We start from the raw sequence: 56724 nt of genomic DNA, 5'->3' as shown, positions 1-56724 counted from the left end.
GATCGAGCTGCATACGTGGAACGCGGTGGCGTCGAACATCGAGAAGCCGGATCGCATGATCTTCGATCTCGATCCGGGCGAAGGCGTCGGCTGGGAACGCATGATCGAGGCCGCGAAGCTCACGAAGGATCTGCTCGTCGAGCTCGGTCTCACGTCGTTCTGCAAGACGAGCGGCGGCAAGGGCTTTCATGTGGTCGTGCCGCTTGCGAAGCAGGCGAGCTGGGACGACATGAAGGATTTCTCGCAGGCCGTCGCGCAGCATATGGCGAGCACGCTGCCCAAGCTCTTCTCCGCGAAAATGGGCATGCAGAATCGCAAGGGCAAGATCTTCATCGACTATCTGCGCAACAACCGCGGCTCCAGCACGGTCGCCGCATTCTCGCTGCGCGCGCGGCCGGGGCTCGGCGCATCGATGCCGCTTGCCTGGGACGAACTCGATTCCGTCACGAGCGGCGATCAATGGCATATCGGCAACGTGCGCGAGCGGCTCGATGCGCTGAAGAGCGATCCGTGGGCGGGCTATGACAAGGCGCGTCAGCGGCTCACGGCGGAGATGAAGAAGCGGCTTGGCATGAACGCATCGCGCAAGTGAGCGTTCACAAGGAGACGAACATGAAGCAGGCGAACGCGGGCCCGGAGAGCGTGCCCGAACGCGGACGCGAAATGGCGAGCAAGGATCGCGAGAAGCAGGCGCGCGACGATGCGTCGAACGCGCCGCTGCCTCACGAGGCGGATCAGAACGTCGAATCGCAACGCGAACATGGCGCGCGCGATGTTGGCAAGCAGGCGCACGAGGACCTCGAACACGGTCTCGTCGACACGGACCGGCGCGGCGGCGGCGACTATCAGCGCGACACGCAGCGCGACGAACATGCGAATGCGAACAGCGGCGAAGGGCAGTCGAAGGAGCGCTGAACCGAACGGTGAAAAGCCTTCGCGGATGGCAGCGCGCGGGCCGCTTGCGTAGAATGATTCGTTGATCGGGAGCGGGCTTGAACGCAACGTTCGCCGCGTTTTTTCTACCGATGCGCGTATTTCAACAAGCGCGCAAACCGGTAAGCCCTTCCGATGCTTGCATCCCATGACCGCTTTGCGGACTGAAGCCAACACAACGGAACATGCCACTCGACCTTCTGTCCCGTCTGAAGAACGAAACCGCTGCGTGCCACGCGCGGCTGGAGAATGCGCTCGACCTGATGCGGGACGACCTTCAGCGCGACGAATACATCGCGCTGCTCGAACGATTCTATGGTTACGTCGCGCCGTGGGAAGACGCGGCGGCCGCGTGCCTGCCGTCGTCGCTCGCGGACTTTTTCGATGCGCGCCGCAAGGCGTCGCTCCTCGCCGCCGATCTCGCCGCGCTGACGGGTGAAACGCCGTCCGCCGGATCGCTGCCGCAAGCCGGCGCGCGCGATGACCTGCCGCGTATGGACAACATCGGCGATGCCATCGGCTCGATGTACGTGATGGAAGGCAGCACGCTCGGCGGCCGCTTCATCGCGCCGCATGTGGCCGCGCGTCTCGATCTCGCGCCGGGCATCGGCAACGCGTATTTCGACGGCTACGGCCCGCGCACGGGCAGCATGTGGAACGCGTTTCGCGAGACCGCGGCGGCAAGCGTGCCCGAACGCCTTCACGACGATGCGGTGAAAGCCGCCATCGCGACGTTCGAAAGTCTGCAAGCGTGGCTGTGTCCTGAAGCAATCGGCATCGAGTATTCGCAGCCCGCGCCGGGAGCGGGTTCATGAGCGAGTCCGCGAGCGAGCCGCCCATCGGCGCGAGGGCCGTGCGCGAAGCATCGCAAGGACCGCCCGATGCCGAAGCGCGCCGGCGCACGCTCAGCTCGGGCGTCGCCAGCCAGGACTGCGATGCCGAGCCGATCCACATTCCCGGCGGCATCCAGCCGCATGGATTTCTGCTCGTGCTGTCCGACGATCTGCACATCCTGCAGGTCAGCGAGAACCTCGTCTCGCTGACGAACGCGGGTGTCGACGAACTGCTCGGCGCTCCGCTCGATGTCGTGCTCGGCGCGGCGGGCGCGCAGCGCATCGGGCAGGCGGCCGCCACGTCCGCGCTCGACGACGCGCCGCTTTACATCGGCCCGATCGATCTCGCGCCGTCGTCGTCCGATAAGGCGTTGCGCCTCGATGTGACGATACATCGTCATGACGGCACGCTCATCGTCGAGATGGAGACCGCCGCCGCGACGGGCGATGCGTTCGCGTCGATGTATCCGCTCGTCCGCACGTTCGCGCGCGGGCTGCAGGAGGGCGGCAGCGTGCAGGCGCTCGCGGAGCTCGCCGTGCGCGAAGTGCGGGCGATCACGGGCTTCGGCCGCGTGATGCTCTATAGCTTCGACGAGGAAGGCCGCAGCCACGTGCTCGCGGAGGACCGCGACGCGAGTTATCCGTCGTTCCTGCATCAGTTCTTCCCGGCGTCGGACATTCCGCGTCAGGCGCGCGCGCTGTATCTGAAGAACCGTATCCGCCTCGTCGCCGATGTCGACTACACGCCCGCGCGCCTCGTGCCGAGCGTGAATCCCGTCACCGGACGCCCCACCGATCTCACGTTTGCGACGCTGCGCAGCTTCTCGCCCGTGCATCTGGAGTACATGCGCAACATGGGCACGCATGCGTCGATGTCCGTGTCGATCGTCGTGCGGGGACAGTTGTGGGGACTCATCTCGTGTCACGATCACAGCGCGCGCATCGTGCCGTTCAATACGCGCGTCGCGGTCGAGCATCTCGGGCACATGCTGTCCTTGCAGATCGAAGCGAAGGAAGAGCGCGCCGAGGGCGAATATCTGAGCGCGCTGCGCCGCACGATGAGCCGCCTGATTTCGGCGATGGGCGAGCACGAGAACTTCGTCGCCGGCTTGCGCGCCGTGCCGGGCGACGTACTGAGTTTCGCGCGTTCCGCGGGCGCGGCGATCGTCTTCGACGATCAGGTCACGCTGCTCGGCGCGACGCCCGACGAGGACACCGTGCGCGCGCTCACGCACTGGCTCGCGGAAAACACCTCCGGCGTGTGGGCGACGGATTCGCTCGCGCGCGAATGGCCGCCCGCCAAGGCGCACGCAGACAAGGCGTGCGGCGTGCTCGCGGTGCCGGTCTCGCAGATCTTCCGCAACTATTTGCTGTGGTTCCGTCCCGAACTGATGCAGACGATCGAATGGGCGGGCGAGCCGGTCAAGATCGAAAGCGCGGATGGCTCGAGCGCGCCGCGCACGAGCTTTTCGCCGTGGCTCGAAACGGTGCGCGGCCATTCGGCGCTGTGGCGTCAGAGCGAGCTCGAAATCGCCGCCGAACTGCGCGGCGCGCTGCTGAACATCGTGCTGCGCCGCGCGGAAGAGCGCGCGGAACTCGCGACCGAACTCACGCGCGCGAACAAGGAGCTGGAGGCGTTCTCGTATTCGGTATCGCATGATCTGCGCGCGCCGCTGCGCCATATCGCCGGATACGGCGATCTTCTGCGCGAGCAGGAAGGCGAGCGCATGTCGGACAAGAGCCGGCGGTTTCTCAACAACATGCTGGAATCTGCGCGTTTCGCGGGCACGCTCGTCGACGACCTGCTGACGTTCTCGCAGATGGGCCGCGCCGCGCTCCGGCCCGCGCCGGTCGATCTCGGCCTGCTCGTGAAGTCGGTCGTGCAGGAAGTCGAGGTGGAAGGCTCGGGAAGAAGCATCGAATGGGTGATCGGCGATCTGCCGCGCGTGACCGGCGACGCCGCTTTCCTTCAGCTTGCGGTGCGCAACCTGATATCGAACGCGGTGAAATATACGCGGACGCGGGAATCGGCGAAAATCGAGATATTCGCGACCCGAAGCGGCGACGAATACGTGATCGGCGTGCGCGACAACGGCGTCGGCTTCGACATGAAGTACGGCGCGAAGCTGTTCGGGGTGTTCCAGCGCCTGCATCGCGCGGAAGAGTTCGAGGGCACGGGCATCGGGCTCGCCAACGTGCGGCGCATCATCGAGCGTCATGACGGGCGCACGTGGGCCGAAGGGCGGCTGGGAGAGGGCGCGGTATTCTATTTCTCGCTGCCCGTGACATTCCGCAACGCGAACGGGACGCAAGGCGCGCCAAATACAAAGTCAAGAAAAAACCATGCTTAAACCGATATTGCTCGTCGAAGACAATCCGAACGATCTCGAGCTCACGCTCGTCGCGCTCGACAAGAGTCAGCTCGCCAACGAGGTGATCGTGGCGCGCGACGGTCAGGAAGCCATCGACTATCTCACCTCCGAAGGCGAGTGGAAGGAGCGCGCGCCCGGCAATCCGGCGGTGATCCTGCTCGACCTGAAGCTGCCGAAGATCGACGGCCTCGAAGTGCTCGACATGATCCGCTCGAACGCATCGCTGAAGAGCGTGCCGGTGGTCATGCTCACGTCGTCGCGCGAGGAGCAGGATCTCATCCGCAGCTATGAACTCGGCGTCAACGCATATGTGGTGAAGCCGGTGGAATTCGCCGAATTCGTCGAGGCGATCAGCGATCTCGGCGTGTTCTGGGCCGTGCTCAACGAGCCGCCGCCGGGCTCGACGCGCTTTCGCCGCCCGCCGCCCGCGCAATGACCGCTGCGCCCATGAGCACGAATCCGTCCCGGCCGGTGCGCCCGCAAGCGTCCTTTCAAGAGGACGCCTAGATCATGCAGCCTCTGCATCTGCTTCTCGTCGAAGACAACGCACTCGATGCGGAGCTGACGATCGCCCAACTCGAACGCGCGGACTATGCGGTCGAGGCGTCGATCGTGTACGACTCCGCGGCGTTCATCGCCGAGCTGGAGAAAAAGCGCTTCGACGTGATCCTCGCCGACTTCGTGATGCCGACCTTCTCGGGCATCGAGGCGCTCACGATCGCGAGCGAGCGTTCCCCGGACACGCCGTTCATCTTCGTGTCGGGCTTGCTCGGCGAAGAGCACGCCGTCGATATGCTCAAGCGCGGCGCAACCGATTACGTGCTGAAACAGCGCCTGCAGCGGCTGCCCGCCGTCGTGCGCCGCGCGATGCGCGAGAGCGCCGAGCGCGCGCAACGCATCGCCGTCGAGCGGGCGTTGCGCGAAACGGAGACGCATTTCCGCCTGCTCATCGATGCGCTGAAGGATTACGCGGTCATCACGCTCGATCCCGAAGGCCGCATCCGCACATGGAACGCGGCGTCGGAGCGCATTCTGGGCTTTCCCGCGCAGGACGTGCTCGGCCAGTCCGCGAACATCTTCTATGCGCAGGAAGATCGCGAGGGCGGCGTGTTCGACGCCGAGCTGGAAACCGCGCGGCGCGAAGGCAGCGCGAGCGACGACCGCTGGCTCTGGCGCAAGGATGGCCATTCGTTTTTCGCCTCGGGCGTGACGACGGCGATCCGCAGCGAGCACGACGAACTGATCGGCTTTTCGAAGATCGTGCGCGACGCGACCGACGCCCACATGGCCGCCGACGCGCTGCGGCTCGCAAAGGATCAGGCGGAATCGGCGAATCGCGCGAAGGACCATTTTCTGGCGGTGCTCTCGCATGAACTGCGCACGCCGCTCACGCCGATTCTCGCCGCCGTGCGCCTGCTTGAAATGAAGCACTCGCTGCCGCGCGAGGCGCATCCGACGCTCGATCTCATCCGCCGCAATGTCGAGCTGGAAGCGCGCCTCATCGACGATCTGCTCGATCTCACGAGCATCGCGCGCGGCAAGCTGTCGCTGAATTTCGCGAGCGTCGCGCTCGATACCTTGCTGACGAGCGCGCTCGACATGTCCGAAGCCGATCTGCGCGCGAAGAGCCTCACGCTCGAAACGCATTTCGACGCGGGCCGGTTCGTCGTGCTCGGCGACGCGGCGCGCCTTCAGCAGATCATCTGGAATCTGATGAAGAACGCGGTGAAGTTCACGCCGGCGGGCGGGCGCATCGACGTGCGGACCTGGAATCCGGATCCGTCGACGATCGCCGTTTCCGTGACGGACAGCGGCATCGGCATCAGCGCGGAGGCGTTGCCGCGCATTTTCTCGGCGTTCGAACAGGCCGACGATTCCATCACGCGCTCGTTCGGCGGCCTCGGGCTCGGTCTCGCGATCGCGAGCACGCTCGCGCAGAAGCACGGCGGCACGCTTTCGGCCTACAGCGAAGGCCGCGACGCGGGCGCGCGCTTCACGCTGACGCTGCCGCTCGCGAAACTGCAACCCGCGCGCGAGGACGAGCCGCTCATCGAAGCCGCGAGCCGGGAACAGGGACGCGCGCTCAAGGTGCTGCTCGTGGAGGACAACGAGCAGACGTCGTCGGCGATGGCCGAAGTGCTCGAAATGCTCGGCCACGAAGTGTCGGTTGCCGTAACGGTCGCTCAGGCGCTCGAACGCGCGAAGAGCGGGCCGTTCGATCTGCTCGTCAGCGATATCGGCCTGCCCGACGGCAGCGGACTCGATATCGCGCGCGCGTGGCAGAGCCTGCAGCCCGACAAGCCGTCGGTGGCGATCACGGGCTACGGCATGGACGAGGACATCCGCCGTTGCCGCGAAGCCGGTTTTCGCGATCATCTGACCAAGCCGGTCAATTTCTCGCGGCTCGAAGCGCTGATTCAATCGCTCGCGGAACAGCATTCGAAATAAGCTATCGGCGCGCGCCGGTCGAAGAAATTTGACAGGCGTCTGCGGGCTTGTGTCGATTCGCGCGCGGCCCGTTCGTCGTAGGCTATGAGACCGCGCCAAACCCGGCGCGCTCACTCACTACACGGAGCCGACATGTCCCAATCCGCCGTCAAGCCGATTCCCGAAGGCATGCGTTCGCTGACCCCGCATCTCGTGTGCGCGGGCGCCGCGGAAGCGATCGAGTTCTACAAGCGCGCGTTCAACGCCATCGAGCTGGGCCGCATGCCCGGGCCCGACGGCAAGCTCATGCACGCGATGGTCAAAATCGGCGATTCCATGCTGATGCTCGTCGATGAGTTCCCGCAATTCGGCTCGGTCGGTCCGAAGGCGCTGAACGGATCGCCGGTCACGATACACCTGTATGTCGAAGACGCCGACGCCACCGTGAAGCAGGCCGAAAGCGCCGGCGCGAAAGTCACGATGCCCGTCGCCGACATGTTCTGGGGCGACCGCTACGGGCGTCTCGAAGACCCGTTCGGTCATCAATGGTCGGTCGCGACGCATACGCGTGACATGACGCCGGAAGAAATGAAGCAGGCGATGGCGCAGCAGCCTTGCGGTCAATGAACGAAACCACGCACGCTAGTGAGAACGGAGCAACGCACATGCACAAGATTTCGCCCTGTCTGTGGTTCCAAGGCGGCAACGCCGAAGAGGCCGCGAACTTTTATGTCAGCACGTTCAGGAACGCGCGCATCAAGGACATCATGCGCAGCACCGAGTCGGGCCCGAAGCCGGTCGGCAGCGTCATCGCCGTGATGTTCGAACTCGAAGGCGAGGACTTCCTGGCGCTGAACGGCAATCCGGAGTTCGCGTTCACGCCGGCCGTTTCTATGTTCATCAAGTGCGAGTCGCAGGAAGAAGTCGACCATTACTGGGACAAGCTGATGGACGGCGGCCGTTCGCTGGCCTGCGGCTGGCTCACGGACCGCTTCGGCGTGACGTGGCAAGTTGCGCCGACGCGTCTGCTCGGCATGTTGCAGGACCCGGACCCGGTGAAAGCCGACCGCACCATGAAAGCGATGCAAGGGATGATCAAGCTCGATCTCCCGGCGCTCGAGCGGGCGTACAACGGCGAGTGAGCTACGCGGCGCGTTTGCGGGCTTTTCGTTCGACGAGCTTCGACGCCATGAACCGATGGTCCCGCGAAAACAGCCGCCGATACGTCAGCACGACGGCCCCGACCACGCCGAGCCCCGAGCCCGCCGCAATCAGAAACATGATGACGATCTGATACCGCACCGCCTGCAATGGCGACTGCCCGGCGAGCACCTGGCCGGTCATCATGCCGGGAAGGCTGACGAGACCGACCACGGCCATCTGATTCAACGTCGGAATCATGCCCGCGCGCACGGCCTGGCGCGCGGGTCTCTGCGCCGCTTCCCAGCGCGAGGCGCCGAGTGCGAGCGACATCTCGACCGCCGCGCGTCCCGAAGTCAGTTCTTCCGTCATGCGCTCGATGCCGAGCGACACGCCCGTCAGGCAATTGCCGAGGATCATCCCGAGGATCGGAATCGCGTATTGCGGCTCATACCACGGATGAATCCGGATCACGACGAACAGCCCGAACGCGCCGATCAGCCACGAACTGCCCCAAATCGACAGGATGCTGTCCGCGCGCTGTCCGCGATAAGTGCGCCGTCCGCGATCGGAGGCGGCGAATCCGGCGATGACCGTCATCAGCGCCATCAGCGGCAGCACGACATACCAGCGATTGAACGCGAACACCCAGCCGAGCACGTACCCGATCAGCAGCAATTGCACGACGGTGCGGATCGCGGCGACGAAGAGCTTGCGTTCGAGACCGAGGTCGAGCGCAACCGACAGCGCGCCATTGACGACGATCAGCGCCGCCGCCAGGCCGATATCGAAGAGACTGAGGTTCTGATAGCCGCTCATCGCTTGTCCTCGCCGAGTACGCCTGCGTTCATCGTCAGATGACGCGTGGCGACGCGCCGCGCCTGATCCGGATCGTGCGATACCCAGATGCACGCGCGCGCTTCATCGGCGTCGAACCACGCGGCCACGAGCGCTTCGATCGAGCGTGCCGACGCCGGATCGAGCGATGCGGTCGGTTCGTCGAGCAGCAGCACGTCGGGCGCGAGTTGCAGCACCCGCACGAGCGCGGCGATCTGCGCCTCGCCGCCGGACAGATCGCTTGCGAACTTGTCGAGGAAGTCCGCGCTGCGTCCGGCCGCCTGCGCGAGCCGCATCGCGATATCGCGATCGAAATGCGTGTCGCGATAAGCCTTCAGCGAAAACGGATAGCGCAGATTGTCTTCGACGGTGCCGTCGAGCATCGCGGGCCGTTGCGCGATATACGCGACGCGCCGCCTGTAAGCCGGAATCTGCGCACGCGCGATGCGCTCGCCGCGCCACGTAACGAAACCGGCATCGCACGCATCGAGCAGCGCGAGCGTGCGCAGAAACACGCTCTTGCCCGAGCCCGACGGTCCGGTGATCGCGGCGCGCTGGCTTTCGTCGAGTGCGAAATCCGTGGCATGCAGCAGCACCGTGCCGCGCGCGGCGTCCCGGCGCATCACGCCGTGCGTGGCGACGAGTTCGGTCGATGTCGCGTCCTGCATCGTGGGTGTGTGTGTCGTTCTCTGGATGAGCATCTTACGGACATTCGGCATTCAGCGGACGCATAAGCCGCGGGCACACGATGTGCTGCCGCAATCATAATCAGCAAAAAAGGATGGAGCCGTCATGGCGCAGGCCCGAACGACCGGAAAAAAAATCGGAAGGATCGTCGCATGGATTTTTGCCGTTCTGGCGGTTCTGATCGCAATACTGGTGGTCATTTTTCTGACGTTCGACTGGAACCGGCTGCGGCCCTGGGTGGACGACAAGGTCTCGGAAGCAATCGGCCGCCGCTTCGAAATCACCGGCGATCTGAAAGTCGGCTGGCAGCGTCCGCCAAACGAGACGGGCTGGAAACGCTGGGTGCCGTGGCCGCGCTTCTCCGCTGAAAAAATCACGATCGCGAATCCGGACTGGGCGCGCCAGCAGCACTTCGCCACGCTCGATGAAATCGACTTCCAGGTCGAAGTGCTGCCGCTGCTCGCGCACGACATCGTGATTCCGACGATCAATCTCGTGAATCCGTCGATCGATGTCGAGCGGCTCAAGGACAATCGCAATAACTGGACGTTCAAGTTCAAGCAATCGACCGAGCCGTCGACCTGGAATCTCAAGCTCGGCGATATTTCACTCGCGAAGGGCACCGTCGATATCCACGATGAAGTCACGAAGGCCGAGATGCAGGTCGTCATCGATACGCTCGGCCAGGCCGTGCCGATCGGCGAGGTGATGAAGCAGCAGGAAGCGGCGTCGGCGAAGTCGTCGGCGGAAATGGTCGGCAAGAGCGGCGCGGCGAAGCTCAACAAACAAGCGGATGCGGCCGCGGCCTCGGAAGCGTCGGCGGCGTCGGCTGCATCGGCGGCGGCTGCGGCGAACGCATCGGCGCCGAATCCGGCGAGCACGTCGGCCAATACCAGCATCACGACCAAGGAAGGCCCGAAACCGCCGATTCCGCCGTACGCATTCGGCTGGACCGTGAAGGGCACGTACAACAACGGCAAGGTTTCGGGCGAAGGCAAGCTCGGCGGCGTGCTCGCCGTGCAGGACGCGAAGCGCCCGTTCCCGGTTCAGGCCGACGTGCGCCTCGGCGACACGCATATCGCGTTCGTCGGCACCGTGACCGATCCGGCGCATCTGGCCGCGCTCGATCTGCGCCTGTGGGTTCAGGCGGTGAGCATGGCGCATCTGTATCCGTTCACGGGCGTGACCTTGCCCGAAACGCCGCCGTTCGCGACCGAAGGGCGTCTGACCGGCCAGTTCCGCGAGGACGGCAACGTGTTCCATTACGAGAACTTCACCGGGCGCGTCGGCGGCAGCGATATCAACGGTTCGCTCGTCTATGCGGGCAAGAAGCCGCGTCCGCTCCTGAAGGGCGAGCTCGTGTCGCATCTGCTGCAGTTCAAGGATCTCGCGCCGATCATCGGTGCCGATTCGAACGCGAGCAAGGCGAAGCGCGGCGAGACGGAGAAGCAGCCGTCGTCGAAGGCGCTGCCGACCGAAGAGTTCAAGACCGATCGCTGGAAGGCCATCGATGCCGACGTCAAGTTCACCGGCCAGCGCATCATCAAGGATCCTGATCTGCCGATCACCGATCTGTACACGCACGTCATCATGAACGACGGCGTGCTGTCGTTCGAGCCGCTCAAGTTCGGCGTGGCGGGCGGCTCGCTCGCATCGAACATTCATCTCGACGGCAGCGCCGCGCCGCTCAAGGGCCGCGTGTCCGCGCAGGCGCGGCATCTGAAGCTCAAGCAGCTGTTCCCGACCGTGAAGACGATGCAATCCGCGCTCGGCGAGGTCAACGGCGACGCCGCGCTTTCCGCGACCGGCAATTCGCCCGCGGCGCTCGCGGCGACATCGAACGGCGAGGTGAAGGCGCTCATCACGGAAGGCACCGTGAGCCGTCTGTATATGGAAGCGGCGGGGCTGAACGTGGCGAACGTGGTCTACGAGAAGCTCTTCGGCAAGCGCGACGTGAACATCAACTGCGCGGCGGCGGATTTCGTCGTGACCGACGGCGTGCTCGATTCGCGCGTGTTCGCGCTCGACACCGACGATGCCGTCATCAATGTCGACGGCACGATCAATCTGAAGACCGAGGACATGGATCTCGGCATCCATCCGCACACGAAGGGCCTGCGCATTTTCTCCCTGCGCTCGCCGCTGTACGTGAAGGGCACGTTCAAGGATCCGCACGTCGGCGTGAGTCCGGTGCTCGCGCTGCGCGGCGCGGCCGCCGTGGGTCTCGGTCTCATCAATCCGTTCGCGGCGCTGATTCCGCTCATCGCGCCGAGCAACAACAAGCCGCTGCCTTGCCAGCAGATGCTCGCCGATATCGGCAAAGCGCCGACCGCGCCGCCCGCAGGGCAGAAGCAGAAGGCGAAGGCGGCGCCGGCGTACATGTCGTCGGATGCGGCGGCGACCGGCGTGGCCAAGTCCAGGGACAAGGACGCGAAGAAGCCGGCGGCGCCGGCGCCCGCCAGCGCCGCGCAGTATCGCGGCAGCTAAGTCGCCGCCGCGCGCTCAGAACGCGTAGCGCACGCCCGCGAAGATGCTGCGGCCTTCGCCCGGATAGAAGATCGCGGTCGACGACGCGGTGCGCGCATCCGCGATCGTGCTGATGTCGCTCACGTAGCGCTTGTTGGTCAGATTGCGCGCGTCCAGAAACACCGAGAGGCCGTTGCGAAAATCCATCCCCGCCTGCACGCCGATGAGCGTATAGCCCGGCACGCGCAACGTGTTGGCGTCGTCGGCCCACGCGCCCGCCGGCACCCAGTCGACGGATGCGGAAATGTGAAAGCCGTTCGGCCGCGCATAGCCGAGCACGGCGCGCAACACGTTCACCGGCACGCCCGCGATGCGGTTGTTGCCGTACTGCGGATCGTCCTTGAAGCGGAAATCGCTCAGGTTCCACAAGCCCGACAGCGTGATCCTGTCGCCCGCGCCCGCGTGCGTGACGTCGCGCCACACATCGACCGATACGCCGGCTTCGATGCCCTGCAGCACCGTCTTGTTCGCATTGAACGTCGATGCCGGTATGTCGGGATTCGTCGTGTACTGAAGCAACTGGTCGCGCACGAGCGAGCGATACGCGGTGACGTCCCAGCTCACGCGATCGCGCGTGCCGCGCGTGCCGAGCTCGAGCGTCCACGCATGCTGCGACGTGAGCGGCGTGAATTGCGTCGTGCTCGAAAAGGTCTGCGTGAGATCGCCGAAATCCGGCACGTCCTGGCTGCGCGTAATGTCCACATACGCCTGGATGTCGCGATTCGGCTGCCACATCAATCCGAGCTTCGGATTCACGCCGCTGAAGGTCTCGCTAGCCGACTTGTAGTTCGGATCGGCCGCGAGCCCGCCGTGATCGACATACTTGCGCACGTCGCGCAACGCCTTGAAGCCGGCCATCAGCGCGACGGTCGGCAGGAAGAACAGACGGTCTTCGACGTACGCCTCGTAGTTGTAGGCGCTTTGCGTCGAATCGAGCGTTTGCGCGCCTTCGTTGCCCGACACGTTCACGCACTGCCGCGCCTGCGTGTTGCCGCCGAAGAAACGCGCGCCCGCGATGACATCGTTGCGCATCCCGCTCACGTTGAACGTCGCGGTATAGCGCGGCGCGATGCCGTAGGTCCAGCCGTCCTGATCGATGACCTGGAAGATCGGGTGATACAGACTCTTGTGGATTGCCCACGTGACGATATCGAGCTGCCCGACATCGAGCTTGACGGTCGTCTTGTTGGCGATGCGCTCGGTGCGCGTATCGCGCGCCTGATCGCCCGCCAGCGCGCTCGCGGATGCCTTCGTCGGATTGTTGAGCGCGTCGGAAAGCGAGAGCGTGCCGGGAAGCTGCTGATCGACGACATACGCGCCGAGATAGAAGCGCGTCTCCACATCCGGCGAGAATCGATAGCCGATATTCGCGTTGAACTGCTCGTACTGGCCGCGCTCGTGATCGCGATAACCGTCCGCATGATTCACCGAGAAAGTGCCGATGAAATCCAGCGGACCCATCACGCGCGAAAACTGCGCGCTGCCCCGGATCGTGCCGAAGCTGCCGCCTTCGAGCCGCACGATGTTCGGCGCATCGGCGGTGTAGGCGGAAGGCGTGACGAAATCGATCGCGCCGCCCATCATCGACGAGCCGTACGCGAGGCCGTTGCCGCCCTTGTAGACATCGACGGATTGCAGCGCGAGCGGGTCGATCTGATAGTAGTCGCCGCTGCCATCGGCGAGATTGGTCGGGATGCCGTCCTGCAGTATCTCCAGCCCGCGCGTGTGATAGCCGCGCGCGAGGCCCGAGCCGCGAATCGAGAGGCGCAACTCCTGGCCGTAGCGGTTCTGCACGAAAACGCCGGGCACGTTCTTGAGGACGTCGCGCAACGTGAAGGCGTAGGTGTTCTGGTAATCGGCGCTATCGACGAAGCCGACCGAGCCGACCGTCGCGTCGAGCGTGCGCTTCTGATCGGCGACGTTTTGCGATGTCAGCGAATGTTGCGCCTGTCCTTGAACGATGACGGCGGGAAGCGTCGCGGGTTCGGCCTGCGCGAATGCGCGGGTCGCGGCGAGCGCGGTGAGGCCCGTCATGAGGGCGCGTTGTCGGGCGAGTCGCTTCATGGCAGCGTCCTCGCTTCTGCGTGTGCGGACGGCACGACGCCGCCCCTTGCTGAAAGTGAGCATGGTTCTTCTTCGAATTCGTGATGAATGAGCGCGGCGCGACGCGATGGACGCGCGGCGCCGTTCGATGCCGCGAAAGGCAATCGATCCGTTAGGACGAAATCAGACGAGAACCGGAGGGGCGCGAGGCTGCGCAGTGGTGAAAGGAGGCGCGGGACGCTCGATGCGAATCCGCGCGACCGCGACGCTGCGGCGTGCAGGAACGTCGAGCGCTGCGGGGGCGCGTGCATCGGAGATGGCGGGCGCGTGCGCGAAGAAGTGACAGTAGCCGCAAGCCTGGTCGTCGAGATGCGCGAGCGTGTCTGTCGAATGCGTCGAATGATGACCGCCCGAACGCTCGACTGTCGACGCATGCGCCGAACAGAGCTCGGCGGTGAGTTCGTCGGCATGCGCGCTGGCGGCGATCAGTTGCGAGACCATCGGCGCGAACGTGATCAGCAGCATTGCGAGCAATGCCAGCAGTGAACCCGTTCGTTGATGGAAGCGACTGCGCATGAGGACGAAGATTTGCAAATCCCGAGTGGCGGGATTATGCCACCCGCTTACTTTGTATTACAAAGCAAAGCGGACATAAATTTTCGCCATCAGCGCGCGGACATGTTGTCCCCATCAATTGGGGAGCACCCTGTTGAAAACGCGCCTAAAAGTCTGCTAAATGACTGATGCCCAAGGAAAAGTCATGCGCGCTTCAGGTTGCATCAATGCGTATCGGGCTTTGTATAACTTATCCCCAGCGCACGGGGAAAGGGCTGTGGAAAACCGCTTGGCGACTCATCTAGTTTCTTGATTTCGCGCTGAAATCCCCGCGCGACGCGCATCGCGCCACTTTTTCGCTCGCGCGCGCGACATCGATGCGATGCCCGACTTATCCACAATTTCTGTGGACAGTAGTGTTGAAAAGCCTCGCGTAGACGCGTTAAGTCTTTGATGAATAAAGATTTGTACAACCTGATCGAAGACGGGCGAGCGCGTGCATCGCGATCGTGCCGCGCGCCAGGTTCAGATCGAAATGCCGGGACCGCCGTTGCTGCCCAGCAGTTGTTCGACCGAATTCGCGTCCGTGTAGTCCTGCTCGGGCAGGCCGTCGAACACGGTGATGACGTCGTTGGATACGCCCGCCTCGCGCGCCGCATCGACGATCGCGTCCTTGTTGGCGGGGTACTTCACGAGACGTAATACCTGGGCGATCTCGTTGTCGATCGGCTCGTCGTTCAAGGCGTGCTTTGCGTGCGTGTCGGTCATTCCGAGGTCCGGTGTCGAGTCAGTGAATGAGGAGGCGCGTCAGGTCTGGACCTGAATCGTCTGGCTCGCCATGCCGTGACTCGGCGTGCGCGATTTCGGCAGCGGCACATGACGCCAGCGCGCGTGATCGAGATCCTGCGCCGCGACTTCGGGCGCGGGCGGCGATACGGGCGCGGCGTTCACGCGCAGCGCGGCGCGCGTCGCGGCAATGGCGGCGGTGGATTCGTCGGTCGAACTGGTGTGCAGCGGCGCGGCATAGCACGAGACGGAAACCAGAGCCATCGACAACAACGTTGAGGTCTTCATCGGGCAACCCCTCCTCACGTAGGCAGCAGAAAAGACCAAGCAAAGCCTATGCCGATGGGTATTTCCGCCACCCGCCGTGCGCTCGGACCATGACAGCGCCGCGCACACGGGCGCGACGAGTGGGCGTCGCGCAGACATACTTCGAGTGAATTGTGAAGTCGATCCGACCCGCGCGAAACGCGCGCACGCGAAGCGTGACGCGCCGCGAAATTGCACGGCTGCGCAGTTTCAGCGCGACGTCGGGTTCAGACGGAAGTATGCGTCCAGAAGTGAGGTTTTGTACACGACGCCGAGCAGCAACGGCTGCGTCTTTTTTTCGATGACCGGCAGGCGTTCGCCCTGGAACGCGAGGAAGTGCTGCAGTGCTTCGCCGAGCGACATGTCGGGCGTGAGCACGTCGAATTCCGGCTGAAGATAATCCGCGGCGGTTTTGGATGCGCAGGTCTTGTCGTCGAGCAGATCCGACGTGATGTTCTTCAGCGCCACCACGCCCTGAAAGCGCCCGGCGTCATCGACGACGTACAGATACTTCACCGGATATTCGAGGAACACGCGCGTCATGTCCTTGATGTTCGCGGACAGCGGCACGACGGTATCGGCGGGCTTGACGAGCTCGCGCATCTGCGTCGCGGCTAGACGCAGGCGCTCTTTCTCTTCACGCGTGCGCCGCAGCGTGACTTCGTACATCGACGTCTGCTCGGACGTGCGCGCGATGAAGTACGCGATCACGCACGAAACCATTAGCGGCAGCATGACCTGATACGACAGCGTCATCTCGAAGATCATCAGGATGGCCATGAGCGGCGCGTGCGTGGCCGCGGCGAGAAACGCGCCCATGCCGACCATCGCGTAGGCGAAGGGCGCGGACGTGGAGTCCGGCCAGATCGAATGCACGCCGATGCCGTAAAGACAGCCGAGCACCGCGCCGACGAAGAGCGTCGGCGTGAAGATGCCGCCGACCGCGCCCGAACCGGCGGTGGCCGCCGTCGCGATGATCTTGAAGACGAGCACGGTGAGCAGCGCGGTCCAGGTCCACGGTTCGTGCAGCAGCGAGTTCACGACTTCGTAACCGTTGCCCCAGACTTCGGGCCACCAGATCGATATCACGCCGACGATCAGCCCGCCCAGCGCGAGGCGCACGGGCAAGGGCAGGGGCAAGGTCGAGAAGCGTTTTTTCGATTCGGCGAGCAGCCGCAGGAAGTGCGGCGCGAGCGTGCCGCAGAGCAGTCCGAGCACGACGAAGAGCAGCACTTCGATGCCGGTGACGGTCGGGAACACCGGCATCTCGTACGGCGGCCTGTAGCCGGCGAACTCGCGCATCGTGATGTTGGCGACGACCGACGAGACGACGATCGGGCCGAAGCTTTCCATCGCCATCGAGCCGAGCACGAGTTCGGTGACGAAGAACGCGCCGGCGATAGGCGCGTTGTACGCCGACGTGATTCCGGCCGCCGCGCCGCACGCGACGAGCAGACGCAGGCGCGGCGGATCGAAGTGCACCCAGCGCCCGATCAGCGACGACACCAGGGCGGCGAGTTGCACCATCGACCCTTCGCGACCGATCGAGCCGCCGCTCGAAATCGTGATGAGCGACGACAAACTGCGCCATACGCTTTGCCAGACGGGCACGACGCCATCGCCGATGGTGACGGCTTCCATGTAGTCCGTGCTCGCATTCTTGCTCGCGCGCTTGCGGGCGATCAGCAGGCAGACGCCCGCGATGAGACCGCCCACGGCGGGCAACAGCACGCGCACGGGCCAGGGCAGGCTTTGCGCGAGCGCGACGAGACCTTCCGAATGATTGCCGAGGAGCCGCTGAAGGATCTCAATGCCTTCGCGAAAGACGGAGGTGGCGAAAGCACCGGCCACGCCGACGACCACCGCCCAGACGAGCATCGTATGCGAGTCCGACAGACGGAAAAGCCGTTGGGCCCGTGTACGGAGCTTGAGCAGAAAGGAGAGCACTTTTGCGAAATCGTGGAATGCTTAGAAGCAAATGGAATAAGGGACTCGCAAGGATAGCATTGCAGGGCGGCGCTGCGGACGTCGAAACGCGTTCGTCAGAGTCGAAAAAAAGCCCGGCACACGCCTGGCCGGGCTTCGTCGGAGCAATCGCGCGTCACCACTTCGGCGCGAACGGCGGATTCGCATTGCGCTTGCCTTCGTCGAGCGCATCGATTTTCGCGATGTCGTCGGCGTCGAGCTTCAGTTTCTGCGCGTCCCAGTTGGCTTTCTGATGCTCCGGATTCGTCGATGCCGACAGCACCACGATATCGCGCGAAAGCAGCCACGCGAACGTCACCTGCGCGGGCGTCGCGCCATGCTTCCCGGCGATCGCCTTGAGCGTCGCGTCCGTATGCGCGCGCCCTTCGCCGAGCGGCATGTACGCGGTCACTTTCACGCCGAGCTTTTGCGTCGCATCGACGAGCGCGCGGTTCGCGAGAAACGGGCTCACTTCAATCTGATTCGTGACGATCGCGTCGCCGCCCGGCGCCTTCAGCGCTTCTTCGAGCAACGGCGCGGTGAAATTCGACACGCCGTAGTGGCGAATCAGCCCGAGCTTCTGCGCTTCCTGCATCGCCGCGAGCGTTTCGGCGATCGGCACCGCGCCGTCGGGCGACGGCCAGTGCACGAGCGCGAGATCGATCGTGCCGATGTCGAGCTTCGCGTGACTGTCCTTCAGGCTCGCGACGAGCGCGTCGTGCGAGAGCCGTTCCCACCAGACTTTCGTCGTTACCCAGATATCGTCGCGCGCCACGCCCGATTCGCGCACGCCCTGACCGACAGCCGCTTCGTTGTTGTAGTACTGCGCGGTGTCGATATGGCGATAACCGAGCTGCAATGCGCTCTTCACCGCGTTCGTGGTCTTCGCGGCATCGACGCGAAACGTGCCGAGACCGAATGAAGGAATCGTTTCTACCATGCTGGCTCCTGGTGAGTGTCGAGGTTTCAAGCGTCCTGATCGAGTTCGGGATAGTGCCTGAAAATGCCCGATTCGTTGAACGGGATGCGCCGTTCCGAATCGACGTAAGCCGCGATGTTCGGCCGTTGCAGCACCGCATCATGAATCGCGGCCACGCGCGGATACTGCGCGCCGAACTCCTTCATCGCGCGCGGAAAGGCGTAATGCAGGCCATCGACGATCTGGAAGATGGACAGATCCACGTAAGTCGCCGTATCGCCGATCATCTGCGTATCGCCGTGCGGGTTCTGCGCAAGCACGCGCTCGAAGTACTTCATGAACTTCGGCACGCGCTTGTCCAGGAAATTCTGCGTGCGGATTTTCGCCGCGTCCTTTTGATCTTCGTAATAGAGTTCGGTCGCGAGCGGATGATGCGTGTCGTGCACTTCGGCGACGAAATCGGCGATCGTCAGTTGCAGGCCGTGCGCGACGTAGCGCAGGCCCTCGTCCTTCGGCGCGAGGTTCAGCTTCGGCCCGAGATAAAGAAGAATGTTCGCGACGTGGGGGACGATCAGCTCGCCGTCCCTGAGAAACGGCGGCGCAAACGGAATATGCGGCTCAGTCTTGCTGTTCAGGACTTTCATCATCGCGTCCATGCCGTAGCCGCTGTTCTTCGATTCGCGCGCGACGTCGATATATTCGGCGCCCGCATCTTCGAGCGCGAGCCGGACGAATTCGCCTCGGCCCTGCAATCCGTCCCAATAGTAGAGTTCGTAAGCCATGAGAAAGGGCTCCTCGTCGGGGCATGCCGCATCGGCGGCGAAGCGTGAGTGTGCGCGTTTTTGACGTTCGGCGGGAAACGCGCGAACGAAGAGGCGGACGAGCAACACGCGTTCCCGTCGCGCGGCGATGCCATGACTCGTCGCGAATCGTGCAAAATCGATGTTTTGCGTTTTCGAGTAGCGGAGAAGAGATGAACAAGCAAGGCTTCACCACAGGCATCGTTCACGGCGACAGAAACGCGGGCGGCGAGCACGGCGGCGTGCGCCAGCCGATCCACACATCGGTTCAGTACGGATTCGAGCGCGTGGAAGATCTGATCGGCGTCTTCCAGGGCACGAAGAAAGGCGGTTTCAACTACGCGCGTCAGGGCACGCCGACCACCGCCGCGCTCGAACGCAAGATCACGAGCCTCGAAGACGGCATCGGCTCGATCTGCTTCGGCACCGGCATGGCGGGAATCACCGCCATTTTCCTGACCTTGCTGCGCGCGGGCGATCATCTCGTATCGAGCCGCTACGTCTTCGGCAACACCAACAGCCTGTTCGGCACGCTGCGCACGCTCGGCATCGAAGTGACGATGGTCGATGCAACTTCCGCCGAGAACGTCGCGAACGCGATCAAGCCGAATACGCGCATGGTGTTCGTCGAGACCATCGCGAACCCCGGCACGCAGATTCCCGATCTCGAAGGCATCGGCGCGTTGTGCCGCGAGCGCGGCCTCGCGTATGTCGTCGACAACACGATCACGTCGCCGGCGCTGTTCCGGCCCAAGGCGGTCGGCGCGAGCCTCGTCGTCAATTCGCTGACGAAGACCATCGCGGGTCATGGCGCGGCGCTCGGCGGTGCGGTGACGGACACGGGCCTCTTCGACTGGAGCGCCTATCCGAACATCGCCGATGATTACCGCAAGTCGCCGTCCAAAGAGCAGGGCTTGCTGCAAGTCCGCAAGAAAGGGCTGCGCGACATGGGCGCGTCGCTGTCGTCTGAGCAGGCGCATTCCATCGCGATGGGCGCGGAAACGCTCGCCCTGCGCGTCGCGAAGTGCAGCGAGAACGCGCTCGCGCTCGCCCAGTATCTGGAGAAGCACGAGGCCATCGGGCGCGTGTTTTATCCGGGATTGAAGAGTCATCCGCAATACGAGATCGCTCAGGCGCTGTTCAAGGGTGCGTCGTGGCTGCTGTCGTTCGAGTTGCGCCGCGCAGACCGCATGATCGATGTCGTCAACGCGCTGCAGTTGCCGGTCAAGGCGACGGGCCTCGGCGACACGCGCACGCTCATCATTCCCGTTGCGCCGACGATCTTCTTCGAAGCCGGCCCCGAAGTGCGCAAGTCGATGGGCATTTCCGACGGCATGCTGCGGCTTTCGGCGGGCATCGAAGATATCGACGATCTGATCGCCGATTTCGAGCAGGCGCTCAAGCTCGCGGCATGACCTTGGTGCGCGCCTCGCGCACTACGAGGCGCGCGCGTAGTAAATATTCTGCGGATGGCGCGCTTCGGCGAAGAAGAACCATCGCTCGGCGACGAGCCCGAGATACTGCGTGACGCACGCGAGGCAGAAGAGCGCGACCGATTGCGCACCGATCCCGAGCAGCATCAGCACGAAGGGCACGGCGAACGCGCCGACGAGAAACGTCCACTTGATGCGCGCGATCGCCTGCGCCGAGCGTCCGTGAAAGAACTCGCGCAGATTGAACGCGCCCGCCGTGAAGCCCCGCGACTTCTGCACGACGTTCGGCCCCTTGATGCCGGTCGCGCTCTGCACGGTCGATTTTGGCCGCAGCTTCGCATTGCGCTTGAGCGCGGCGACGCGCGTCGCGCAGCCCGCGAGCGTCAACGTGCACGCACAAGCGGCGAGACCCGCTGCCAGCGACGGCGCGAGCCACGCGGCGCACGCGGTCGCCAGCGTGAATCCCGATGCGCAGCCGAGCAGCACGAAGTTGACCATCGTGAGCGGCGTCGCCCATTCCTGCAGGAAGCGCAGGCATGCGTAGATCATCGCGGTGCAGACGAAAAGCGCCGCCGACGCGATCACGCCGATCACGCCGAGGGCAAGCGACCACGGCGCGCCGAGCCAGTGCGCGAAGCCGTACAACGCGGCGCATCCGAGGAACGCGGGCAGGCACAGGCATTCGCGCGACAGCCACGACGTACGCCACATCGCGATGGCGCGCCACGCCCGCTCGGGATGCCCGAGATGGAAAAACGATGCGACGAGGCCCAGCCCGCCGAGCACGACCGACAACGCCGCGCCGAGGATGAAGAACAGTTGCGAAGGCGCGTCGATCAGACCGAGCTTCGCGCACGCTTCGACACCGACGAGCGCAATCAGCAAGCCTTGCGCGGCGCCGCTCAATGTCGTGAGAAACACGACGGAAAACGCGGGTTTCATGTTCGAGCTCCGATGAAAGTCAGACGCGCACGGCCATCGACGCGAGATTGAGTTCGCCGTGCGCTCCGGGTGCGTCCGGCGCTTCGGCGTCTTGAGACTGACAGCCGCACGAGCCGCCGCCGCTGCTGCACGCATTCACGGGACGACGCGGCAAATAATGATTCGCGGGCTTCGTGTCCCATTCGGGCATCAACTGATAGCCGCCGCGCTCCTCGATCGCCTTCGACACGACCGACTCCGGATCGTGGATATCGCCGAAGAGCCGCGCCGACGTCGGACACGCGAGCACGCACGCCGGCTTGCGATCGCGTTCGGGCAGCGCCTCGTTGTAGATGCGATCGGCGCACAGCGTGCACTTCGTCATCTCCTTGCGCGCTTCGTCGAGCTCGCGCGCGCCGTACGGACACGCCCACGCGCAGTACTTGCAGCCGATGCACTTGTCGAAGTCCACGAGCACGAGTCCGTCTTCCTTGCGCTTGTAGCTCGCGCCGGTCGGACAGACGGGCACGCACGGCGGATCCTCGCAGTGCAGGCACGACTTCGGAAAGTGGATCGTATCGGCGAGCGGAAATTCGCCGGCTTCATACGTCTGCACGCGGTTGAAGAAGGTGCCGGACGGATCGGCGTCGTACGGGCGCTGATCCGCGAGACTGCCAGCTTCGCCGGACGTGTTCCATTCCTTGCAGCTCGTCACGCAGGCGTGGCAGCCGACGCAGACGTTCAGATCGATCACGAGGGCCATTTGAGTCATGCCGGTCTCCTTCAGTTTTTGACGTCGCGCTTGATGGCGTTGCGCAAGCGCGCCGCGAACTCGCCGCGTCCGGCGAAGTACGTCTGCACGACGCGTTGAACCGATCCCGTCATGCCGGGCGATGGACGCATCGGCGCGAATTGCGGCAGCGTGTGGTCGGCATCGCTTTCGGCGGGATAGACGCGCACGCGCACGTCGTACCACGCGGCTTGTCCGGTGATCGGATCGGAGTTCGAAAAGCGCAGGCCTTCGCGCGCGGACGCAGGAAGCTCATCCGTGATGAGGTGATTGAGCAGAAAGCCCCGCTGCGATTCGTTCGCGTCGGGACCGAGGCTCCACGCGCCCGATGCCTTGCCGATCGCGTTCCACGTCCACACCGTTCCGGGCTCGACGGCTTCGCTATAGCGCGCCATGCAGCGCACCTTGCCCCATTGCGATTCGACGTAAATCCAGCCGCCGTCCTCGATGCCGTTCGCCTTCGCCATGCGCGGATTCATGTACAACAGGTTCTCGCCGTGAATCTGCCGCAGCCACGCGTTCTGCGAGTCCCACGAGTGATACATCGCCATCGGGCGCTGCGTGACGGCCGCGAGCGGATACTGCGCGAGATCGGTCGTATCGAGTTCCAGCGGCGCGTACCAAAAGGGCAGCGGATCGAAATATTTCTCGATGCGCGCGCGCAAGTGTTCCGGCGGCTGCCGGCCTTTCGTGCGACCCTGCGCGGCGAGGCGGAACTTCTGCATCACGTCGGAATAGAGCTGGATCAGGATCGGCTCGTTGAACTTGCGAAAACCTTTATCGACGGCGAATTGCAGGTACGGCCCGTTCTGGCCGCGCATGTATTGCAGCTCTTGGGGCAGCGTGTAGTGATAGACGCAATCGTGCTTTGCGTACTCTTCCCATTGATTCGGATTCGGCTCGCCGACGAGCGCCTCCTTGCCGTCCTTGCCGCGCCAGCCGATCAGAAAGCCCACGCCCGACCCCGGCGCCGTCTGATGATTGACGATGAAATCCGGATAGTCGCGATACTTGCGCGTGCCTTCGGGCGTCGTGAACGCGGGCAGCTTCAGGCGGCTGCCGAGCTCGACGAGCACTTCCTGGAACGGACGGCAATCGCCGGTGCGCGGCACGACCGGCACGCGCACGGAATCGACGGGACCGTCGAACTCGGAGATCGGGCGGTCCAGCATCGACATTGCGTCGTGTCGTTCGAGGTAGGTCGTGTCGGGCAGGATGAGATCGGCGAATGCGGTCATCTCCGACTGGAACGCATCGCACACGACGATGAACGGAATTTTGTATTCGCCGTTGTCGTGCTTGTCGGCGAGCATGTTGCGCACTTCCATCGTGTTCATCGACGAGTTCCATGCCATGTTGGCCATGAAGATCATCAGCGTGTCGATGGGGTACGGATCGCCGCGCCATGCGTTCGTGATGACGCTGTGCATCACGCCGTGCACCGCGAGCGGATATTCCCACGAGAACGCCTTGTCGATGCGAACCGGCGTGCCGTCGTCGTGGATGAAGAGGTCCTCCGGCGCGGCGGGCCAGCCGAGCGGCCCGCTCGCGAGCGGCGTGTTCGGCTTCACCTGATCGGGGTGATTCGGCGGTTTCGCCGATGGCGGCACCGCGCGCGGAAACGGCGACTTGTGCCGGAAACCGCCCGGACGGTCGATCGTGCCGAGCAGCGACATCAGCACGGCGAGCGCGCGGATCGACTGGAAGCCGTTCGAGTGCGCGGCGAGACCGCGCATCGCGTGAAAGGCGATCGGGTTGCCCGTCACGGTGTCGTGCTTCCTGCCCCAGCAATCGGTCCATTGAATCGGCAGCGTGATCTTGTGATCGCGGCTCGTCTGGATCATTTCGGCGGCGAGGCGTTCGATCGTCGCGGCGGGAATACCGGTGATCTCGGCGGCCCATTCCGGCGTGCACGTCGCGACCTGCTCGCGCAGCAACGCGAAGGAGGGCGCGACGCTCGTGCCGTCGTCGAGCGTGTAGCGGCCATCGAGCGCGGGCGCGGCATCGTCGGCATGATGCGCGACCGCGCGATTCGTCTTCGTGTCCCACCAAAGATGATTCTGCGGAAAGAGCGGATTCGATTCGGCCGCGCTTTCGTCCTTCACGAAAAGGCCGAACGTGTCGCTCGCTTCGTTCATATCGAGCAGTTCGGCCGCGTTCGTATAGCGCGTGACGAATTCGTGATCGTAGGCGTCGGCGGCGATCAGTTCGTGGATCAGCGCCATGAAAAGCGCGCCGTCTGTGCCGGGGCGGATCGGCACCCATTCGTCGGCGATGGCCGCGTAGCCCGTTCGGACCGGATTGATCGCGATGAAGCGTCCGCCCGCGCGCTTGAATTTCGATATCGCGATCTTGAGCGGATTCGAGTGATGATCCTCCGCCGTGCCAATCATGAAGAAGAGCTTCGCGCGGTCGAGATCCGGGCCGCCGAATTCCCAGAACGAGCCGCCGATCGTATAGATCATGCCCGCGGCCATGTTCGCCGAGCAGAAGCCGCCGTGGGCCGCGTAGTTGGGCGTGCCGAAGTTCTTCGCGAAGAGGCCGGTCAGCGCCTGCATCTGGTCGCGTCCGGTGAAGAGCGCGAATTTTTTCGGATCGGTGGCGCGCAGGTGTGCGAGACGCTTTTCGAGCGTATCGAGCGCGAGCTCCCACGAGACCGGCTCGAACTGCGCTTCGCCGCGCAGTGCGCCGGGTTTTCGCATCAGCGGCTGCGTGAGGCGTGCGGGCGAATACTGCTTCATGATGCCCGACGCGCCTTTCGCGCAGATCACGCCTTGATTGAGCGGATGGTTCGGATTGCCGTCGATGTATCTGACTTCGCCGTCGCGCAGATGCACGCGGATGCCGCAACGGCACGCGCACATGTAGCACGTCGTGGTCCTGACATCGAGCTTCTCGTTCTGGGTACGAGCGCCGTGTTCCATGAGTGCTCCTTCTGAAGCGTTATCGCGCGACGGGGACGTTCGCGCGATTCGGTACTTCACTGCATCGGCGATCGATCAGCCGAAGAGGCGTTCGACGCCGAGCGTGATCGCGAGGCCGCCGCCGACCAGCCACGCATACAGGATCGCGCCGGTTGCAAGCGCACGCGGGCCGGCCTGACGGATCTGCGCGATGCGCGTCTCCATGCCGAGCGCGGTCATGGCCATCGTGAGCGCGAAGGTGTCGAGCGTGTTGATCGTGCTCGTGGCGGCATCGGGCAGAACGTGCAGCGAATTCACGACGACGAGCGCGAGAAAGCCGAGCGCGAACCAGGGCACCGCGATCTTGCCGTTGCCTTGCGCCGCGCCGTCCGCCGTGTTGCGCGAGCGGCTGATCCAGAAACCGATGACGAGCAGCACGGGCACGAGCAGCATCACGCGCGTCATCTTGACGATGGTCGCGATATGCGTCGCTTCCGGGCTGACGTTGCTCGCCGCACCGACGACCTGCGCCACTTCGTGAATCGTGCCGCCGAAAAAGAGGCCCGCGCCGAGCGTATCGAGATGCAGCCAGCCGGCGTTGAACGCGAGCGGGTAGAGGAACATCGAGAGCGTGCCGAACAGCACGACGCTGCCCACCGCCATCGCGCTCTTGTGCGGCTTCGATTGCAACGTCGATTCGAACGCGAGCACCGCGGCCGCGCCGCAAATCGCGCTGCCGGCTGCCGTGAGGAGTGCGGTATCGCGATCGAGCTTCATCAGCTTCATGCCGGCCCACGTACCGATGACGAGCGTGCTGACCACGACCAGCACCGACACCGTGAAACCCGACACGCCGACTTGCGCGATTTCCTGAAGGCTGATGCGCAGCCCGAAGAACGCGACCGCGATGCGCAGCAGCTTGCGCGCGGAGAAGTTGACGCCGGCCGCCCAGCTTTCCGGCATGCCGTGACGCAGCGCATTGCCGTAGATCGCGCCCGCGACGATGCCGACGATCAGCGGGCTGATGCCGAGCCCGGCGATAGCGGGCAGCGAAGCGAGGCGCGTGACGGCGGCGGCGAACAAGGCGACGAAGAGAATGCCGTTGAGTTGCCCGCGTCTGGATGATGCGGCCGGCGCGAGCGTTTGGGCGGACTGAACCGTGGACATGGATGAACCCGTTTGACGATGATGACTCGATGGGCTAATCCTATTCTCGATATATGAATATGAAAAATCGTGATTTAGAATGGCAAGTATCGGACCAACTTATATTTTGCACAGATGACCCCGGAACAACTGATAACATTCGCAACGGTCGCAGAGCACGGCAACATCAGCCGGGCGGCGGTGGCCTTGCATTTGTCGCAGCCCGCCGTGTCGGGGCAGTTGCGCCTGCTGCAGGAGGAATTCGGCGAGCCGCTTTATCAGCGTGATGGCCGCGGCGTGCGCCTGACCGCAGCCGGCGAGCAGTTGCTCGGCCATGCGGAACGCCTGCGCGAGACATTTCGCGCGGCGCACGCGCTGCGCGACGCATTGCGCGGGCTGGAGCGCGGCACGCTGCGCATCGGCGCGAGCACGACGCCCGCGAGTTATTTGCTGCCGTATCTGATCGCTGCGTTTCACAAGCGCTTTCCGGAAGTCGTCGTGACGACCATCGACGGCAATACCGCCGACATCGTCGCTGCGCTCGGCTCGCTCGATATCGCGCTCGTCGAAGGCGCGCCGGGACACGATCTGCCGCTCGGCACCACCGTCACACCGTGGCGCGAGGACGAAATCGTCGCGATCCTGCCGAATGGTCATCCGCTTGCCGACGGGCGCGATGCCGCCACGCTCGATCAGTTGAGCGAGCATCCGCTCGTGCTGCGCGAGCCCGGCTCGGGCGTGCGGCAGATCATCGAGCGCGCGTTCGCCGATTGCGATGCGCCCATGCGCGTCGCGCTGGAAATCGCGGGCGTCGAGGGCGTGAAGGAGGCGGTGCGCGCGGGCATGGGCATCGGCTTCGTATCGGCGATGTCGATCCGCCACGAGGACAGCGCGTTGCGTCGCGTGCGTATCGCGCCGCGACCGCTCACGCGGCGTTTTTCCATTTTGCTGCCGCACGCGGCAACGCCGTCACGCGTCGCGGCGCGTTTCCTGGAGTTATGCGAGGAACCGGGTCTCATCGGCTAGGGAATTCCACTATGGCGCGTCGATGGCGGTCTGACGCACCATTCGTTCTCAACAGGGGCGCTGCGGCGTCCTTTTTCAAAATCGTTTCTGGAACCGGTTCCACCCAAGGAATTTCGGGGCCAAAACTCACAGTGAGCAGCGAGTGAATCAAAAATCCCGCATCGATGAAAAGCGCGCAGAAGTCGTGATCGTAGCGAGCGCGTTCGGCGCCGATGCGATCCGTCGCGATGGCCACGCCGCGTGGGCGGCGGTCGCGGCGCGCGCGGGTGCGGATGGCTTCGAAGTGCGCCGCGAGCTGTTCGCCGATGACGCCGATTCGCAGCCCGATGCTCTCGCGCAGCTCGGCGTACGGATTCGCGCGCACGGATTGTGGGCCGTCCATTCGACGCCCGCGACGCTGTTCCGCGACGACGGCGCGCTCGATCTCGATTCGCTGCGGCTCGCCATCGACGAGGCAGCGGCGATGGACGCGCGCATCGTCAAGCTGCAACTGGGCGGCGCGGAGCGTGGTGTCGCGACCGATCCGGCCACGCTCGATCGCCTGATGTCGGCGATCGCCGCGTCGAAAGCGCGCGTCGTCGTCGAAAACGGACAGCTGAAGGCAGGCGGCACGATCGGCGCGTTCGATGCGCTCTTCGCCGCGCTGCCCGCGCGAAGCGGCCTCGCGATGACTTTCGACACCGGAAACTGGCACTGGGCGGAGCAGGATCCGCTCGACGCGGCGCAGCGCCTCGCGCCGCACGTCGCGTATGTGCACTGCAAGGCGGTCATGGGCGAGGGCGCGCGCCGTTTTGCCGCCGCGCCCGCGAACGGCGACGCGCGTTTCGCGACGCTGCTCGCGCAGTTGCCGGGCGATGTGCCGCGCGGCATCGAATATCCGTTCATTCCGGGCGCGGACGGTTCGCTCGACGCCGACGCGGCGCGCCAGGTCGCACAAATCGCGGCATTTTGAATGCCACTTTGAATTACGCATTTTGCATTCAGCATTCATCTGCAAAGGAACCCGACATGCAAGCCAAGCCTGAAGTCCTCGACGTCGTCACTTACGGCGAAGCGATGACGATGTTCGTCGCCGCCGTTACCGGCGATCTCGCGAAGGCCGGTCAATTCACGAAGCGCGTCGCGGGCGCGGATCTGAACGTCGCGATCGGTTTGTCGCGCCTTGGCTTCAAGGTGGGCTGGATGAGCCGCGTCGGCAACGATTCGTTCGGGCGCTATGTGCTCGACGTACTCGCATCCGAAGGCATCGACGCGCGCCGGGTGACGATCGACGAGCGTTATCCGACGGGCTTTCAGCTCAAAGGCAAGTGCGACGACGGCAGCGATCCGGCCGTCGAGTATTTCCGCAAGGGTTCGGCCGCGAGCCATTTGTCGCTCGACGACTACGCCGCCGATTACGTGCTCGGCGCGCGTCATCTGCATCTGACGGGCGTGGCGCCCGCGATCTCGGCGACCTCGCGTGAGCTTGCGTTCCACATGGCCCGCGAAATGCGGGCAGCGGGCAAGACGATCTCGTTCGATCCGAATCTGCGTCCGACGCTGTGGCCGTCGCGCGAGGCGATGGCCGAATCGCTCAATGCGCTCGCCGCGCTCGCCGACTGGGTGCTGCCGGGGGTGTCCGAAGGATTGACGCTGACGGGCTATGCGAAGCCCGAGGACATCGCCGCGTTTTATCTCGATCGGGGAGCGAAGGGCGTCGTCGTGAAGCTGGGCGCGCACGGCGCGTATTTCCGCACGGCGGACGGCGAGCAGGGCATCGTGCCGGGCGTGCCGGTCGAGAAGGTCGTCGATACGGTCGGCGCGGGCGATGGCTTCGCGGTCGGCGTCGTGAGCGCGCTGCTCGAGGGACGCGATGTGCGTCACGCGATCGCGCGCGGCAATCGCATCGGCGCGCTGGCGATTCAGGTGATCGGCGACAGCGAAGGACTGCCGACGCGCGCCGCGCTCGATCTGCTCGAAGCACAGGATTCCAACGACAAGACGGCCAAAGCCGCGTTCGATCTGGCTTGAAAGCCACCAACCGAGACTCAACCGAATTGCGTTCGGAGACAACCATGCAAAGTTCTTCCAATCCCACGCTGGCCGTGCGCCGCTGGTGGGCGATCATGCCGATCGTTTTCATCACGTACAGCCTCGCGTATCTCGACCGCGCCAACTACGGTTTCGCGGCGGCGGCGGGCATCAATCAGGATTTGGGCATCAGCAAGGGACTGTCCTCGCTGATCGGCGCGCTGTTTTTTCTCGGCTATTTCTTCTTCCAGATTCCGGGCGCGATCTATGCCGAACGGCGCAGCGTGAAGAAGCTCGTGTTCTGGAGTCTCGTGCTGTGGGGCGGCTGCGCGACGCTCACGGGCATGGTGAGCAATATCCCTTCATTGATGGCGATCCGCTTCGTGCTCGGCGTCGTCGAGGCTGCGGTGATGCCGGCGATGCTCGTCTTCATCGCGAACTGGTTCACGAAGTCGGAGCGCTCGCGTGCGAATACGTTTCTGATTCTCGGCAATCCGGTGACGGTGCTGTGGATGTCGGTCGTATCCGGTTATCTCGTGAACTCGTTCGGCTGGCGCCACATGTTCATCGCGGAAGGTTTGCCGGCGGTGGTGTGGGCGGTGATCTGGTGGTTCATCGTGAAGGACAAGCCCGCACAGGTGAGCTGGCTCACGGATCAGGAAAAGAACGATCTCGATGCGACCTTGCGCGCCGAGCAGGCCGCGATCAAGCCGGTCAAGAACTATCGCGAGGCGTTCAAGTCGCCGGCGGTGATCAAGCTGTGTGCGCAGTATTTCTGCTGGAGCATCGGCGTGTATGGGTTCGTGCTGTGGCTGCCTTCGATTCTCAAGAGCGGATCGACGCTCGGGATGGTCGAGACGGGCTGGCTGTCGGCGGTGCCGTATCTTGCGGCGACCATCGCGATGCTGCTGGCTTCGTGGGCCTCAGACAAGCTTCAGGCACGCAAGGCTTTTGTGTGGCCGTTTCTGCTGATCGGCGCGGTGGCGTTTGCCGGTTCCTACCTTCTCGGGTCGACGAACTTCTGGGCTTCTTATGCGTTGCTCGTGATCGCAGGGGCTGCGATGTATGCGCCCTATGGGCCGTTCTTTGCGATCGTGCCGGAGTTGCTGCCGAAGAATGTCGCCGGGGGGGCGATGGCGCTCATCAATAGCATGGGGGCGTTGGGGTCGTTCGTCGGGTCGTACTTTGTGGGGTATCTGAATGGGGCTACTGGATCGCCCTCTGCCTCTTATGTTTTCATGAGCGCCGCGTTGTTGATGGCTGTTTGGCTTACGCTGGCGGTTAAGCCGCAGGCGGCGGTTCGGGCTGGGGTTGTTGTGAGGCCTTGAGGTTTTTGCTTTTGCTTTTCGCTTTTGCTTTCGGTTTTCGCCGGATCCCGTTGTCGTGTCGGTCTATTGGCACTGCCCCTGTGCGGGGCGGCAGTCACTTTCTTTGCTGCTGCAAAGAAAGTAACCAAAGAAAGCGGCTTTTCAGGCCCGCGGTCACACGCAATTTGGGTGGTCCTCTCGTCCTCGATGGCACTCGCCTAAAGAGTGCCCTCATCACAATAACGGGACTTGGATCGCGCACGGTCCGCCGCCCGAATACGTTGAGCGCGCTGGTTCAGCACGAAAGAGCTTCGGCACAGCGCTACGCGCTGCCGCCGGGTATGCAAGGGAAACCAACGTGCGGCACTTGCGGTGAGATGGAGACGTTAGTAGCGGAGCACATGCATCCCCGCTTGACGGGTCGGCCGCGAAGCGGGCTGGAGCTATATGGTGCTGAACCAGTTTGGTGTGTGGTGCGATGTGACAGACCGTGCGCGAGCCAAGCCCGATTAGGTGTCTGAGGGCACTCGTTAGGCAGCCCACGATGGACGAGAGGACTACCCAAATTGCGTGTGACCGCGGGCGTATCGGAAGCTGCTTTCTTTGGTTGCTTTCTTTGCACAGGACCAAAGTAAGCGCTAAAGCGCTAACTCTGGTCGACGGCAAAGAAAGTGACTGCCGCCCCGCACAGGGGCAGTGCCAATAAACCGACACGAAAACGGGATTCCACAGAAGCCCGAGCCAACCAACCCAGACAAAGCAAACCATGACCAAAAAAATCGTAGCCTACAAGGCGTTGCCAAGCGACGTAGAAGCCTATCTCCGCGCCCACGCGGAAGTGGTGAACATCGATCCGAAAAACCACGCCGCATTCGTGGAAGCGCTAACAACCGCCGACGGCGCCATCGGTGCGAGCATAAAGATCTCCCCCGACATGATCGAAGGCGCCCACCGCCTGAAAGCACTGTCGACGATCTCCGTAGGCTTCGACCAGTTCGACGTGCAAGACCTCACCCGCCGCGGCATCGTGCTTACGCACACGCCGGACGTGCTCACCGAATCCACCGCCGACACGGTCTTCGCGCTGATCCTCGCAAGCGCGCGCCGCGTCGTCGAACTCGCCGAATGGGTCAAGCAAGGCAACTGGAAGGCAAGCATCGGTGAAGCGTGTTTCGGCGTCGACGTGCAAGGCAAGACACTGGGCATCGTCGGCCTGGGACGCATCGGCGGGGCCGTCGCACGGCGCGCGGCGCTCGGCTTTCGCATGAACGTGCTCTACACGAATCGCAGCGCGAACGAGCAGGCCGAAAAGGAATACGGCGCAAAGCGTGTCGAGCTCGACGAACTGCTCGCGCAATCCGATTTCGTCTGCCTGCAAGTGCCGCTCACGCCGGAAACGCGCGGTCTCATCGGGGCGAACGAATTGCAGAAAATGAAACGGAGCGCGATTCTGATCAACGCCTCGCGCGGACCGACCGTCGATGAAAACGCGCTCGTCGATGCGCTAAAAAACGGCACGATCCGCGGTGCAGGCCTCGACGTGTTCGAGCAGGAACCGCTTCCCGCCGACTCGCCGCTGCTCGCGATGAAAAACGTCGTCGCACTGCCGCATATCGGCTCGGCCACGCACGAAACGCGTCACGCGATGGCGCGAAACGCCGCGGAAAATCTCATCGGCGCACTGAACGGCACGCTCACGCAGAACATCGTCAATCCCGACGTGCTCGCGCGCTGAAACCGTGGGTCGCCCGGTCATGCGCTAACATGCGCGATGCGAGGAGAACGATAATGACGGCATCGCGACTCGCTTCACGGCGAAGCGCGCGCCCACGACCACTATGTCCGACGACCCCACATTGACGAACCGCCCGCCTGCATTCGGCGCGCGCCGCGCGACCATCACCGATGTCGCCCGCGAAGCAGGCACCGGCAAGACCAGCATCTCGCGCTATCTGAACGGCGAGCTCGGCGTGCTGTCGCCCGATCTGCGCGAGCGCATCGAGGCGGCCATCGCCAAGCTCGACTATCGGCCGAATCAGATGGCGCGCGGCCTGAAGCGCGGCCGCAATCGTCTGATCGGCATGCTGCTCGCCGACCTCACGAACCCGTATTCCGTCGAAGTGCTGCAAGGCGTCGAAGCAGCGTGCCACGCGCTCGGCTATATGCCGCTCATCTGTCACGCAGCCAACGAGATCGACATGGAGCGGCGCTATCTGCAATTGCTGACGACGTATCGCGTCGAAGGCGTCATCGTCAACGCGCTCGGCGTGAAGGAAGAACTGCTGCAAGGCTTTGCGCGCGGCGGCATTCCGGTCGTGCTCGTCGATCGCTCGGTCGAAGGTTTCATCACCGACATGGTCGGGCTCGACAATCCCGCCGCCGTGCAGATCGCGACGCGTCATCTCGTCGACGAAGGTTTCGACGAGCTGCTGTTCGTCGTGCAGCCGGTCACGCATGTCAGCTCGCGGCGTCTGCGCGAAGCCGCGTTTCGCGAAACCGTCGCGGCGCTCCATGCAAGCGGCTCGACGCTCGTGATCGATCTCGCCGATGCGGCGCCCGCGCTCGCGGAACTCGACACGCGCGTCACGGCGGCGAAAGCCGCGGGCAAGCGCGTCGCGCTCTTCGCGGCGAACGGGCCGGTCGCGCTGCGCGTCGCGGTGCATCTGAAGGAACGCCACGGCGCGGACTGGCGGGCGAGCGTCGCGCTGATGTCAATCGACGATTCCGAATGGGCGCAGCTCGCCGGCATGACGGCGGTCCGCCAGCCGACGTACGATATCGGCCGGCGCGCGGTCGAATTTCTGCATGAGCGTCTCGGCGGCGCCGCGATGCCCGCGCGCGAATGTCTGCTGCCGGGCGAACTCGTCGTGCGCGCATCGACGACACGCGCGAATCACAACGACGAGCAACAAGCTTCGCAAGGAATCTGAATGATCAGTGTTACGACGTTGCTGAGCCTCGCGCTCGCGACGCTCATCATCGCGGCCATGCCCATCGTGCTGTACAGGAAGCTGCGGCCGCGCTTCGCGATCGTGCCGCGCTACGCGATTCTCGGCATCGCCGTGTTCGCGCTCTTCGCGATGGTCATCGAACGCGCGCTGCACGGCTTCATGCTGAGCAATCCCGTCACGTCGGCGTGGCTCGTCAGTCCGGCCGTGTTCGTCGTTTATGGCGCGCTCGCGGCGGGGCTGTGCGAGGAAGTCGGACGCTTTCTCGCGATGAAATGGCTCATCTCGCGCGAGCCTGACGCGCTCGACCGGCACGGTCCGGCGCTCGGCTACGGCATCGGGCACGGCGGGGCGGAGGCGTGGATCGTCGGCGTGCTCGTGCAGGTGCAATGGATCGTCTATGCGGTGCTCGCGAATCGCGGCACGCTCGACGCGCATTTCGCGACCGCGCCGCTCGAAGCGATCGCGCGCATTCATCTCGTGCTGATGAGTCTGTCGCCGGTGTCGGCGGGCATCTTCCTCGTTGAGCGTGCGAGTGCGTTCGTGCTGCAACTCGGCTTTTCCGCGCTGATGTGGCAAATGCTGCGCGAGCGTTCGCGCCACGCGCTCGCAGTCCTCGTTGCCGCGCATGCGCTCGTCGGCTTGCCAGCCGCGCTTTTTCAGGCGCGGCTCGTGCCGCTCATCGCCGCCGATGCGGTGTATCTCGTGCTCGGCGCGATCGTCGCGGTGGCGCTCGTGCGCTACTACCGGCGAGCCGCGGCGCGCGGCGGTTGAGCGCATCCGCGCCTGCCTGAATCAAATATCGACATCGAATGGACGACTATCAATACGACTGCCCGAGCGCGGATATCGACATGCTCGCGCATGTGATCTGCGATCTCTTTCCCGAGCAGACGCAGTTCGCCGAACGCAAGGACGATGAAGGCCGCACATCGCTCGTGATTCATTACGTGGCGATGCGCTTCGGTTCGAGTGCGCGGCGCATCACGATCGACGTGCGTTTCGATCCGGCCGCGCTCGCGCGTTATCGCGCATTGCCGCCACGCATGCACGCGCGCAGTTACGCGGTGCTGCGTGCCTATGTGGAAGCGACGCTCGGATCGCTCGAAGAGATGTACGCGGACGGCCAGACCGTGCCGCGCGAAGTGGACATCGAGATGGGCGAGGACTTCGCGTGAGCGCGCTCAGGCTTCGCGATAGACCTTCGCGAAGCGCGCTGCCTTCACGACGCCGAAATCGCCCGGCGCGTATTGCATGACCCAGTCGCCGGCAGCGCCGGTGAGGATGTCGCCTGCCGCGGATCGCGCGATCGAGAAGGGTTCGTGCATCTGCTTCGCGAGCACGACGTTCGGACGGTTGCGATAGATGCCCGCCTCGCCGTGCGCGATGCCGCCTTCCGGCACGTACTTCGGATCGAAGCGTTCGCGCGACACGACCCAGCGCTCGCCGCTGGAAGCGGTGACGATCGCATCGCCGCTTGCATAGCGGTTCGGCCCTTCGAGGCTCATGAGTTCGCCCGCGGCAGCCGCGAATTCGACGGTGACGGCTTCGTCCTTCACGACGCGGCGTGCGGCGGGATCGGTGGCGAGATCGAGTTGCGAAAGATGGAGCATGGTGCGATCGGCGAAGATGGTGAGGGAGCGGATCGTAACGGCATTCGCGTCATTTTGCACTCGGCGGACGCAAAAAAGCCCGCATCATGCGATGCGGGCTTTCCGACCCGGCGCTCGTTCAGGGCTTCGTCGTCGATGCCGCATCCGCGCCCGCCGCGCGCGAACGATGGTGCGCGCCGCCGCGGCGCGCCTTGCCGTGCTCCGAGCGGAAGCTCGTATCGGCGAGTTTCTTCTGCTCGGGCGAAAGGCTCGCGTAAAGCGGCTCGAAAGCTTCGACGAGCCGCTTCGTGCCGTCCGCGTTGGCTTGCGTGATCTGCTCGTATTGCTTCATGTCGTCGAGCGCGGACATCGTGTCGCGCTGCGCGATGCGCTGGCGGTACAGATCGGCCATGGTGCGGCCGTTGTCGCGCATTACATCGGCGAACTTCGACCACTGCGCTTCCTGCTGCGGCGTGATCTTGAGGCTCGAATGCAGTTCCGCGATACGCTCCTCGACGCGCGCCTCGCGCTTGCTGGCGGCCGGTGCGGACGCAGCGTCCTGCGCGGCGGGCGCCGATGCGGCCGTGGGCGCCGAACTTTGCGCGAAAACCGGGCTCAGTGCGCAGAAAGCGGCCAATGCAACGAGTGTTCTTTTCATTCAAAAGTACCTTCGATCGATATAGGAAGCGGCGTGCTTCGTAAGCTGCATGCAAAGCAGCGAAGATCACGCCATCGGCGGATATTAGTATCACGATTGCATGCGGATTCGCCCGCATTGCCACAACTGCTTACATTCGAAACGTCTCTGGAAAAAACGCAGTGGATACCTTGTTGAGCATGCGGGTCTTTGTCGCGATCGTCGAGGCGGGCAGTCTGAGCGCCGCGGCCGAGCGCTTTTCGATCTCGGCGCCGATGGCGGGCAAGCACTTGCAGGCGCTGGAGGCGCGGCTCGATGCGCGTCTCATTGTCCGCACGACGCGCCGTCAGAGCCTGACCGAGATCGGCCGTGAATATTACGAACGCTGCCGCCGCATTCTCGCGGAAGTCGATTCTGCCGACACCCTCGCCGAATCGATGAGCGCGACGCCGCGCGGCGTATTGCGCGTCACCGTGCCGCTGACTTACGGCGTGCAGTTCGTCACGCCCGCCGTGACCGAGTTTCTCGCGGCGTTCGCGCAGATCAGCGTCGAGCTCGATCTGACCAACCGCATGGTCGATATCGTCGAGGAAGGATTCGACGCCGCCGTGCGTATCGGCACGCTCGCCGATTCGAGCTTCGTCGCGCGGCCGCTCAAGCCGTATGCGATGACGGTATGCGCGTCGCCTTCCTATCTTGCGCGCGCGGGCACGCCCGCGACCCCCGCCGATCTCGCGAGCCACGAGTGCCTCGGCTTCTTGCATCTCGGCCGCGAGGCGAGCTGGCGGCTCGAAGGCGAGGACGAGGCGATGCATGCGCGCCGCACGCAGTCCGCGCGCTTTCGCACGAATAACGGGCAGGCGCTCAGGAAGGCCGCGCTCGCCGGCTTCGGCCTCGTGCTTCAACCGCATGCGCTCGTAGAAGACGAACTGAAGAGCGGCGCGCTCGTCGCGGTGCTCCAGGACTTTCTGCCGAAGCCTTCGCCCGTTCATCTCGTCTATCCGCGCGATACGCGCGCGACGCCCAAGCTCGCGAGTTTCGTCGATTTCATGGTGACGAAGCTCGGTGTCTGACCGGCGTTCGTATCGCAGCGTCTCGGCGATAATGCAAAACACAAAATGCCGGATGCCAGATGGCATTCAAAACGCATAAACCAAAACACAAAACGCCAAGGACGACGCCCACATGAGACCGCCGCGCCTCGATCAGCTCGACGACATCGATCGCAATCTCGTCGCGCTTCTGCAGATGAACGCGCGCGAGAGCGTCGCGAATCTCGCGCGGCAACTGGGCGTTGCGCGCACGACGGTGATCGCCCGCATGGCGCGGCTCGAAAAGAACAACGTGATCGCGGGCTACGGCGTGCGGCTCGGCCAGGATGTGCTCGACGCGAGCATTCAGGCGTACGTCGGCATCAAGCTCACGCCGAAATACGGCCGCGATCTGCAGAAGCGCTTCGCACGCATGCCGGAGATTCAGTTGCTCTGTGCGGTGAGCGGCGAATTCGATTACGTTGCATGGCTGCGCGCCGATTCGCCGGACCGCCTGAACGACCTGCTGGACGAGATCGGCGTGCTGGAAGGCGTCGAACGGACGACGACGTCGATCATCCTCGCGCGCAAGATCGATCGCGCCGGTTGAAACTCGACGATACAAATGGGATCGATCGATCGTCGAAACGACGAAAACCGTCGTCGAAGCGCATCGTTTTGCGTCTAGGATCAATATTCGCGCGCTCCTAAACTGTGTGAACAGGTGTATCGCCTAACTCGCACATACAGGAGACGAATATGAAAGTGGCCCTCGTCGGCGCCGGACTGATCGGTCAAAGCATTGCGCATTTGCTGCGTGAAACGGGGGATTTCGACGTCGTCGCCTTCGATCGCGACGAACACGCGCTCGCGCTCATCGATGCGCAAGGCATCCCGACGCGCCGCGTCGATTCCGCCGATACGCCCGCGCTTCGTCAGGCGCTGATCGGTTTCGACGCGCTGATCAATGCGCTGCCGTATTACCTCGCGATCAACGTCGCATCGGCGGCGAAAGCGGCGGGCGTGCATTACTTCGACCTCACCGAAGACGTGCGCGCGACGCACGCGATCCGCGCGATCGCCGACGACTCCGAGCTCGCGTTCATGCCGCAATGCGGTCTTGCGCCGGGCTTCATCGGCATCGTCGCGCACGATCTGGCGAAGCGTCTCGACGACGTGCGCGAAGTAAAGATGCGCGTCGGCGCGCTGCCCGAGTTTCCGACCAATGCGCTGAAGTACAACCTTACATGGAGCATCGACGGGCTCATCAACGAGTATTGCCAGCCGTGCGAGGCGATCCGCGAAGGCCGCACGCAATGGGTGCAGCCGCTCGAAGGTGTCGAGCATTTTTCGCTCGATGGCATCGAGTACGAGGCGTTCAATACATCGGGCGGGCTCGGCACGCTCTGCGAAACGCTTGCCGGCAAGGTCGAGACGCTCGACTACAAATCGGTGCGCTATCCGGGGCATCGCGATCTGATGAAGTTCCTGCTCGACGATCTGCGTATGTCCACCGATCGCGACGGTCTCAAGACGATGCTCAAGCGCGCGGTGCCTTCGACGGCACAGGACGTCGTATTGATCTTCGTCACGGTGACGGGCATGCGGCGCGGGCAACTCGTGCAGGACGTGTTCACGCGCAAGATCTTCGCGAAGGATGTGTGCGGCGTGCCGATGAGCGCGATCCAGATCACGACCGCCGGCGCGATCTGCGCGGAACTCGATCTCTTCCGCGAAGGCGTGCTGCCGCAGAGCGGCTTCGTGCGTCAGGAGCAGGTGCCGCTCGACGCGTTCCTCAACAACCGCTTCGGCAAGCTGTACGAAGGCGCCAACGCGGTCGCGACGGCACGCCAGCTCGCGGCGGCTTAAGCGACGAGGCGCGCGACCAGTTCGCCGCCGGCTTCACCGGATGGCGTCGTGTTGTCGAACATCACGAGCGTCCGCGCGAGCGCTTCATCGGGGACGAAGAGGCGCTTGCGATATTCCTCCCAATGCGCGAGCTTGTACGCATCGTTCGGATCGCCGCGCGCGACGATCCGTTCGCGCGCCACATCTTCATCGACATGCACCCAGACGACGCTTATGGCGACATCGTCATCGATGCCGAGCCACGCGCGATCGAAAAGGCGTCCATTGCGCACCTCGCGCGTCAGCGGCGCGACGATCACGACGCTCACGCCGAGCGCGAGATTTTCGGCGGCGGTATCGATGAGACAGCGATACTCCGCATCGCGAAAATGTTCTATGAAAAGCGGGCTGTCGCGATCGTGCGGATCGCCGGTGAGCGCGCCGATCGCCGCGGCGCTGTATGCACCGTAGAGCGTGTCCTTGTCGAGCAGGCAGAAGGGCTCGCCAGTCGCATGCATGAGCGGCGCGAAGAGTTGCTTCGCGAGCGTCGTCTTGCCGGTGCCGGCATGACCGCAGAAGAAAATCAGATGCTTCACGCCGGGTCGGTCCTGGATGATAGTTGCATCGCTAAATATCGGTTCGCGCGCGCTGATATCGCTTCATGAGCGGCGTCGCGGTGATGCCGTGCACGATGACAGACGCAGCGATCGTCGCGATGACGAGCGGCACGAGCGGCGCGGCCACGTCATGTGGCGCTTGCTCGAGTGCAAAGAGCAAATAATAGAACGAGCCGACGCCGCGTATGCCGAACCAGCTCATGAGACGTCTTTGCGCGCCCGTCGCCTGCGAGCCGATGAGCGACGCCTCGACCGCCGCCGGCCGCAGCACAAGAAAGAGCGCGACGATGAGCGCGCAGGTCCGCCACGAGAGCAGTTCGCGCCACATCGTCGCGAGCACGGCGCCGACCATCAGCATGATCGCCACTTCGGCGATGCGCTCCAGTTCGATCGTGAAGCCGTGCACGCGCTCGGCCATGAAGGCGTGCGCGCGTTCGGGATCGGCTGCGGCGGCGCCGACGTCGTCCGCATCGATCTTGCCGACCGCCTGGCGCGGGGACTTGTCGCCGCTTTCTTTTTGCTCGACGCGGCGCATGGAGAGACCGGCTGCGAAGACCGCGAGAAACGCGTACGTGTGCAGCAATTCGGCGACGCCGTACGACAGCGCGATGAGGCCGAGCGCAAAGAAACCTTCCGGTCCGAGCGCCTGCCCGTGGCGCGTGCGCAGATACGCGACAAGCCGCACCGACAGCGCGCCGAGCAGCCAGCCGCTCACGAGCGCGCCCGCGATGCCCCATATCGCCTGCAATGCGAAGTTCCAGTGCAACGCTTCGCTTGGCGACGCCTCGAAGCGGCACACCGCGATGCCGAGCAGCGCGAAGGGCAGCGCGATGCCATCGTTGAGTCCGCCTTCGCCCGTCAGCGAAAAGCGCAGCAGGTCGACGTCGCCGGGCGTCTCGACCTGAACGTCATGCGCGAGCACGGGATCGGTCGGCGCGAGCATCGCGGCGAGCAGCAGCGACGGCCCCCAACTGAGACCGAGCACATAGACGCCGAACAGCGTGAGCGCGGCGACGGTGAGGATCATGGCGACGAAGCCCAGGCGTACCGGGAGAAGCCAGATGCGATCGGTGGGCGGCACGCGCAGCCGCAGGCCGATCGCGAATAGCGACACGAGCATCGCCACTTCGGTGATGCGCCGGAGGACCGTTGCATCGGTCGCGAGGTCGAGTGTCAGCAGATTGGCGAGCGCGGGACCCATCGCGAAGCCGATCGCCAGGTAGCACATCGCGGTGCTGACCGGCAGGTGCTTGAACGTCGAACTGGCGAGGCCCATGAAAATGAGCACGCCGCCGACGACGAGAAACCACATCGTCTCGATCATGAATGCCTTCGGACTTCATATGCTGATGGTTGAGCGGACCGCGCCGCGATGCGCGGGACGTTCTGTTCGGACGCAGCACGCGCCGTGCCCGTAGCCGAATCACGCGCTTGGGGCAGCGCGCCTGCCTGTTCGCCGACTTGCGCGTAAGATGCATTCGGTTCCCGCATGGGCATTCTTCATCCGCTTCATTCGCACGGTCTTTTGCGTTACGAATGCAAAAAACCAGGGGAGAACGAGCATGTCACAGCACTTCGACGCAGTCGTGATCGGTACGGGGCAGGGCGGTTCGCCGCTTGCCGTGCGGCTCGCGGAAAGCGGCAAGCGCACGGCCATCATCGAGCGGCATCTTTTTGGCGGCACCTGCGTGAACGTCGGTTGCACGCCGACCAAGACTTATTTCGCGAGCGCGCGGGCCGCGCATGTCGCGCGCACGGCGGCGCAGTACGGCGTGATGATCGGCGGCGACATCCGCATCGACATGGCGCGTGTGAAGGCGCGCAAGGACGAGGTGATCGGCGGCTCGCGCACGGGCATCGAGAAATGGCTGCGCGGTACGCACAATCTCACGGTCTTCAAGGGACACGGGCGCTTTACAGGGCCGCGAGCGCTGTCCATCGAGGCGGCCGACGGTTCCACGCAGGAGATCGACGCCGATCTCATCATCATCAACACGGGAACGCGCGCGGTGGTGCCGAAGGTCGATGGGCTCGAACGCGTCCCGTATCTGACCAACTCGACGATTCTCGAACTGACCGAAGTGCCGGAGCATCTGGTGATTGTCGGGGCGAGTTATATCGCGCTCGAATTCGGGCAGATGTTCCGGCGCTTCGGCAGCCGCGTGACCTTGCTCGTGCGCGGCGAACGGATCCTCACACGCGAGGACGAGGACGTCGCCCGCGCGATGCAGGACGTGTTCGTGCGTGAGGGCATCGACTTTCGCTTCGGCGCGGAAATGTCGCGCGTGGAGCCGATGGCAGGTGGCGTGCGTATCGTCAGTGGCGATGATGAGGTCATCGATGCATCGCATCTGCTGTTCGCGACGGGCCGCACGCCGAACACCGACGATCTCGGTCTGGAACATGCGGGTATTGCGGTGAACCGGCACGGCATGATCGATGTCGACGGCCAGTTGCGCACCAAAGTCGATGGCGTGTATGCGCTCGGCGATGTGAACGGGCGCGGCGCGTTCACGCATACGTCGTGGAACGATTACGAGATCATCGCTTCGAATCTGCTCGACGGCGAATCGCGCAGCGTCGATACGCGCATCATGGCTTATGCGGTTTTCGTCGATCCGCCGTTCGCGCGTGTGGGGATGAGCGAGGAAGACGTGCGCAGGGACGGACGCGAGGCGCTTATCGCGACGATGCCGATGTCGCGGGTGGGGCGCGCTCGGGAGCGCGGTGAGACCGATGGCTTCATGAAGGCGCTCGTGGATGCGCGGACGAAGCGGTTCTTAGGGGCGGCGATTTATGGCATCGAAGGGGATGAGGCCATTCATGCCTTCATCGACATCATGAATGCGGATGCGCCCTATACGACGTTGCAGCGGGCGATGCATATTCATCCGACGGTGAGTGAGTTGATTCCTACTTTGCTTGAGGGGTTGACGCCTTTTGAGTGAGTTTTTCTTTGTTTTCGCCGGATCCCGTGTTCTTAGTGGTCTAGTGGCGTTGCCCCTGTGCGGGGCAACGCTAATAAACCGACACGAACGCAGGATTTCACCGAAGCATGAGCAAGAGACAATAGAAACGAAGCCCTCAAACCTTCACCGACGGCTCAGCCTCATCCTCCTTCACCGCATTCGCGATACGCGTCTCCGGCATAGCAAGCCACACCATCAACACCGCAAGCGCCCCGGCCCCGGCGAGCCCAAAAAAGCTCATCGCAGTGCCGAAGCGATCCGCGGCAAAACCGGCCGCCGCCGTCGAAAGCGTCGCCCCGACGCCCGCAGCCAGCCCAAAAAACCCGATCGTCAGGTTGTAATGCCCGCGCCCGCCTGCGACATCCGCCGCAATCAGCGGAAGCATCACACCGAACACGGCTGCGCTGATGCCATCGAGCATCTGCACCGGCACGAGCAGATACGGGCTGCTCACGCCCGCGAACAGAATCGCGCGTATAGGCAACGCGCAGAACCCGAGAATCAGCACCGGCCGGCGTCCCCACTTCTGCGCCTGCCGTCCGACCCACGGCGACAACGCCGCGACGATGAACTGCGGCACGATGATGCACGCCGCAATCACGAGTTGAACGTTGTCGCCCATGTGCGCCGTGACTTCGCCGGCGGCGAGATTCAGCATCGCCGCGTTCGACAGGTGAAAGAGCACCACGCACGCCGCGAAAATCAAAAGACGCCTGTCCTTCAGCAACTCGCGCAACGATTCGCGTTCCTCGCCTTCAGGCGTGAGCTTGGGTTTGCCCGGCGGTGCGCGCGGCACGACGGGCGGCGCATCGTAGTGAATCATGCGCAGCGCGACGATCGCCGGCAACGCGAGCGCGGCCGTCAGGAAGAACACCGAGCGCAGCGACAGATACTCGCCGAACGCGCCCATCAACGCCGCTGTCAGCGCACTGCCGATCGACGCCCAGCGCGCATTGCGGCCGAGCCGGTCGCCGAGATCGGCGCGTGAGACGAGGGCGAGCGAGATCGCCGCCATCGCCGGGACGAGCATGCAGCTCGCGAAACCGTGCAGCACTTCGGCCGCAAAAACCGGCACGAACGTCGGGCTCGCAGCGAGCAACAGCGCACTCACGATGATCGCGATGATCGCCGAGAGAGCAGCGAACTTCTTGTTGCGCATCGCATCGACGAGCGCGCCTGCCGGCAACTGGCTCGCCATCGCGCTGATCGTGCCGACGGAAAGCATCAGGCCGATCTCGCCCTGCGTCCACTTGTTGGCCGCAAGATACGAAGCAATGAAAGGGCCGAAGCCGGTCTGCACGTTGGCGACGAAGAAGTTCAGCCAGTCGAGCGCGCGCAGACTGCGTGCAATTACCATGTTGTGATTCTGTTATCGATGTCGTTATCCGCTATCTCGTCAGGCGCGCGCCGGAAGCGGGCGCTTGCGCCGGCGCCGCGCCTGAAGCCGTCGCGCTCGCCGCGCCAGTCGATGCCGATGCCGATGCCGCGCTCGCAGCCGTCGCCGGCGCGGGCACCACAGGCGACACGATCTTGATCGGCTGCTCGGGCGAGTAGGTGGGCGCGGCCTTCAGTTGCGCGTCGTTGAAATCCATCTGCAGCAGCCACTGCTTGTTGCGCGAAAACACATGCAGGTCGCCCCAGTTGGCCGCGACATGCCGCTTGTCGCCCGCGAGCGAACTCGATAGATCGAGCACCAGCGCCTGAGGCTGCGCCTGAGCGTCGACGAGCACGTCAACCACACGTCCGATGCGCGCGCCGCTTCTTTGCGTCACCGTCGAATCGACGAGCTGCATGAAGTTCGCGGGCGCCTCCGCAACGGGCTGCGGCTTCGGCACCGGTTCGGCCGGCTTGCCCTTCGCGGGCGGTGGTGGCGGCACGAAGGTAATCGGCGCGGTCTTCGAATTCGGCGTGAAGCGGAAGGCCGTCCACGGGAAGTTGACCTTGCGGTCGCCGACGCCGAGGAAGCCCGCGAGATTGACCATCAGAAGCTTCGGCTTCGCGGATGCATCGACGTACATGTCCACCGCACGGCCGACGACCTTGCCGTCCGGACGCTGCACTTCGGCGTCGAGCAGGCCGTGCAGCTGATCGTGCTGCATGATGCGCGTCGAGATGATCTGCGGCGGAGGCGGCGGCTCGGGCGGTTCAGGCGGTGGCGTGACGGCCGGCTCCGGCGGCTTCGGCTTGACGATGCGGCGCTTCGGTTTCGGCGCCGGCGCGGGTTTCACGGCAGACGCGGGCTCCGGCGCCTGCACGGCGGGCAAAGGTTCTTCGGGCTCGGCAGAGCCGGCTTCTTCCGGCGCCGGAATATAAGAGTGTTCGACGATCGGCGCGGGCACCTGTTGCTGCATCAGCCCGCATGCGGAGAGCGCGAAGGCGGCGATGACCGGAAGGCTCGCGGTGACGCGCAGCGCGCGCAACGTTCTCGCGATGGCGACGATGAACGCGGCCACGCACAGCGACAGACGTGCGGCTGCATTGAAGACGCGGCCCGCCCGGCATGCGCGCCCAAGCGCGTGAAGGTCTGTCGGCGACGCATCACCCCGATGCGAGATACCGCCTGTCATCGCAAAAGCTCCATGGTTCCGAGTCACCTGCTTGTCTGGTTCGTTGTTGGATCGGTGCTTGTCAGATCGATTCGACGCGCGCGAGGCGTCGTTCGTTCGCGGATTGAATCATGCATGCAAAGTGCATTGTGCCAATCGACGCTTCACGCTTCGGATGGCCGCGCATGGCCGTTCGATGCGTTCGCGAGCCGTGCCGCGGTGTCGGGCGCGCCCATCTTCTCGGCGGCATCGCGTGCGCTGAAGCCGCCGGCATCGCGCGCATCCGGGTTCGCGCCGCGCGCGATCAGCAAGTCGACGATCTCGACGCGATTGAACATCGCCGCGATCATGAGCGCGGTGCGCCCGTCGGGCGATGCGCCTTCCACATCCGCGCCATGTTCGAGCAGCGTTTCGATCACCTCGCGAAAGCCCTTGAACGCGGCGCCCGCAATCGGCGTCTGGCCATTGTCGTTGCGCAGGTTGGCATCGGCGTTGTGCTGAAGCAGGACGCGCACGGCGTCGGCGTGACCGTGATAGCTCGCGAGCATCACGAGGCTGTCGCCCTTGTCGTTGCGCAGATTCGGCGGCAGGCCCTTGGTCAGGAGCGCGTCGAGCATCGCGGCGTCGCCGCGGCGAGCGACATCGAAGACCTCGCTCGCGAACGCGATCATGTCGTCATCGGGGCCATCGCTGGATTGCTTCGTCGGGGGCTCTTTCGGATCGTGCTGCATGGTTCACTCCAATTCGATCGCGCCGCGTGCGCGGGCCAGAGTTTGTCGGGATGCATCGGCGCGCTCGATGTCATGCTGCGCCGGCGGTTTGCACGCGTTCGGAATGCATTCAATCTGGCATTCAGAATGCACGGCGCATGCATGCAAAATGCGAAAGCGGACGCGGGATCAACCGGGAGCATACACAGGTTTGCTTGCAATCCGCGCTTTCCGCGCGCTTCGGGATAGCACGAATCGCGCCATGCCGGTCAGCATTGGCGGCTCGCCGTTATGTCGCTTGACGCGTCTTCGTGCGTCCCATTAGGCTCGTCGCGAATCGACCGTTAAGCGCCCGCACGCGCTCTCGCAATGAATCCGACACCATCCGCCTCCGGCGATCCGCCGCCTCCCGACATTGCCGTGCGCCGCCGCGCGCCCGCCGCCGAACGTAATCGCTATGCGATTCTATCGGTCCTCACGCGCGTCCTGCCGCAAAGCGGCGTCGTGCTGGAGATCGCAAGCGGCACCGGTCAGCACGCCGTGCACTGCGCGGCTGCACTGCCGGGCCTCGTCTGGCAGCCTAGCGATGCCGATGTCGAAGCACGCGAATCCATCGCCGCATGGCGCGCTCACTCGGGGCTCGCCAACCTGAATGCGCCGCTCGCGCTCGATGTGCGCAACGACGACTGGGGCATCGCGAACGTGGCGGCCATCGTGTGCATCAACATGATCCACATCGCGCCGTGGGAAGCGGCCGAGGCGCTCTTTCGCGGCGCGGGCGCGCGTCTCGATGCGGGGGGCGTACTGTACCTCTACGGGCCGTATCGGCGCAATGGAGCGCATACCGCCCCGAGCAACGAAGCCTTCGATCAGCAACTACGCGCACGCGATCCGCGCTGGGGCGTGCGTGACATGGAAGCAGTCGAGGCGCTTGGCGAGAAGGCCGGCCTCGCGTTCGTCGAGACGGTCGCGATGCCGGCCAATAACTTCAGCGTGGTATTCAAAAAACCCGCGTAACGACGTCCGTGTTCACGCTTCGCCCGGACGCGCTGCGAACATGCCGCGCCAGGACACCGTCGCCATCAGCGAGGCCGCGACGATCATCCCGCCGCCGATCCAGCCCGCCATCGACACACGTTCGCCTAGCCACGCGCTCGCGAAGAGCGCGCCGAACGCGGGCTCGCTGCCCATCAGGAGCGAGACGCGCGTCGGGCTGCTGCGGCCGATCGCGTAGTTCTGCGCGAAGAAGGCGAAAAGGGTGCACGCGCACACGAGATACAGCACCGATCCCCAGAACATGCCGTGACCGGCGAGAGCGGGCAGCGACTGCCATTGCGATGGCGCGAAAACCAACGCGATGACCGCGCTGCCCGATGCGACCACGCCCGCCTGCACCGCCGTCACCGTGAGCGCGGGCAGGGGAGCCGCGCGCAACACGCGCTTCGTCACGCAAACGGACAGCGCGCGCAGCACGGCGGCGGCGAGGATCAGTCCATCGCCGGCATTGAAGTCGAAGGACAGCGCGCCGTCGCTCGCGAGCAGCCACGCGCCCGCGAACGACACGCCGACCGCCAGCCACTCGGCCGCGCCGGGGCGTCGCCTGAGCAGCGCCCATTCGACGAGCGGCGTCAGCACGACGCACAAGCTGATCAGAAACGCGGCGTTCGCGGCGCGCGTATGGAGCACGCCGAACGTCTCAGCTAGAAAAATCGAAAGCAGCAGCAAGCCGAGAACGAGCACGCCGCGAAGGGCCGCCGCGCTCGCGTGCCGCAGATGCCGCAGGTTGACGGCGAGCAGACAGAACGTGATGCCGAAGCGCAGCGCGAGCAGCCCCAGCACCGGATAGAACGCGAGCGCGCTCTTGACGATGCCGTAGCTGCTGCCCCACACCATCGCGACGGCGAAGAGCAGGAGATCGGAAAGAGGATGCAGGCGTCGGACGGTCATGGAGCGGCTCCGTGAGAAAGTAGCCGTCATTGTCGAATGATGCGTTCAGCGCGATAATCGGCTTCAGTTGCACAGCTTTTTTGTCACGAATGCACAAATGAATCCCGCCGATCTTTTCGACCTGATGCCGGACATGGCCGTATTCGCGCGCGTCGTCGATGCGGGCAACTTCTCGGTCGCGGCGCGGCAACTGGGCAGCACGCCGTCGACGGTCAGCCGCCAGATCAAGCGTCTTGAAGAGGCGCTCGCCACGCGGCTGCTCGAGCGCTCGACGCGCAAGATCCGCGTTACCGAGTCGGGGCTTCAGGTGTATCGGCATTGCCGCGACATGGCCGCGGCGGCGTCCGGCGCGGTCGATGCGGCGGGGCAGGTGTCGGGCAAGCCGCAGGGCCGCGTCGCGCTGTCGGCGCCGACGGCTTACGCGAAGTCCGTGATTCATCCGCTCGTGCCGGCGTTTCTCGCGGCGTATCCGGATGTCGATCTTCAGCTCGTCTTCAGCGATCACGATATCGATCCGCTCGACAGCGACGTCGATCTCGTCATCCGCGCGACGAGCCATCCGCCGCAAGGGCTCGCCGCGCGCCCGCTCGGATGCGTGCGCTGGCTGCTGTGCGCGTCGGCGGGCTATCTGCGGGAGCGTGGCGCGCCGGCGCATCCGCGCGAGCTGGCGCTGCACGATTGCATCCATCTGGGCGAAACCGCCGACGACAACCGCTGGCGCTTCAGCAACAACGGCGAAACGGTGACAGTCGCGGTGCGCGGGCGCTATATCGCGAATCACGCGGGCGCGCGGCTGGACGCGGCCGAAGACGGGCTCGGCATCGCGGCGCTGCCGGATTTCGCCGCCCGCGATGCGCTCGCGTCGGGCAGCGTGCAGGCCGTGCTCGCGGACTGGGACATGCAGGCGCGGGCGTATCAGGGACCGGTGTGGCTGCTTTATCCGCCGAATCGCTTTCTGCCGCCGAAGGTGCGCGCGTTGATCGATCATCTGCACGCGCATCTCGGGCAGCAAGCGTGAGCGCGAGAATCCGGCGCGCGCCGAAATGAGCGACGCCGTGTAGACTGCGAATGGTCGTTCATTGCGCCGCGCGGCTCGCGGCGTTCAAACCGATCTCCCTTCACCGGAGGCGTCGTACATGCACGCAGCGTTGCCGCAAGGCGAGCAGGAAGCCGGATCAACCGATACACCCGCCAAGCCGCCGCGGGATCTGCGCCGCGTCGACATTCATCCCGATCACTGGTATCCGCTCGCGTGGTCGCGCGAGGTGAAAGCGGGGCGCGCGCACGGCGTGCGTTTCGCGGGCGATCCGATCGTGCTCGTACGCACCGCCTCGGGCAAGGTCTTCGCGCTGGAAGACCGCTGCGCGCATCGGCAGGTGCCGTTGTCGGCGGGTGTCGTCGACGGGGAATCGATCCGTTGCTGCTATCACGGCTGGACCTACGACTGCACCGGCCGCTGCACCGACATCCCTTATCTCGGACGCGAACGCCTGCCTAACGGCGTGCGCGCGTATCCGTGCCGCGAGGCGGGCGGGCTGGTTTTCGTGTTCACGGGCGACCCGGCGCTCGCCGATGCCACCAAGTTTCCCGATCTCGGCTCCGCCACCGATCGCGCATACAAGACGCGCCGCTTCGGCCGCGCGGTGAAGTGCCACTACTCGTTCATGCACGAAAATCTGATGGACATGAACCATCAGTTCCTGCATCGGCGGCAGATGGGCAGCATGCGCGCGCGCTCGCTCGGCAGACGGCGCGGCGAGGACTGGATCGAAGTCGATTACACGTTCGCGCGCGAAGCGGGCAAGCAGCCGATCGGCGAAGCGCTCGTCTTCGGGCAAAAGCGCGGCTCGAAGCCCGACGACGGCCAGAAGGACGTGATGACGATCCGCACCGAGTACCCGTATCAGACGCTCAAGATCCGCACCAAGGACGACACGATGGTGATGGACCTGTGGATCGCATACGTGCCGCTCGACGCCGAGCAGCGCACGAACCGCACGTTCGGCCTGTTGTCGATTCGCCGCCCGAAAATCCCGGGCCTGCTCGATGCCGCGTGGCCCTTGCTCGTGTGGTTCACCGAGCGCATCTTCAAGGAGGATCGCTGGATCGTCGAGCGCGAGCAGGAGGCGCACGACCGGCAGGGCGCGGACCACAATCACGAGGTGTTCCCGGTCATCGTCGAGCTGCGCGCGCTTTTGATGGAGCGCGGCGTGCCTCACGGGGCAGGCAGGGGCCCGCGGGACGCCCGGCGCGTGCACGTCATCCAGCCGGTGCAGGAACTGCCCGCATCCTGAGGCGTGCGGCGCTGTCCCTCGCTCGCACCCGATTGCACGCTTCGCGCCGCGGCGCTATACAGAGAGCAGAGAGCGGAAACCACACACGGAGGACCATCATCATGAACAGCGACCCGACCAAGCCGCGCGACGACGCATCGGGTATCGGCGAGGCGCATCCGGACGTCGAGCATTTCGATGCGGCCATCTCGCACGTCGACGAGTCCTACGCCGCGGGCAAGATGGCGGCGGGCGCGGCCAAGGGCATTCTGTACAGCATCATCGAGACGCTCGGCACGCTCGTCGGCGATCCCGATCTGCCCTCGCATGCGCGTTCGGGCTACGAAGGCCTGCTTGAAACGGCGCGCGAACTGCGCTCGAAGATCGAGCACTAGCCGACCCGGTCGGGCGACGCAAGCTTGCAGCGCGTTCGCCCGATGTCAATTTCGCGTCTGCGCATCGTCGGGTAACTGTCAGATCTATTCCGATGCAGCGCCGTCGACCGTCGCCTGCACGACGCACGCGAATTTTCCGCGAGCCTGTTCGGGCTATCGCGTTTCCCGTCCCCAAAGAATGGCAATTGGCTTGTATCTCCGAAAGCGGACAAGCCTTGTCCCGTCAAGCCGCGTCCTTTCTGACTGCGGTCGAATCCCTCGTTATCTCTAGCCGCCGCGCTGTCGATTCGGCCCCGCGCGGACCGTCATCGCGCCACATTGCTGTCAGCTTTCTGTCAGTTTCGTGACCGTTTGCCCAATATCTGCGAACCAGAAAATACTGGTTAACCAGACAGTGAAAAAAAACGACACAAAACCGCGTCTTTCTTTCGCATTCGGACTGTAAGCCATACACTTGCCAGCGATAAAAGTTACGAGTTGAAACATAAGAAGTCGCCACGGCGGCACCGGTTCCAAGACTCGCATGCAAGTAAATTGCCCACCGCTTGAGGAGAAAAAATGAAGGGTTTCACGATGACCAAGGCAGCAATCGTCGCAGCCACGGCGTTCGCCGCCGCGGCACCGGCGTTCGCGCAAAGCAGCGTCACGCTGTACGGTATCGTCGACGATTCGATCGTCTATCAAAGCAGCCAGACCAACCTGGCCAAGACGAATCCGGGCCGCTCGAACATCAAGACCGGATCGGGCATTTGGGCCGGTAGCCGCTTCGGTTTGAAGGGCGCCGAAGATCTGGGCGGCGGCAACAAGGCCATCTTCCAGTTGGAATCGGGCTTCGACATCAACAGCGGACAAGCGCAGTTCACCAACGCGCTGTTCGGCCGCCAGGCATGGGTCGGTCTGACGAACCCGGCATACGGTACGTTGACTGCGGGTCGCCAGTACACCTCGTACTACACGCTGCTCTCGCCGTACAGCCCGACGAACTGGCTGACCGGCTACTTCGGCGCGCACCCGGGCGATCTGGACGGTTTGGACACGATCTACCGCGCGAACAACTCGATCGTCTACACGTCGCCGAAGTTCTACGGCCTGACGGTGAGCGGCTCGTACTCCTTCGCTGGCGTGCCTGACAGCGTGTACCAAGGCTCGACCTGGACGGCTGCGCTGCAGTATCAGCAAGGCCCGATCGGCGGCACGGTGGCGTTCTCCCGCATCAACAACGCGGCGGAAGGCGGCGGCGTCTACAGCAGCAGCTCGACGACGATCAACAGCACGGCAGCGACCGATGGTTCGGGTCAGCCGGGCGTGTCGGCGGTGACGGCTGGCTACCAGCGCGCACAAGCGCAGCAGCGCTTCGCGGTTGCAGGCGGCTACCAGTTCAACAGCGCGTGGGACATCTCCGTCACGTACACGAACGTTCAGTACATTCCGGGCGTGAACTCGCGCTTCACCGACGAAGCCGTGTTCAACACGGCCGGCACGGTGCTGCACTGGAAGGCGACGTCGGCATGGGACTTCGCAGCGGGCTACAGCTACACGTGGGCCAGCAAGGCGAACGGCATCAACGACGCAGCGTCGTACCACCAGTTCAACCTCTCGCAGTACTACTCGCTGTCGAAGCGCACGGGCCTGTACGCACTGGAAGCATTCCAGCGCGCGAACGGCAACACGCTGGCTGTTCCGTCGAACACGTCGACGAACCGTCAGACGGCCGCCAACGCGACAATCGGCGATGGCTTCCAAAGCGCGCCGTCGGCATCGCGCAGCATGTTCGCAGCGGGCGTGGGTATCATCCACCGCTTCTAAGCGATGCTTCGCGGCGTGATGCATTAGGCATTACGCATGTGGCATGCAAAAAACCGGACGCCTCGGCGTCCGGTTTTTTTTGTCCGCGCGCGGCGCATTTCCTCGTGTCAGATGAACATCCCGCCCGATACCTCGACGCGCTGCGCCGTCATCCAGCGATTGCCGTCCGAGAGCATCGCCACGATCGCGCCGCCGATATCGTCCGGCACACCCGCGCGCCCGAGCGCCGTGTTGTCCGCGACGAACCGGTTGGTGTCGTGATCGTCGCGCACGACGCCGCCCCCGAAAGCCGTCTCGATCGCGCCCGGCGCGATGGTGTTCACCGTGATGCCGTGCGGCCCGAGTTCCTTCGCGAGATAGCGCGTGAGCACCTCGATCCCGCCTTTCATCACGGCATAGGCCGCGAATCCCGGCAACGCGAAACGCGTGAGTCCGCTCGACACATTGAGAATCGCGCCTTCCTCATGCAGATAGGGCAGGAGCGTCTGCGTCAGAAAGAACGGTCCCTTCAGCTGGATATTGACGAGTTCGTCGAACTGCGCGGGCGTCGTCTCCGCGAAGAGCGCATGAATGCCGATGCCCGCGTTGTTCACGAGAAAGTCGAAGTTCTCGCGCTCGAACGTATCTTCGAGCGTCTTGCACAGCGCGTCGCCGAAAGCGGCAAAGGTGCCGCAATGCGCGACGTCGAGCGGCAGCATGGCCGCCTTGCCGCCGGATTTCGCGACCTCATCGACGAGCGAGCGCGCCGCGTCCGCGTTGCGGTTGTAGGTGCCGATCACGCCGGCGCCTGCCTGCGCGAGCTTCAATGCGGCGTTGCGTCCGAGTCCGCGGCTCGCGCCGGTGATGACCGCGATTTTGCCGCTCATGGTTCCATTCACGGTGACAGCTCCTTCGATTGCGTGGCCGATGGTTCATCGTAGGACGGCGCGACGTGCGCAGAAAGGCGCGTCGATGCTGCAATGCACAGATGGCGGGCGCGGCCTTTGCTGCACCGTCTCGATCAATGTGCAAACCGGAGAACGCACCATGGCCGATCGTGAAAGCAGGGAAATCCCTTCCGAGCCGCCCGCAAGTCTCGAACGCCCGTTCAGGCTCTTTGCGGTGGAGCAGCGCGTGCTCGCGCAGAACGTCGACGGCAAGGTGATCGACATCGGCGGAATGGATTCGAAGAACGGCCAGTTCTGCGCCTGCATGGATTCGGGCGATATCGCCACGGAGCCGAAGCGCAGCGCCGAACTTGCGTTGAAGGCGCTCGTCGGCAAGCTGACGTTCGATTATCTCGACGGGCTGTTCACGAGCGAACGCGAAGCGGAGGTGAGCGGCCGTCTGCAGGATTATCCGAGTGTGGAGTTCGAGCTCGACGAGACCTTGCCGCGCGACATGACCGACCGCACGCCGCCGCATCTTTTCTAATGATCACATGCGCGCGAATGAAAGCGACTTATTGATACGGGTTGCTAAATAATTCCGAGACCATGCCGTCCAGCGTTTGTACGACAAAAGCGCCGCGCCGCGCAGCATTTCCCTCGATGTGCGATGCTAGTCGAGCGGCGACGCCCGGGGCTTGCCGCGCTCAATCGCGGGGTGAATCATGAAAAGAACGCCTTTCGCCACGGTCATCGTCCTTGCGGCGGCGACGCTCGCCGCACCAGCTTTCGCGCGCGACGACGGTCCGCGCTTCGCGCAGGACCGGCTCGATGCGCTCGTCGCGCAACACAAGGAAGCGAGCCGGCACATCGCTCAGCCATCCGCACCGGCTGAGCACGCGCAGTCGAACACGCAGCGGCACGGCGCTTCGTGATCTGACGTTGCTCGGGGCCTGACGAAGGCGTCGGGTCGCAACGTCGTTGATGAGACGGCGCGCAACGCGCCGGATGGGATCGTTCGTGTCCAAAGGTACGAAATTTGCGGACGCCGCCCGGGTGTTCCGCGGCTGCGTGCCGACGATCCTCCTCATCACCCTCATATAAAGCCATGACAAGGAAAGCCGTATCGATCGCAATTCTCTCCGTCGCCTTTCTCGCAGCGGGATGCGCTGGCATCGGCCCGGGTCGCCTGAAGGCCGATCAGGTCGATTACGCCCGGGCGCTCGGCGATGCGAAGAAGCGTGAAATTCTTGCCGCGATTGTCGGCTTGCGCTTCGCTGATGCGCCGTCGTTTCTCACGGTGAGCAGCATCATCGCCGCGTACACGTTCGATACGACGGGCGGCGTCGTGCTCAACGCCGGCTCCGGCGCGCAGCCGAACTACGCGCAGGCAACGGGCAGCGTCTCCTACTCGAATCATCCGACTTTCACGTTCACGCCGACCACGGGCGACGCCTACGCCAGCGCTTATATCCGGCCGCTTTCGCCGACACTCGTCTTGCCGCTCGCCGAAAGCGGCATTCCGATCGATCTGCTGTTGCGCATCACCGCGCAGTCGATCAGTGGCTTGCAAAACGGCACGGCGTTGGGCGGGCCGAACGCATCTGGATCGCCCGAGTTCTTCCTGCTTCTGCAGGCGCTTCGCAGGCTGCAACTAGCGGGCGAATTGAACATCGAGACGCGCAACGCGGATGACGACAAGAGCGGCAAGCCCGACAAGGCCGCGAAGGGCAACAGCGCCGACAAGGGCGGCGTATTCATCACGCTCGGCGCGACGCGCAGCGGTTCGAACAAGGCTGTCGTCGACGATCTCACGCTCGTCAGAAAACTGCTGCACCTCTCGCCAAAGATGAAGACTTACGAAATCGTCTATGGGCAGTCGTCGGACCACAACCGCATCCCGATGGTCACGCGCTCGGTGCTCGGCATCCTCACCGATCTCGGCGCGCAGATCGCCGTTCCTGACGAGCAGGTGGGCAGCGGCGCGACCAAGCCGGGCATCGGGTTGATCGGCGGAGAAACGCGGCCGACGATCATCGTGAGAGTCGGCGAGAAGGCGCCGCAGGATGCGTACGTGAGCGTGCTCTACGACAAGGCCAACTACTGGATCGATCGCAGCGACTTCGATTCGAAATACGCGTTCACGGTCGTGCAGAATCTGATGGCGCTTGCGGAAGTCACGGACACGGCGAAGTCGCCGGTCGTGACTATTCCGGCGAACTGACATTGAGCGTCTGAGCAGGCAAGGTCGGTAGCGATAATGCAAAGTGCAAAACGCCATCATGCATGATGTGTTTCGCACGCAAAACGCATAGGGCGACATCGATACGATGTCGCCCTATGCATTGCTGCTTATGCGATGCGTCTGTCGACGCTATCTGAACTTACTGGCCGAAGTATGTACCGAGCGCCCGCGGCTGAACGCCGGTGATGCGGCCTGATTGCGACGAACCATTGGCGACCGAACCGTAGGCGCTCGATTGGGGTGTCACTTGCGCAAGCTGCTCCGAGCTCACGCGGGCTTGCGCTGCCTGGATGTTCGACGGATAAGACGGGTCGCTGATGTTCGGGTTGTAGCCTGCCTTTTCGAGTTGGACCAGTTCGGCGCGTACCTGAGCGCGGCTCAGCGGCGCATCCGATTGCTGCGCGAACGACAGAGCGGGAACGGCGAGGGCAGCGGCGACGGCGACTGCGGAAATGAACGTCTTCATGATGACTACCTCCGATTCGGATTTCTGATCGTGCTGCCCGTTTCGTCTTAAGCAGCTTGTGAACGGAGTGTAAAGACGCGCTTGCCGAAGATCATTCTCGTTTCCGTTGAATGATCTTTGTCGATATCGGAATAATTGCGCGAGTCTTCATTGCATTGCGCGAAACTGACCGCGCGATGACGGTGACGGCTGGCTTGGTCGACGGTCTTTTCGCTCCACTGCATCTTCGGCGCTACCACGCGCCGCTCGATCCTTACCGATTCCGTAAAGATGCTTCTTCGTCACGACGAATGATTGCTTGCAGTTGTGCACTTACACTCTGCGTCGTCCATTCGGCATGGCTCGAACCGCGAGTCGGCCGATTTATCGAAAACGGGGAGAGCCGGATCATGAAATCGTGGGTCAACGCAGTCGTCGCAGTCCTGGTGATGTCCGCACCGCTCGCATCGTTCGCCCAGTTCAGCGCGGCAGTGGGCCGTGCAGAACTTAGTGGTGAACTCGTTCAACTTCAGAAGGCAGGTTATTCGCCGGTCGCGGAAGACGCGTCGTACCCGGCGAAACTGCAGGCGGCCGAAATGCGCGTCGGCGATATGCGTGCCGCGCGGGCGCGGGCAGAAGGATACGGATCTTCGACAGGTGCGGCGGCGCAATCGGGCCGTGCGACCATGCGGGTCGATACGCAAGGCGTGTTCTTCGGGCAGTGAGCGTCAGGAAGCGGCGGTAAGCCCCCGCGACGCGCGCGGTTCTGGTCGATTGCATATAAAACTCGAAATGCGCTTTTCGGCACGGTTTGCGTGAACGTGAAGCGACCTCCGCCACCGAATCACCGGTGGTTTTGCCCAGTCCGGCTTTCGGCTGGGCTTTTTTGCGTGCGGATGACTTCATGGGTCAGACTCGGTTCCGGGTTAACGCGACGCTATCTATATCGACATAGTTGCATGCAAAATTAATCAACCGGACGGTCGGTTAATGGATATACTCGCTCCATCGCATCTCAAAAAGACGGCGGAGCCCCGCATGTACACGCAATCCCTCGACCTCCCCAGCGCGACGTCCACAGCCGAAAGCCACGAAGCCGCAGCCTCTGCCGCCCAAACCCGCTTCGACGCGGTGATGCAGGCCGACGGCAAGATCGAGCCGCAGGACTGGATGCCCGAGGCGTA

At 64.1% G+C, this 56724-nt stretch carries 54 protein-coding genes and 1 pseudogene (1 of these 55 only partly in view); 32 read left to right on the top strand and 23 right to left on the bottom strand.

What is annotated here, in order from left to right:
- From ligD to NCS00_RS07840, 8 genes are all read left to right on the top strand, one after another.
- Nucleotides 1-592 carry the 3' portion of a DNA ligase D gene (gene ligD / locus NCS00_RS07875; protein WP_250439810.1) on the top strand. The gene continues 2123 nt to the left of window position 1, outside the view, so the window shows 592 of its 2715 coding nt (coding positions 2124-2715); the start codon falls outside the window, past its left edge; it ends in the stop codon at nt 590-592.
- 20 nt (nt 593-612) lie between these two features.
- Nucleotides 613-915, top strand: coding sequence for a hypothetical protein (locus NCS00_RS07870; protein WP_034473466.1), 303 nt, complete (start codon nt 613-615; stop codon nt 913-915).
- A gap of 203 nt (nt 916-1118) precedes the next feature.
- Nucleotides 1119-1748, top strand: a complete 630-nt coding sequence (locus NCS00_RS07865) for a biliverdin-producing heme oxygenase (protein ID WP_008349429.1) — start codon at nt 1119-1121, stop codon at nt 1746-1748.
- Nucleotides 1745-4117, top strand: a complete 2373-nt coding sequence (locus NCS00_RS07860) for an ATP-binding protein (RefSeq protein WP_244807386.1) — start codon at nt 1745-1747, stop codon at nt 4115-4117. The genes NCS00_RS07865 and NCS00_RS07860 overlap by 4 nt, the downstream gene beginning before the upstream one ends.
- Nucleotides 4110-4574, top strand: a complete 465-nt coding sequence (locus tag NCS00_RS07855; RefSeq protein ID WP_008349436.1) for a response regulator — start codon at nt 4110-4112, stop codon at nt 4572-4574. Before NCS00_RS07860 ends, NCS00_RS07855 begins: the two co-directional genes overlap by 8 nt.
- 74 nt (nt 4575-4648) lie before the next feature.
- Nucleotides 4649-6586 carry a hybrid sensor histidine kinase/response regulator gene (locus NCS00_RS07850; protein ID WP_250439809.1) on the top strand — a complete coding sequence of 646 codons (1938 nt, stop codon included), beginning with the start codon at nt 4649-4651 and terminating at the stop codon, nt 6584-6586.
- A gap of 132 nt (nt 6587-6718) precedes the next feature.
- Nucleotides 6719-7192: a VOC family protein gene (locus tag NCS00_RS07845; protein ID WP_008349441.1), complete on the top strand. Its 474-nt coding sequence runs from the start codon at nt 6719-6721 to the stop codon at nt 7190-7192.
- A 38-nt stretch (nt 7193-7230) separates the two neighbouring features.
- Entirely contained in the window at nt 7231-7707 is a 477-nt protein-coding gene (locus tag NCS00_RS07840; protein ID WP_008349443.1) for a VOC family protein, read from the top strand.
- A 1-nt stretch (nt 7708) separates the two neighbouring features.
- Here NCS00_RS07840 and NCS00_RS07835 read toward each other — a convergent pair whose 3' ends face one another.
- Together NCS00_RS07835 and NCS00_RS07830 are read right to left on the bottom strand one after the other, a co-directional pair.
- Complete coding sequence (locus tag NCS00_RS07835) at nt 7709-8524, bottom strand: ABC transporter permease (RefSeq protein ID WP_008349446.1); 816 nt, start codon at nt 8522-8524, stop codon at nt 7709-7711.
- Nucleotides 8521-9210 carry an ABC transporter ATP-binding protein gene (locus NCS00_RS07830; protein WP_250439824.1) on the bottom strand — a complete coding sequence of 230 codons (690 nt, stop codon included), beginning with the start codon at nt 9208-9210 and terminating at the stop codon, nt 8521-8523. Before NCS00_RS07830 ends, NCS00_RS07835 begins: the two co-directional genes overlap by 4 nt.
- A 124-nt stretch (nt 9211-9334) precedes the next feature.
- Here NCS00_RS07830 and NCS00_RS07825 point away from each other — a divergent pair, with 124 nt between their 5' ends.
- Nucleotides 9335-11716, top strand: a complete 2382-nt coding sequence (locus NCS00_RS07825) for an AsmA family protein (protein WP_008349449.1) — start codon at nt 9335-9337, stop codon at nt 11714-11716.
- Nucleotides 11717-11731: 15 nt separating this feature from the next.
- Here the strand turns inward: NCS00_RS07825 and NCS00_RS07820 are convergent, their stop codons facing one another.
- The 7 genes from NCS00_RS07820 to NCS00_RS07790 all read right to left on the bottom strand — a co-directional run bounded on the left by NCS00_RS07820 (nt 11732) and on the right by NCS00_RS07790 (nt 19111).
- Nucleotides 11732-13819, bottom strand: a complete 2088-nt coding sequence (locus NCS00_RS07820) for a TonB-dependent receptor family protein (RefSeq protein ID WP_250439808.1) — start codon at nt 13817-13819, stop codon at nt 11732-11734.
- A 162-nt stretch (nt 13820-13981) separates the two neighbouring features.
- Nucleotides 13982-14374 carry a DUF2946 domain-containing protein gene (locus NCS00_RS07815; protein WP_284504322.1) on the bottom strand — a complete coding sequence of 131 codons (393 nt, stop codon included), beginning with the start codon at nt 14372-14374 and terminating at the stop codon, nt 13982-13984.
- A gap of 504 nt (nt 14375-14878) precedes the next feature.
- Entirely contained in the window at nt 14879-15121 is a 243-nt protein-coding gene (locus NCS00_RS07810) for a DUF2795 domain-containing protein (RefSeq protein WP_034473428.1), read from the bottom strand.
- 39 nt (nt 15122-15160) lie between these two features.
- The gene (locus NCS00_RS07805; protein ID WP_008349457.1) at nt 15161-15427 is read right to left on the bottom strand and encodes a hypothetical protein; all 267 of its coding nucleotides are present in this window, start codon (nt 15425-15427) and stop codon (nt 15161-15163) included.
- A gap of 228 nt (nt 15428-15655) precedes the next feature.
- Nucleotides 15656-17392, bottom strand: coding sequence for a ClcB-like voltage-gated chloride channel protein (locus NCS00_RS07800; RefSeq protein WP_008349459.1), 1737 nt, complete (start codon nt 17390-17392; stop codon nt 15656-15658).
- Between the two features lie 154 nt (nt 17393-17546).
- The gene (locus NCS00_RS07795; RefSeq protein WP_250439806.1) at nt 17547-18350 is read right to left on the bottom strand and encodes an aldo/keto reductase; all 804 of its coding nucleotides are present in this window, start codon (nt 18348-18350) and stop codon (nt 17547-17549) included.
- Nucleotides 18351-18376: 26 nt separating this feature from the next.
- Entirely contained in the window at nt 18377-19111 is a 735-nt protein-coding gene (locus tag NCS00_RS07790) for a glutathione S-transferase (RefSeq protein WP_250439805.1), read from the bottom strand.
- 191 nt (nt 19112-19302) lie between these two features.
- Here NCS00_RS07790 and NCS00_RS07785 point away from each other — a divergent pair, with 191 nt between their 5' ends.
- Nucleotides 19303-20544 carry a cystathionine gamma-synthase family protein gene (locus tag NCS00_RS07785; RefSeq protein WP_008349465.1) on the top strand — a complete coding sequence of 414 codons (1242 nt, stop codon included), beginning with the start codon at nt 19303-19305 and terminating at the stop codon, nt 20542-20544.
- A gap of 21 nt (nt 20545-20565) precedes the next feature.
- On the opposite strand, the gene NCS00_RS07780 is transcribed toward NCS00_RS07785, so the two are convergent.
- From NCS00_RS07780 to NCS00_RS07765, 4 genes are all read right to left on the bottom strand, one after another.
- Complete coding sequence (locus NCS00_RS07780; RefSeq protein ID WP_250439804.1) at nt 20566-21504, bottom strand: dimethyl sulfoxide reductase anchor subunit family protein; 939 nt, start codon at nt 21502-21504, stop codon at nt 20566-20568.
- A gap of 19 nt (nt 21505-21523) precedes the next feature.
- Entirely contained in the window at nt 21524-22255 is a 732-nt protein-coding gene (locus NCS00_RS07775) for a 4Fe-4S dicluster domain-containing protein (RefSeq protein WP_175982236.1), read from the bottom strand.
- A gap of 11 nt (nt 22256-22266) precedes the next feature.
- Entirely contained in the window at nt 22267-25197 is a 2931-nt protein-coding gene (locus NCS00_RS07770; RefSeq protein ID WP_250439802.1) for a molybdopterin oxidoreductase family protein, read from the bottom strand.
- A 75-nt stretch (nt 25198-25272) separates the two neighbouring features.
- Nucleotides 25273-26343, bottom strand: coding sequence for a YeiH family protein (locus NCS00_RS07765; protein WP_008349474.1), 1071 nt, complete (start codon nt 26341-26343; stop codon nt 25273-25275).
- Between the two features lie 114 nt (nt 26344-26457).
- Between NCS00_RS07765 and NCS00_RS07760 the strand changes: the two genes are divergently transcribed.
- The 8 genes from NCS00_RS07760 to NCS00_RS07725 all read left to right on the top strand — a co-directional run bounded on the left by NCS00_RS07760 (nt 26458) and on the right by NCS00_RS07725 (nt 34791).
- Nucleotides 26458-27348 carry a LysR family transcriptional regulator gene (locus tag NCS00_RS07760; RefSeq protein ID WP_008349476.1) on the top strand — a complete coding sequence of 297 codons (891 nt, stop codon included), beginning with the start codon at nt 26458-26460 and terminating at the stop codon, nt 27346-27348.
- A gap of 142 nt (nt 27349-27490) precedes the next feature.
- A complete protein-coding gene (locus NCS00_RS07755; protein ID WP_250439801.1) occupies nt 27491-28300 on the top strand; it encodes a sugar phosphate isomerase/epimerase family protein in 810 nt (269 codons plus the stop codon).
- Nucleotides 28301-28356: 56 nt separating this feature from the next.
- Entirely contained in the window at nt 28357-29358 is a 1002-nt protein-coding gene (locus tag NCS00_RS07750) for a sugar kinase (RefSeq protein WP_008349480.1), read from the top strand.
- A 44-nt stretch (nt 29359-29402) separates the two neighbouring features.
- On the top strand, nt 29403-30686 hold the full coding sequence (locus NCS00_RS07745; protein ID WP_008349482.1) for an MFS transporter: 1284 nt from the start codon (nt 29403-29405) through the stop codon (nt 30684-30686).
- Nucleotides 30687-31431: 745 nt separating this feature from the next.
- Complete coding sequence (locus tag NCS00_RS07740) at nt 31432-32400, top strand: 2-hydroxyacid dehydrogenase (protein ID WP_034473440.1); 969 nt, start codon at nt 31432-31434, stop codon at nt 32398-32400.
- Nucleotides 32401-32503: 103 nt separating this feature from the next.
- Entirely contained in the window at nt 32504-33595 is a 1092-nt protein-coding gene (locus NCS00_RS07735) for a LacI family DNA-binding transcriptional regulator (protein ID WP_250439799.1), read from the top strand.
- Nucleotides 33596-34387, top strand: coding sequence for a YhfC family intramembrane metalloprotease (locus NCS00_RS07730; RefSeq protein ID WP_250439798.1), 792 nt, complete (start codon nt 33596-33598; stop codon nt 34385-34387).
- 38 nt (nt 34388-34425) lie between these two features.
- The gene (locus NCS00_RS07725; protein WP_008349491.1) at nt 34426-34791 is read left to right on the top strand and encodes a DUF3022 domain-containing protein; all 366 of its coding nucleotides are present in this window, start codon (nt 34426-34428) and stop codon (nt 34789-34791) included.
- Nucleotides 34792-34797: 6 nt separating this feature from the next.
- Here the strand turns inward: NCS00_RS07725 and NCS00_RS07720 are convergent, their stop codons facing one another.
- Complete coding sequence (locus NCS00_RS07720; RefSeq protein WP_250439797.1) at nt 34798-35226, bottom strand: PGDYG domain-containing protein; 429 nt, start codon at nt 35224-35226, stop codon at nt 34798-34800.
- 118 nt (nt 35227-35344) lie between these two features.
- Nucleotides 35345-35863, bottom strand: a complete 519-nt coding sequence (locus tag NCS00_RS07715) for a Spy/CpxP family protein refolding chaperone (RefSeq protein WP_034473444.1) — start codon at nt 35861-35863, stop codon at nt 35345-35347.
- Nucleotides 35864-36024: 161 nt separating this feature from the next.
- Between NCS00_RS07715 and NCS00_RS07710 the strand changes: the two genes are divergently transcribed.
- The 3 genes from NCS00_RS07710 to NCS00_RS07700 all read left to right on the top strand — a co-directional run bounded on the left by NCS00_RS07710 (nt 36025) and on the right by NCS00_RS07700 (nt 38742).
- Nucleotides 36025-36915, top strand: coding sequence for a LysR family transcriptional regulator (locus tag NCS00_RS07710; RefSeq protein ID WP_034473445.1), 891 nt, complete (start codon nt 36025-36027; stop codon nt 36913-36915).
- Between the two features lie 112 nt (nt 36916-37027).
- Complete coding sequence (locus NCS00_RS07705; RefSeq protein WP_008349499.1) at nt 37028-37483, top strand: Lrp/AsnC family transcriptional regulator; 456 nt, start codon at nt 37028-37030, stop codon at nt 37481-37483.
- Between the two features lie 149 nt (nt 37484-37632).
- Nucleotides 37633-38742 carry a saccharopine dehydrogenase family protein gene (locus tag NCS00_RS07700; protein WP_175983248.1) on the top strand — a complete coding sequence of 370 codons (1110 nt, stop codon included), beginning with the start codon at nt 37633-37635 and terminating at the stop codon, nt 38740-38742.
- Here the strand turns inward: NCS00_RS07700 and NCS00_RS07695 are convergent.
- Nucleotides 38739-39317, bottom strand: a complete 579-nt coding sequence (locus NCS00_RS07695; RefSeq protein ID WP_250434780.1) for a P-loop nucleotide/nucleoside kinase family protein — start codon at nt 39315-39317, stop codon at nt 38739-38741. The two genes, NCS00_RS07700 and NCS00_RS07695, sit on opposite strands and share 4 nt — an antisense overlap.
- 31 nt (nt 39318-39348) lie before the next feature.
- Nucleotides 39349-40662, bottom strand: a complete 1314-nt coding sequence (locus NCS00_RS07690; protein ID WP_008349504.1) for a cation:proton antiporter — start codon at nt 40660-40662, stop codon at nt 39349-39351.
- A 238-nt stretch (nt 40663-40900) separates the two neighbouring features.
- On the opposite strand from NCS00_RS07690, the gene NCS00_RS07685 reads away from it, so the two are divergent.
- The gene (locus NCS00_RS07685; protein ID WP_250439796.1) at nt 40901-42286 is read left to right on the top strand and encodes an FAD-containing oxidoreductase; all 1386 of its coding nucleotides are present in this window, start codon (nt 40901-40903) and stop codon (nt 42284-42286) included.
- 136 nt (nt 42287-42422) lie between these two features.
- Here the strand turns inward: NCS00_RS07685 and NCS00_RS07680 are convergent, their stop codons facing one another.
- The 3 genes from NCS00_RS07680 to NCS00_RS07670 form a co-directional block, all read right to left on the bottom strand.
- Nucleotides 42423-43664, bottom strand: coding sequence for an MFS transporter (locus NCS00_RS07680; protein ID WP_034473453.1), 1242 nt, complete (start codon nt 43662-43664; stop codon nt 42423-42425).
- Between the two features lie 31 nt (nt 43665-43695).
- A complete protein-coding gene (locus NCS00_RS07675) occupies nt 43696-44874 on the bottom strand; it encodes a hypothetical protein (protein WP_250439795.1) in 1179 nt (392 codons plus the stop codon).
- A 143-nt stretch (nt 44875-45017) separates the two neighbouring features.
- Nucleotides 45018-45584: an ankyrin repeat domain-containing protein gene (locus tag NCS00_RS07670; protein ID WP_008349512.1), complete on the bottom strand. Its 567-nt coding sequence runs from the start codon at nt 45582-45584 to the stop codon at nt 45018-45020.
- Between the two features lie 348 nt (nt 45585-45932).
- On the opposite strand from NCS00_RS07670, the gene NCS00_RS07665 reads away from it, so the two are divergent.
- Entirely contained in the window at nt 45933-46580 is a 648-nt protein-coding gene (locus tag NCS00_RS07665; RefSeq protein WP_250439794.1) for a DUF938 domain-containing protein, read from the top strand.
- Nucleotides 46581-46592: 12 nt separating this feature from the next.
- Here the strand turns inward: NCS00_RS07665 and NCS00_RS07660 are convergent, their stop codons facing one another.
- Entirely contained in the window at nt 46593-47510 is a 918-nt protein-coding gene (locus tag NCS00_RS07660) for a DMT family transporter (protein ID WP_250439793.1), read from the bottom strand.
- A 97-nt stretch (nt 47511-47607) separates the two neighbouring features.
- Here NCS00_RS07660 and NCS00_RS07655 point away from each other — a divergent pair, with 97 nt between their 5' ends.
- The 4 genes from NCS00_RS07655 to NCS00_RS07640 all read left to right on the top strand — a co-directional run bounded on the left by NCS00_RS07655 (nt 47608) and on the right by NCS00_RS07640 (nt 51984).
- Nucleotides 47608-48528, top strand: coding sequence for a LysR family transcriptional regulator (locus NCS00_RS07655; protein ID WP_250439792.1), 921 nt, complete (start codon nt 47608-47610; stop codon nt 48526-48528).
- Nucleotides 48529-48646: 118 nt separating this feature from the next.
- The gene (locus NCS00_RS07650; RefSeq protein WP_175983243.1) at nt 48647-49804 is read left to right on the top strand and encodes a Rieske 2Fe-2S domain-containing protein; all 1158 of its coding nucleotides are present in this window, start codon (nt 48647-48649) and stop codon (nt 49802-49804) included.
- 101 nt (nt 49805-49905) lie between these two features.
- Nucleotides 49906-50178, top strand: a complete 273-nt coding sequence (locus tag NCS00_RS07645) for a hypothetical protein (protein ID WP_008349524.1) — start codon at nt 49906-49908, stop codon at nt 50176-50178.
- A 558-nt stretch (nt 50179-50736) separates the two neighbouring features.
- Nucleotides 50737-51984, top strand: coding sequence for a porin (locus NCS00_RS07640; RefSeq protein ID WP_244807382.1), 1248 nt, complete (start codon nt 50737-50739; stop codon nt 51982-51984).
- Between the two features lie 107 nt (nt 51985-52091).
- Here NCS00_RS07640 and NCS00_RS07635 read toward each other — a convergent pair whose 3' ends face one another.
- Nucleotides 52092-52850, bottom strand: a complete 759-nt coding sequence (locus NCS00_RS07635) for an SDR family NAD(P)-dependent oxidoreductase (protein ID WP_250439791.1) — start codon at nt 52848-52850, stop codon at nt 52092-52094.
- 160 nt (nt 52851-53010) lie between these two features.
- On the opposite strand from NCS00_RS07635, the gene NCS00_RS07630 reads away from it, so the two are divergent.
- The 3 genes from NCS00_RS07630 (at nt 53011) to NCS00_RS07620 (ending at nt 55074) form a co-directional block, all read left to right on the top strand.
- Entirely contained in the window at nt 53011-53397 is a 387-nt protein-coding gene (locus NCS00_RS07630; protein WP_008349529.1) for a hypothetical protein, read from the top strand.
- A gap of 178 nt (nt 53398-53575) precedes the next feature.
- Nucleotides 53576-53785, top strand: coding sequence for a hypothetical protein (locus NCS00_RS07625; protein WP_250439790.1), 210 nt, complete (start codon nt 53576-53578; stop codon nt 53783-53785).
- A gap of 173 nt (nt 53786-53958) precedes the next feature.
- Entirely contained in the window at nt 53959-55074 is a 1116-nt protein-coding gene (locus NCS00_RS07620) for a hypothetical protein (RefSeq protein ID WP_250439788.1), read from the top strand.
- A gap of 160 nt (nt 55075-55234) precedes the next feature.
- Here the strand turns inward: NCS00_RS07620 and NCS00_RS07615 are convergent, their stop codons facing one another.
- On the bottom strand, nt 55235-55561 hold the full coding sequence (locus NCS00_RS07615) for a DUF4148 domain-containing protein (RefSeq protein WP_008349535.1): 327 nt from the start codon (nt 55559-55561) through the stop codon (nt 55235-55237).
- A gap of 110 nt (nt 55562-55671) precedes the next feature.
- On the opposite strand from NCS00_RS07615, the gene NCS00_RS07610 reads away from it, so the two are divergent.
- Nucleotides 55672-56265 carry a DUF4148 domain-containing protein gene (locus NCS00_RS07610; protein ID WP_250439786.1) on the top strand — a complete coding sequence of 198 codons (594 nt, stop codon included), beginning with the start codon at nt 55672-55674 and terminating at the stop codon, nt 56263-56265.
- 313 nt (nt 56266-56578) lie between these two features.
- A pseudogene (locus NCS00_RS07605) lies at nt 56579-56724 on the top strand (1,2-phenylacetyl-CoA epoxidase subunit PaaA); the annotation flags it as partial.

Origin of the sequence: Caballeronia sp. AZ1_KS37 (assembly GCF_023631165.1) — a bacterium.
GTDB classification, from domain to species: domain Bacteria; phylum Pseudomonadota; class Gammaproteobacteria; order Burkholderiales; family Burkholderiaceae; genus Caballeronia; species Caballeronia zhejiangensis.
Note: the sequence above shows the minus strand (reverse complement) of the source record. Positions and strands in the feature narration are given on the sequence as shown.

Excerpts from the sequence above, each read along its gene's own strand:
- NCS00_RS07870 (WP_034473466.1), top strand. The coding sequence starts at position 613 with ATGAAGCAGGCGAACGCGGGCCCGGAGAGCGTGCCCGAACGCGGACGC.
- NCS00_RS07865 (WP_008349429.1), top strand. The coding sequence starts at position 1,119 with ATGCCACTCGACCTTCTGTCCCGTCTGAAGAACGAAACCGCTGCGTGC.
- NCS00_RS07860 (WP_244807386.1), top strand. The coding sequence starts at position 1,745 with ATGAGCGAGTCCGCGAGCGAGCCGCCCATCGGCGCGAGGGCCGTGCGC.
- NCS00_RS07855 (WP_008349436.1), top strand. The coding sequence starts at position 4,110 with ATGCTTAAACCGATATTGCTCGTCGAAGACAATCCGAACGATCTCGAG.
- NCS00_RS07850 (WP_250439809.1), top strand. The coding sequence starts at position 4,649 with ATGCAGCCTCTGCATCTGCTTCTCGTCGAAGACAACGCACTCGATGCG.
- NCS00_RS07845 (WP_008349441.1), top strand. The coding sequence starts at position 6,719 with ATGTCCCAATCCGCCGTCAAGCCGATTCCCGAAGGCATGCGTTCGCTG.
- NCS00_RS07840 (WP_008349443.1), top strand. The coding sequence starts at position 7,231 with ATGCACAAGATTTCGCCCTGTCTGTGGTTCCAAGGCGGCAACGCCGAA.
- NCS00_RS07835 (WP_008349446.1), bottom strand. The coding sequence starts at position 8,524 with ATGAGCGGCTATCAGAACCTCAGTCTCTTCGATATCGGCCTGGCGGCG.
- NCS00_RS07830 (WP_250439824.1), bottom strand. The coding sequence starts at position 9,210 with ATGCAGGACGCGACATCGACCGAACTCGTCGCCACGCACGGCGTGATG.
- NCS00_RS07825 (WP_008349449.1), top strand. The coding sequence starts at position 9,335 with ATGGCGCAGGCCCGAACGACCGGAAAAAAAATCGGAAGGATCGTCGCA.
- NCS00_RS07820 (WP_250439808.1), bottom strand. The coding sequence starts at position 13,819 with ATGAAGCGACTCGCCCGACAACGCGCCCTCATGACGGGCCTCACCGCG.
- NCS00_RS07815 (WP_284504322.1), bottom strand. The coding sequence starts at position 14,374 with ATGCGCAGTCGCTTCCATCAACGAACGGGTTCACTGCTGGCATTGCTC.
- NCS00_RS07810 (WP_034473428.1), bottom strand. The coding sequence starts at position 15,121 with ATGACCGACACGCACGCAAAGCACGCCTTGAACGACGAGCCGATCGAC.
- NCS00_RS07805 (WP_008349457.1), bottom strand. The coding sequence starts at position 15,427 with ATGAAGACCTCAACGTTGTTGTCGATGGCTCTGGTTTCCGTCTCGTGC.
- NCS00_RS07795 (WP_250439806.1), bottom strand. The coding sequence starts at position 18,350 with ATGGTAGAAACGATTCCTTCATTCGGTCTCGGCACGTTTCGCGTCGAT.
- NCS00_RS07790 (WP_250439805.1), bottom strand. The coding sequence starts at position 19,111 with ATGGCTTACGAACTCTACTATTGGGACGGATTGCAGGGCCGAGGCGAA.
- NCS00_RS07785 (WP_008349465.1), top strand. The coding sequence starts at position 19,303 with ATGAACAAGCAAGGCTTCACCACAGGCATCGTTCACGGCGACAGAAAC.
- NCS00_RS07780 (WP_250439804.1), bottom strand. The coding sequence starts at position 21,504 with ATGAAACCCGCGTTTTCCGTCGTGTTTCTCACGACATTGAGCGGCGCC.
- NCS00_RS07775 (WP_175982236.1), bottom strand. The coding sequence starts at position 22,255 with ATGACTCAAATGGCCCTCGTGATCGATCTGAACGTCTGCGTCGGCTGC.
- NCS00_RS07770 (WP_250439802.1), bottom strand. The coding sequence starts at position 25,197 with ATGGAACACGGCGCTCGTACCCAGAACGAGAAGCTCGATGTCAGGACC.
- NCS00_RS07765 (WP_008349474.1), bottom strand. The coding sequence starts at position 26,343 with ATGTCCACGGTTCAGTCCGCCCAAACGCTCGCGCCGGCCGCATCATCC.
- NCS00_RS07760 (WP_008349476.1), top strand. The coding sequence starts at position 26,458 with ATGACCCCGGAACAACTGATAACATTCGCAACGGTCGCAGAGCACGGC.
- NCS00_RS07750 (WP_008349480.1), top strand. The coding sequence starts at position 28,357 with ATGCAAGCCAAGCCTGAAGTCCTCGACGTCGTCACTTACGGCGAAGCG.
- NCS00_RS07745 (WP_008349482.1), top strand. The coding sequence starts at position 29,403 with ATGCAAAGTTCTTCCAATCCCACGCTGGCCGTGCGCCGCTGGTGGGCG.
- NCS00_RS07740 (WP_034473440.1), top strand. The coding sequence starts at position 31,432 with ATGACCAAAAAAATCGTAGCCTACAAGGCGTTGCCAAGCGACGTAGAA.
- NCS00_RS07735 (WP_250439799.1), top strand. The coding sequence starts at position 32,504 with ATGTCCGACGACCCCACATTGACGAACCGCCCGCCTGCATTCGGCGCG.
- NCS00_RS07730 (WP_250439798.1), top strand. The coding sequence starts at position 33,596 with ATGATCAGTGTTACGACGTTGCTGAGCCTCGCGCTCGCGACGCTCATC.
- NCS00_RS07725 (WP_008349491.1), top strand. The coding sequence starts at position 34,426 with ATGGACGACTATCAATACGACTGCCCGAGCGCGGATATCGACATGCTC.
- NCS00_RS07720 (WP_250439797.1), bottom strand. The coding sequence starts at position 35,226 with ATGCTCCATCTTTCGCAACTCGATCTCGCCACCGATCCCGCCGCACGC.
- NCS00_RS07715 (WP_034473444.1), bottom strand. The coding sequence starts at position 35,863 with ATGAAAAGAACACTCGTTGCATTGGCCGCTTTCTGCGCACTGAGCCCG.
- NCS00_RS07705 (WP_008349499.1), top strand. The coding sequence starts at position 37,028 with ATGAGACCGCCGCGCCTCGATCAGCTCGACGACATCGATCGCAATCTC.
- NCS00_RS07700 (WP_175983248.1), top strand. The coding sequence starts at position 37,633 with ATGAAAGTGGCCCTCGTCGGCGCCGGACTGATCGGTCAAAGCATTGCG.
- NCS00_RS07690 (WP_008349504.1), bottom strand. The coding sequence starts at position 40,662 with ATGATCGAGACGATGTGGTTTCTCGTCGTCGGCGGCGTGCTCATTTTC.
- NCS00_RS07685 (WP_250439796.1), top strand. The coding sequence starts at position 40,901 with ATGTCACAGCACTTCGACGCAGTCGTGATCGGTACGGGGCAGGGCGGT.
- NCS00_RS07680 (WP_034473453.1), bottom strand. The coding sequence starts at position 43,664 with ATGGTAATTGCACGCAGTCTGCGCGCGCTCGACTGGCTGAACTTCTTC.
- NCS00_RS07675 (WP_250439795.1), bottom strand. The coding sequence starts at position 44,874 with ATGACAGGCGGTATCTCGCATCGGGGTGATGCGTCGCCGACAGACCTT.
- NCS00_RS07670 (WP_008349512.1), bottom strand. The coding sequence starts at position 45,584 with ATGCAGCACGATCCGAAAGAGCCCCCGACGAAGCAATCCAGCGATGGC.
- NCS00_RS07665 (WP_250439794.1), top strand. The coding sequence starts at position 45,933 with ATGAATCCGACACCATCCGCCTCCGGCGATCCGCCGCCTCCCGACATT.
- NCS00_RS07660 (WP_250439793.1), bottom strand. The coding sequence starts at position 47,510 with ATGACCGTCCGACGCCTGCATCCTCTTTCCGATCTCCTGCTCTTCGCC.
- NCS00_RS07655 (WP_250439792.1), top strand. The coding sequence starts at position 47,608 with ATGAATCCCGCCGATCTTTTCGACCTGATGCCGGACATGGCCGTATTC.
- NCS00_RS07650 (WP_175983243.1), top strand. The coding sequence starts at position 48,647 with ATGCACGCAGCGTTGCCGCAAGGCGAGCAGGAAGCCGGATCAACCGAT.
- NCS00_RS07645 (WP_008349524.1), top strand. The coding sequence starts at position 49,906 with ATGAACAGCGACCCGACCAAGCCGCGCGACGACGCATCGGGTATCGGC.
- NCS00_RS07640 (WP_244807382.1), top strand. The coding sequence starts at position 50,737 with ATGAAGGGTTTCACGATGACCAAGGCAGCAATCGTCGCAGCCACGGCG.
- NCS00_RS07635 (WP_250439791.1), bottom strand. The coding sequence starts at position 52,850 with ATGAGCGGCAAAATCGCGGTCATCACCGGCGCGAGCCGCGGACTCGGA.
- NCS00_RS07630 (WP_008349529.1), top strand. The coding sequence starts at position 53,011 with ATGGCCGATCGTGAAAGCAGGGAAATCCCTTCCGAGCCGCCCGCAAGT.
- NCS00_RS07625 (WP_250439790.1), top strand. The coding sequence starts at position 53,576 with ATGAAAAGAACGCCTTTCGCCACGGTCATCGTCCTTGCGGCGGCGACG.
- NCS00_RS07620 (WP_250439788.1), top strand. The coding sequence starts at position 53,959 with ATGACAAGGAAAGCCGTATCGATCGCAATTCTCTCCGTCGCCTTTCTC.
- NCS00_RS07615 (WP_008349535.1), bottom strand. The coding sequence starts at position 55,561 with ATGAAGACGTTCATTTCCGCAGTCGCCGTCGCCGCTGCCCTCGCCGTT.
- NCS00_RS07610 (WP_250439786.1), top strand. The coding sequence starts at position 55,672 with ATGATCTTTGTCGATATCGGAATAATTGCGCGAGTCTTCATTGCATTG.